The sequence below is a fragment of the Modestobacter sp. I12A-02662 genome (genome assembly GCF_041028325.1).
GTDB lineage: Bacteria > Actinomycetota > Actinomycetes > Mycobacteriales > Geodermatophilaceae > Modestobacter.
This window is the reverse complement of record NZ_JABGDE010000003.1, coordinates 398,143-454,199: the sequence shown is the minus strand read 5'-3', so window position 1 is coordinate 454,199 and position 56,057 is coordinate 398,143. Positions and strand designations below refer to the sequence as shown.

57 protein-coding genes and 2 tRNA genes (2 of these 59 only partly in view) are annotated in these 56,057 nt (G+C 75.1%); 16 read left to right on the top strand and 43 right to left on the bottom strand.

What is annotated here, in order from left to right:
* The 3 genes from HL189_RS05015 to rarD form a co-directional block, all read right to left on the bottom strand.
* On the bottom strand, positions 1-950 hold the 5' portion of the coding sequence (locus HL189_RS05015) for a LytR C-terminal domain-containing protein (protein ID WP_369132599.1). 346 nt of this gene lie to the left of the window's left edge; only the first 950 of its 1,296 coding nucleotides appear in the window; its start codon is at positions 948-950; its stop codon lies beyond the left edge, outside the window.
* 314 nt (positions 951-1,264) lie between these two features.
* Positions 1,265-1,630 carry a DUF3263 domain-containing protein gene (locus HL189_RS05010; RefSeq protein WP_369132598.1) on the bottom strand — a complete coding sequence of 122 codons (366 nt, stop codon included), beginning with the start codon at positions 1,628-1,630 and terminating at the stop codon, positions 1,265-1,267.
* 111 nt (positions 1,631-1,741) lie between these two features.
* Positions 1,742-2,656, bottom strand: coding sequence for an EamA family transporter RarD (rarD, locus tag HL189_RS05005; RefSeq protein ID WP_369132597.1), 915 nt, complete (start codon positions 2,654-2,656; stop codon positions 1,742-1,744).
* Between the two features lie 149 nt (positions 2,657-2,805).
* Between rarD and HL189_RS05000 the strand changes: the two genes are divergently transcribed.
* Complete coding sequence (locus HL189_RS05000; protein WP_369132596.1) at positions 2,806-4,458, top strand: Na+/H+ antiporter; 1,653 nt, start codon at positions 2,806-2,808, stop codon at positions 4,456-4,458.
* A gap of 19 nt (positions 4,459-4,477) precedes the next feature.
* On the top strand, positions 4,478-4,876 hold the full coding sequence (locus HL189_RS04995) for a DUF5313 family protein (RefSeq protein WP_369132595.1): 399 nt from the start codon (positions 4,478-4,480) through the stop codon (positions 4,874-4,876).
* A 74-nt stretch (positions 4,877-4,950) separates the two neighbouring features.
* On the opposite strand, the gene HL189_RS04990 is transcribed toward HL189_RS04995, so the two are convergent.
* The 3 genes from HL189_RS04990 to HL189_RS04980 form a co-directional block, all read right to left on the bottom strand.
* Positions 4,951-5,157 (bottom strand): dodecin, encoded by a 207-nt coding sequence (locus tag HL189_RS04990; RefSeq protein ID WP_222262557.1) that lies wholly within the window; start codon positions 5,155-5,157, stop codon positions 4,951-4,953.
* An 88-nt stretch (positions 5,158-5,245) separates the two neighbouring features.
* Positions 5,246-5,317, bottom strand: a tRNA-Thr gene (locus HL189_RS04985).
* 56 nt (positions 5,318-5,373) lie between these two features.
* Positions 5,374-6,030, bottom strand: a complete 657-nt coding sequence (locus HL189_RS04980; RefSeq protein ID WP_369132594.1) for a hypothetical protein — start codon at positions 6,028-6,030, stop codon at positions 5,374-5,376.
* Between the two features lie 188 nt (positions 6,031-6,218).
* On the opposite strand from HL189_RS04980, the gene HL189_RS04975 reads away from it, so the two are divergent.
* The 4 genes from HL189_RS04975 (at position 6,219) to HL189_RS04960 (ending at position 9,885) form a co-directional block, all read left to right on the top strand.
* Positions 6,219-6,704, top strand: a complete 486-nt coding sequence (locus HL189_RS04975) for an ABC transporter permease (protein WP_369132593.1) — start codon at positions 6,219-6,221, stop codon at positions 6,702-6,704.
* Complete coding sequence (locus HL189_RS04970; protein ID WP_369132592.1) at positions 6,643-6,984, top strand: ABC transporter permease; 342 nt, start codon at positions 6,643-6,645, stop codon at positions 6,982-6,984. Before HL189_RS04975 ends, HL189_RS04970 begins: the two co-directional genes overlap by 62 nt.
* A 121-nt stretch (positions 6,985-7,105) precedes the next feature.
* A complete protein-coding gene (locus tag HL189_RS04965; protein WP_369132591.1) occupies positions 7,106-8,518 on the top strand; it encodes a S1C family serine protease in 1,413 nt (470 codons plus the stop codon).
* Between the two features lie 86 nt (positions 8,519-8,604).
* A complete protein-coding gene (locus HL189_RS04960) occupies positions 8,605-9,885 on the top strand; it encodes a DUF445 domain-containing protein (RefSeq protein ID WP_369132590.1) in 1,281 nt (426 codons plus the stop codon).
* Between the two features lie 121 nt (positions 9,886-10,006).
* Here the strand turns inward: HL189_RS04960 and rlmB are convergent, their stop codons facing one another.
* Genes rlmB through HL189_RS04935 form a run of 5 tightly spaced genes read right to left on the bottom strand, consistent with a single transcriptional unit; the run spans position 10,007 to position 14,041 of the window.
* Entirely contained in the window at positions 10,007-10,969 is a 963-nt protein-coding gene (gene rlmB / locus HL189_RS04955; RefSeq protein WP_369132632.1) for a 23S rRNA (guanosine(2251)-2'-O)-methyltransferase RlmB, read from the bottom strand.
* Positions 10,969-12,372, bottom strand: a complete 1,404-nt coding sequence (gene cysS, locus HL189_RS04950) for a cysteine--tRNA ligase (RefSeq protein ID WP_369132589.1) — start codon at positions 12,370-12,372, stop codon at positions 10,969-10,971. Before cysS ends, rlmB begins: the two co-directional genes overlap by 1 nt.
* Positions 12,369-12,866, bottom strand: coding sequence for a 2-C-methyl-D-erythritol 2,4-cyclodiphosphate synthase (gene ispF, locus HL189_RS04945; RefSeq protein WP_369132588.1), 498 nt, complete (start codon positions 12,864-12,866; stop codon positions 12,369-12,371). Before ispF ends, cysS begins: the two co-directional genes overlap by 4 nt.
* Positions 12,863-13,522 carry a 2-C-methyl-D-erythritol 4-phosphate cytidylyltransferase gene (gene ispD / locus HL189_RS04940; RefSeq protein WP_369132587.1) on the bottom strand — a complete coding sequence of 220 codons (660 nt, stop codon included), beginning with the start codon at positions 13,520-13,522 and terminating at the stop codon, positions 12,863-12,865. Before ispD ends, ispF begins: the two co-directional genes overlap by 4 nt.
* Positions 13,523-13,558: 36 nt before the next feature.
* A complete protein-coding gene (locus HL189_RS04935; RefSeq protein WP_091929357.1) occupies positions 13,559-14,041 on the bottom strand; it encodes a CarD family transcriptional regulator in 483 nt (160 codons plus the stop codon).
* Positions 14,042-14,171: 130 nt separating this feature from the next.
* Between HL189_RS04935 and HL189_RS04930 the strand changes: the two genes are divergently transcribed.
* Together HL189_RS04930 and HL189_RS04925 are read left to right on the top strand one after the other, a co-directional pair.
* Positions 14,172-15,032 (top strand): UbiA family prenyltransferase, encoded by an 861-nt coding sequence (locus HL189_RS04930; RefSeq protein ID WP_369132586.1) that lies wholly within the window; start codon positions 14,172-14,174, stop codon positions 15,030-15,032.
* A 102-nt stretch (positions 15,033-15,134) separates the two neighbouring features.
* Positions 15,135-15,575, top strand: coding sequence for a VOC family protein (locus HL189_RS04925; protein WP_369132585.1), 441 nt, complete (start codon positions 15,135-15,137; stop codon positions 15,573-15,575).
* Here the strand turns inward: HL189_RS04925 and HL189_RS04920 are convergent, their stop codons facing one another.
* Positions 15,576-17,153 carry a cryptochrome/photolyase family protein gene (locus HL189_RS04920; RefSeq protein ID WP_369132584.1) on the bottom strand — a complete coding sequence of 526 codons (1,578 nt, stop codon included), beginning with the start codon at positions 17,151-17,153 and terminating at the stop codon, positions 15,576-15,578.
* Between the two features lie 101 nt (positions 17,154-17,254).
* On the opposite strand from HL189_RS04920, the gene HL189_RS04915 reads away from it, so the two are divergent.
* The 3 genes from HL189_RS04915 to disA all read left to right on the top strand — a co-directional run bounded on the left by HL189_RS04915 (position 17,255) and on the right by disA (position 20,503).
* Positions 17,255-17,881 carry a copper chaperone PCu(A)C gene (locus HL189_RS04915; protein ID WP_369132583.1) on the top strand — a complete coding sequence of 209 codons (627 nt, stop codon included), beginning with the start codon at positions 17,255-17,257 and terminating at the stop codon, positions 17,879-17,881.
* 58 nt (positions 17,882-17,939) lie between these two features.
* Positions 17,940-19,307 (top strand): DNA repair protein RadA, encoded by a 1,368-nt coding sequence (gene radA, locus HL189_RS04910; protein WP_369132582.1) that lies wholly within the window; start codon positions 17,940-17,942, stop codon positions 19,305-19,307.
* 113 nt (positions 19,308-19,420) lie between these two features.
* Positions 19,421-20,503 (top strand): DNA integrity scanning diadenylate cyclase DisA, encoded by a 1,083-nt coding sequence (gene disA / locus HL189_RS04905; protein ID WP_369132581.1) that lies wholly within the window; start codon positions 19,421-19,423, stop codon positions 20,501-20,503.
* A gap of 19 nt (positions 20,504-20,522) precedes the next feature.
* On the opposite strand, the gene HL189_RS04900 is transcribed toward disA, so the two are convergent.
* On the bottom strand, positions 20,523-21,197 hold the full coding sequence (locus HL189_RS04900; RefSeq protein ID WP_369132580.1) for a MucR family transcriptional regulator: 675 nt from the start codon (positions 21,195-21,197) through the stop codon (positions 20,523-20,525).
* 174 nt (positions 21,198-21,371) lie between these two features.
* Here HL189_RS04900 and HL189_RS04895 point away from each other — a divergent pair, with 174 nt between their 5' ends.
* Entirely contained in the window at positions 21,372-22,274 is a 903-nt protein-coding gene (locus HL189_RS04895; protein ID WP_369132579.1) for an A/G-specific adenine glycosylase, read from the top strand.
* A gap of 63 nt (positions 22,275-22,337) precedes the next feature.
* Here HL189_RS04895 and HL189_RS04890 read toward each other — a convergent pair whose 3' ends face one another.
* The 7 genes from HL189_RS04890 to HL189_RS04860 form a co-directional block, all read right to left on the bottom strand.
* The gene (locus HL189_RS04890) at positions 22,338-24,875 is read right to left on the bottom strand and encodes an ATP-dependent Clp protease ATP-binding subunit (RefSeq protein WP_369132578.1); all 2,538 of its coding nucleotides are present in this window, start codon (positions 24,873-24,875) and stop codon (positions 22,338-22,340) included.
* A 341-nt stretch (positions 24,876-25,216) separates the two neighbouring features.
* Positions 25,217-25,573: an Lsr2 family protein gene (locus tag HL189_RS04885; protein ID WP_369132577.1), complete on the bottom strand. Its 357-nt coding sequence runs from the start codon at positions 25,571-25,573 to the stop codon at positions 25,217-25,219.
* A gap of 147 nt (positions 25,574-25,720) precedes the next feature.
* Positions 25,721-27,178, bottom strand: coding sequence for a lysine--tRNA ligase (gene lysS / locus HL189_RS04880; protein WP_369132631.1), 1,458 nt, complete (start codon positions 27,176-27,178; stop codon positions 25,721-25,723).
* Between the two features lie 85 nt (positions 27,179-27,263).
* On the bottom strand, positions 27,264-28,064 hold the full coding sequence (locus HL189_RS04875) for a type III pantothenate kinase (protein ID WP_369132576.1): 801 nt from the start codon (positions 28,062-28,064) through the stop codon (positions 27,264-27,266).
* Between the two features lie 5 nt (positions 28,065-28,069).
* Positions 28,070-28,495 carry an aspartate 1-decarboxylase gene (panD, locus tag HL189_RS04870; RefSeq protein WP_369132575.1) on the bottom strand — a complete coding sequence of 142 codons (426 nt, stop codon included), beginning with the start codon at positions 28,493-28,495 and terminating at the stop codon, positions 28,070-28,072.
* Positions 28,492-29,346, bottom strand: a complete 855-nt coding sequence (gene panC, locus HL189_RS04865; protein ID WP_369132574.1) for a pantoate--beta-alanine ligase — start codon at positions 29,344-29,346, stop codon at positions 28,492-28,494. The genes panD and panC overlap by 4 nt, the downstream gene beginning before the upstream one ends.
* The gene (locus HL189_RS04860) at positions 29,343-30,311 is read right to left on the bottom strand and encodes a Rossmann-like and DUF2520 domain-containing protein (RefSeq protein WP_369132573.1); all 969 of its coding nucleotides are present in this window, start codon (positions 30,309-30,311) and stop codon (positions 29,343-29,345) included. Before HL189_RS04860 ends, panC begins: the two co-directional genes overlap by 4 nt.
* Before the next feature lie 294 nt (positions 30,312-30,605).
* On the opposite strand from HL189_RS04860, the gene HL189_RS04855 reads away from it, so the two are divergent.
* Positions 30,606-31,361: an SDR family oxidoreductase gene (locus tag HL189_RS04855; protein WP_369132572.1), complete on the top strand. Its 756-nt coding sequence runs from the start codon at positions 30,606-30,608 to the stop codon at positions 31,359-31,361.
* A gap of 59 nt (positions 31,362-31,420) precedes the next feature.
* Here HL189_RS04855 and HL189_RS04850 read toward each other — a convergent pair whose 3' ends face one another.
* The gene (locus tag HL189_RS04850; RefSeq protein ID WP_369132571.1) at positions 31,421-32,983 is read right to left on the bottom strand and encodes a hypothetical protein; all 1,563 of its coding nucleotides are present in this window, start codon (positions 32,981-32,983) and stop codon (positions 31,421-31,423) included.
* Positions 32,984-33,064: 81 nt separating this feature from the next.
* Here HL189_RS04850 and HL189_RS04845 point away from each other — a divergent pair, with 81 nt between their 5' ends.
* A complete protein-coding gene (locus HL189_RS04845; protein WP_369132570.1) occupies positions 33,065-33,685 on the top strand; it encodes a DUF1684 domain-containing protein in 621 nt (206 codons plus the stop codon).
* Between the two features lie 8 nt (positions 33,686-33,693).
* On the opposite strand, the gene HL189_RS04840 is transcribed toward HL189_RS04845, so the two are convergent.
* The 3 genes from HL189_RS04840 to HL189_RS04830 all read right to left on the bottom strand — a co-directional run bounded on the left by HL189_RS04840 (position 33,694) and on the right by HL189_RS04830 (position 36,198).
* A complete protein-coding gene (locus HL189_RS04840) occupies positions 33,694-34,692 on the bottom strand; it encodes a glycine betaine ABC transporter substrate-binding protein (RefSeq protein WP_369132569.1) in 999 nt (332 codons plus the stop codon).
* Positions 34,693-34,813: 121 nt separating this feature from the next.
* Positions 34,814-35,527: an ABC transporter permease gene (locus HL189_RS04835; protein ID WP_369132568.1), complete on the bottom strand. Its 714-nt coding sequence runs from the start codon at positions 35,525-35,527 to the stop codon at positions 34,814-34,816.
* Positions 35,524-36,198: an ABC transporter permease gene (locus tag HL189_RS04830; protein ID WP_369132567.1), complete on the bottom strand. Its 675-nt coding sequence runs from the start codon at positions 36,196-36,198 to the stop codon at positions 35,524-35,526. Before HL189_RS04830 ends, HL189_RS04835 begins: the two co-directional genes overlap by 4 nt.
* Positions 36,199-36,248: 50 nt before the next feature.
* Here HL189_RS04830 and HL189_RS04825 point away from each other — a divergent pair, with 50 nt between their 5' ends.
* Positions 36,249-37,436 (top strand): ABC transporter ATP-binding protein, encoded by a 1,188-nt coding sequence (locus tag HL189_RS04825; protein WP_369132566.1) that lies wholly within the window; start codon positions 36,249-36,251, stop codon positions 37,434-37,436.
* 77 nt (positions 37,437-37,513) lie between these two features.
* On the opposite strand, the gene HL189_RS04820 is transcribed toward HL189_RS04825, so the two are convergent.
* From HL189_RS04820 to dacB, 10 genes are all read right to left on the bottom strand, one after another.
* Positions 37,514-38,020: a DUF3180 domain-containing protein gene (locus HL189_RS04820; RefSeq protein ID WP_369132565.1), complete on the bottom strand. Its 507-nt coding sequence runs from the start codon at positions 38,018-38,020 to the stop codon at positions 37,514-37,516.
* Complete coding sequence (gene folK, locus HL189_RS04815; protein ID WP_369132564.1) at positions 38,017-38,520, bottom strand: 2-amino-4-hydroxy-6-hydroxymethyldihydropteridine diphosphokinase; 504 nt, start codon at positions 38,518-38,520, stop codon at positions 38,017-38,019. The genes HL189_RS04820 and folK overlap by 4 nt, the downstream gene beginning before the upstream one ends.
* Positions 38,517-38,894, bottom strand: a complete 378-nt coding sequence (gene folB, locus HL189_RS04810; protein WP_369132563.1) for a dihydroneopterin aldolase — start codon at positions 38,892-38,894, stop codon at positions 38,517-38,519. The genes folK and folB overlap by 4 nt, the downstream gene beginning before the upstream one ends.
* Positions 38,887-39,747 (bottom strand): dihydropteroate synthase, encoded by an 861-nt coding sequence (gene folP / locus HL189_RS04805; RefSeq protein WP_369132562.1) that lies wholly within the window; start codon positions 39,745-39,747, stop codon positions 38,887-38,889. The genes folB and folP overlap by 8 nt, the downstream gene beginning before the upstream one ends.
* The gene (gene folE, locus HL189_RS04800) at positions 39,744-40,322 is read right to left on the bottom strand and encodes a GTP cyclohydrolase I FolE (RefSeq protein WP_369132630.1); all 579 of its coding nucleotides are present in this window, start codon (positions 40,320-40,322) and stop codon (positions 39,744-39,746) included. Before folE ends, folP begins: the two co-directional genes overlap by 4 nt.
* Before the next feature lie 68 nt (positions 40,323-40,390).
* Entirely contained in the window at positions 40,391-42,376 is a 1,986-nt protein-coding gene (gene ftsH, locus HL189_RS04795; RefSeq protein WP_369132561.1) for an ATP-dependent zinc metalloprotease FtsH, read from the bottom strand.
* Positions 42,377-42,554: 178 nt separating this feature from the next.
* Positions 42,555-43,112, bottom strand: coding sequence for a hypoxanthine phosphoribosyltransferase (gene hpt / locus HL189_RS04790; protein ID WP_369132629.1), 558 nt, complete (start codon positions 43,110-43,112; stop codon positions 42,555-42,557).
* Positions 43,113-43,150: 38 nt separating this feature from the next.
* Positions 43,151-44,164 (bottom strand): tRNA lysidine(34) synthetase TilS, encoded by a 1,014-nt coding sequence (gene tilS / locus HL189_RS04785; RefSeq protein WP_369132560.1) that lies wholly within the window; start codon positions 44,162-44,164, stop codon positions 43,151-43,153.
* Between the two features lie 23 nt (positions 44,165-44,187).
* The gene (locus HL189_RS04780; RefSeq protein WP_369132559.1) at positions 44,188-45,282 is read right to left on the bottom strand and encodes a zinc-dependent metalloprotease; all 1,095 of its coding nucleotides are present in this window, start codon (positions 45,280-45,282) and stop codon (positions 44,188-44,190) included.
* Positions 45,283-45,369: 87 nt separating this feature from the next.
* Positions 45,370-47,901, bottom strand: a complete 2,532-nt coding sequence (gene dacB, locus HL189_RS04775; protein WP_369132558.1) for a D-alanyl-D-alanine carboxypeptidase/D-alanyl-D-alanine-endopeptidase — start codon at positions 47,899-47,901, stop codon at positions 45,370-45,372.
* 141 nt (positions 47,902-48,042) lie between these two features.
* Between dacB and HL189_RS04770 the strand changes: the two genes are divergently transcribed.
* Positions 48,043-48,537: an inorganic diphosphatase gene (locus HL189_RS04770; protein ID WP_369132557.1), complete on the top strand. Its 495-nt coding sequence runs from the start codon at positions 48,043-48,045 to the stop codon at positions 48,535-48,537.
* A gap of 503 nt (positions 48,538-49,040) precedes the next feature.
* Here HL189_RS04770 and HL189_RS04765 read toward each other — a convergent pair.
* From HL189_RS04765 to tmk, 9 genes are all read right to left on the bottom strand, one after another.
* Positions 49,041-49,418 (bottom strand): DoxX family protein, encoded by a 378-nt coding sequence (locus HL189_RS04765; RefSeq protein ID WP_369132556.1) that lies wholly within the window; start codon positions 49,416-49,418, stop codon positions 49,041-49,043.
* Positions 49,419-49,503: 85 nt separating this feature from the next.
* Positions 49,504-49,947 carry a nuclear transport factor 2 family protein gene (locus HL189_RS04760; RefSeq protein ID WP_369132555.1) on the bottom strand — a complete coding sequence of 148 codons (444 nt, stop codon included), beginning with the start codon at positions 49,945-49,947 and terminating at the stop codon, positions 49,504-49,506.
* 72 nt (positions 49,948-50,019) lie between these two features.
* The gene (locus HL189_RS04755; protein ID WP_369132554.1) at positions 50,020-50,484 is read right to left on the bottom strand and encodes a DUF6463 family protein; all 465 of its coding nucleotides are present in this window, start codon (positions 50,482-50,484) and stop codon (positions 50,020-50,022) included.
* Positions 50,485-50,570: 86 nt separating this feature from the next.
* Positions 50,571-51,224, bottom strand: coding sequence for a response regulator (locus tag HL189_RS04750; protein ID WP_369132553.1), 654 nt, complete (start codon positions 51,222-51,224; stop codon positions 50,571-50,573).
* On the bottom strand, positions 51,221-52,474 hold the full coding sequence (locus HL189_RS04745; protein WP_369132552.1) for a sensor histidine kinase: 1,254 nt from the start codon (positions 52,472-52,474) through the stop codon (positions 51,221-51,223). The genes HL189_RS04750 and HL189_RS04745 overlap by 4 nt, the downstream gene beginning before the upstream one ends.
* Entirely contained in the window at positions 52,471-52,716 is a 246-nt protein-coding gene (locus tag HL189_RS04740) for a hypothetical protein (protein WP_369132551.1), read from the bottom strand. Before HL189_RS04740 ends, HL189_RS04745 begins: the two co-directional genes overlap by 4 nt.
* An 84-nt stretch (positions 52,717-52,800) precedes the next feature.
* Positions 52,801-52,873: transfer RNA gene (locus tag HL189_RS04735), tRNA-Thr, on the bottom strand.
* Between the two features lie 69 nt (positions 52,874-52,942).
* Positions 52,943-54,121, bottom strand: a complete 1,179-nt coding sequence (locus HL189_RS04730) for a DNA polymerase III subunit delta' (protein WP_369132550.1) — start codon at positions 54,119-54,121, stop codon at positions 52,943-52,945.
* Between the two features lie 14 nt (positions 54,122-54,135).
* Positions 54,136-56,057, bottom strand: the 3' portion of a protein-coding gene (tmk, locus tag HL189_RS04725; protein ID WP_369132549.1) for a dTMP kinase. It continues 385 nt past the right edge of the window; 1,922 of the gene's 2,307 nt are visible here — the last part of the coding sequence; its start codon lies beyond the right edge, outside the window; its stop codon occupies positions 54,136-54,138.

Below are 56,057 nucleotides of genomic sequence, written 5' to 3'. Positions count from 1 at the left end.
GGAGCCGCCGCCTCGGGGGCGGCCGAGGTCGCCGGTGCGCTGCTCGTGGCCTGGGACTGCGCCGGGGTCCGTACCGACGTCTCCTCGGTCACCGGCGCGGAGAAGGACCACACGCCGAGGACGACCAGCGCGACGACGACGACGCCGAGCAGCCCCTGGACCGCCCGGCGGGGCGCACCCGGGCGCTGGTCCCCGGCCGGCTCGGGACCGCGGCCGGCGGCCGTCGACCCCTGCGCACCGGACGGCGTCCGCTTGCCCGACTTCCTGCGCGCGGCCTCCGCCGCCTGACGCTCGGCCCGGACGGCGGCGCGCCCACCCACGGGGCCGCCGACCGGTCCGCTGGCCGGTCCACCGACCGCCTCGGGCCCACGGCCGACCGGCGGACCTGCCGGCCGTTCCGGCGCCGCTGCCGCCCGGGCCTCGGGCGGCTCGGGGCGGGCGGGCGTGCGCGGACCGCGCACGGGCTGGGGGCCGGACGCCGGCGGGCGCACGGCCGATCCTGTGCGGCCGGAGTCGGCAGGCGCGGCAGACACCCGCTGGGTGGCGTCCGTCGGCGGCGGCGCAGCCGGCCGGAGGGGGGCGACCACCCGGGGCGACGCGGCGGTGGGGGCGGGTGCGGGGGCCACCACCCGGGGCGACGCGGCGGTGAGGGCGGGGGCGACCACCCGGGGCGACGCGGCGGTGGGGGCGGGGGTGTTCGGCCGCGCTGGCACCTGCTGCTCGACGTGGACCTGCGGGGCCACGCTGCGCTGCGGTGGGGCCGGCGGCACGATCGGCCGGCCGGCCGGCCGGTCGACGGAGGTCCCGGGGCCCACCGACGGACCCATCGGTCCGGTGCTGTCCAGGACGTCCGTCCGGCGCAGCGGCGGGGTCGCCGGCCGGTCGGTGCGGCGACGGCCACCCTCCGGGGGCACGCCCGTGCGGCGCGCCTCGGGTGAGTGGCGGGACATCGGGTCCTCAGCGTCAGGCAGCAACCCGCCACGGCGGCGGTCGGCCCGGCCGGCGCGCGGCGCGGCCGTCCCGGTCGGGCTCGCGGACCCGGGCAGGCCGGCACCCCGGGAGGCGGGCCGGTCGTCGGCGCAGAACGCCGGGGGGTCGGTCACCACGGTGGCCGGCCGCCGGATGTCGGTGGCGGTTTCACCTGCCGGTGGGGCGGCGATCCGGGGAGCGCGCTCGTCGGCCCGACGGCGCCCCGTCCCCGGCGCGACCTCCGGCTGGATGCCCTCACTCGCTGATGCCGCATGCCTCCCCACGGTGACAGAGGTTAGCCGGGTCTGCGGTCGCTGCGCAGGACCTGGCCGGAACGGTGTCGCTGCCGCGTCGCGCGCATGCGCCGGAGCCGGCGGACCAGCAGGGGGTCGGCGGCCAGCGCCTCCGGCCGGTCGACCAGGGCGTTCAGCACCTGGTAGTAGCGGGTGGCGGACAGTCCGAAGCGCTCGCGGATCGCCGCCTCCTTGGCCCCCGCGTACCGCCACCACTGGCGCTCGAAGGCCAGCATCTCGCGCTCGCGGGCGGGCAGGTCCACGGTCCCGGCGACCTCGACCGCCTCATCCGCACCACCGGCACCGCCCTCGGGCAGCTGCCCGACCGGCTCGGTCCCGGGGTCGGCGAACGCGGTGTCGGTGCTCATCAGAAGTGCCTCTCGCCTCGTCGGGCCCGCCGCGGCGGCGCTCCCAGGTGGGTCGTCGTCGACGGTAGACGGGGCCTCTGACAGTCCGCGGCCGCCGCGCGCGCCGGCTGCTCAGACGACGGCCGGCACCTGGTCCGCCGGAGCCCGCCGGGCGGTGCGGGCCGCCCGGAGGCTGTCGACGGTGAACACCGCCAGGGCCAGCCAGACGATCGCGAAGCCGACCAGGCGGGCCGGGGGCATCGGCTCGGAGTAGACGAAGACACCGATGCCCAGCTGCATCAGCGGGGTCAGGTACTGCATCAGCCCGATCGTCGACAGCGGCACCCGGCTCGCGGCGGCCGCGAACAGCAGCAGCGGGATGGCGGTGGCGATCCCGGAGCCCACCAGCAGCAGCGCGTGACCGACTCCCGCGTGCCCGAAGGCGGCGTCCCCCTTCCCCGCCAGGACGCCGATGACGACCAGCGCCGGGACGACGACGACCGCCGTCTCCAGGAACAGCCCGGGTGCCGCCGACACGCGCACCAGCTTCTTCAGCAGGCCGTAGAGGCCGAAGGTGACGGCCAGGGTCAGCGCGATCCACGGCGGCTGGCCGTAGTCGACGGTCAGCACGACGACCGCCACGACGGCGATCCCCACGGCCACCCACTGCAGCCGCCGCAGCCGCTCGCGGAAGACGAACACCCCGAGGACGACGCTGACCAGCGGGTTGATGAAGTAGCCCAGGGACGCCTCGACCACGTGCCCCGAGTTGACCGCGTAGACGTAGACCAGCCAGTTCACCGAGATGAGCGCGGCCGCGGCGGCCAGCACCAGCATCGACCGGGGGTGCCGGACGGCGGCGCGGACCTGGTCCCAGTTGCGGCGGACGGTGAGCAGCAGCCCCACGAACACCAGCGACCACGCCACCCGGTGCGCCACGATCTCCAGCCCGCCGGCCGGCTCCAGCAGCGGGAAGTAGAGCGGGAAGAGCCCCCACAGGGCGTAGGCGCCGAGTCCGGCCCCCACCCCTGCGCGCCGTTCGTCCACCGCCGCACCGTACCCGCCGGATTGTGAGCGCGGCTCACGACCTGGTCAGCGGCGGGACGGGACGTGCGCCGCCTCGTCCTGCCCGCCGGACGCGGACCGCCGACGATGGACCGGCGCCGCCGCGTTCCGGCGGCCCGGGAGGGGGGACGGTGGACGGCGCGGAACTCCTGCTGTTGGCGTTGGGGGCGGTGGCGGTGACGGCGGTCGCCCGCCGCCTGGGCTGGCAGGCCCCGCTGGTGCTGGTGGTCGTCGGCTTCGCCGTCAGCTTCCTGCCGGGCGTGCCCGAGGTCGAGATCGACGGCGAGCTGCTGCTGGCCGTCGTCCTCCCGCCACTCCTCTACTCCTCGGCGCTGGGGGTCTCCTACGTCGGCTTCCGCGCGCTGCTGCACCCGATCGTGCAGCTGGGCGTCGTGCTGGTCCTGGTCACCGCCGTCACCGTCGCGCTCGTCGCCCGGGTGGTCGTGCCCGGGCTGCCCACGCCGGTGGCGCTCGTGCTCGGCGCGATCGTGGCCCCGCCGGACGCGGTCTCCGCCGCCTCGATCGGCCGCCAGCTCGGGCTCCCCCGGCGGCTGATGACCGTGCTGTCCGGCGAGAGCCTGATCAACGACGCCGCGGCGCTGACCTTCTACAAGGTCGCGCTGGCCGCGGTGCTCGGCGCCGGCGGCGGGGTGCTCGGCCTGGACTGGGGCTCGGCGGCGGGCACGTTCGGCCTCGCCGTCGTGGCCGGGGTCGGGGTGGGCCTGCTGCTGGGGGTCGTGGTGCACGCCGTCCGGATGCGGCTGGACGACCCGGTGGTCGAGTCGGTGCTGAGCCTGATCGTGCCGTTCGCCGCGTACCTGCTGGCCGAGGAGCTGCACGGCTCGGGCGTCCTCGGGGTCGTGGCGGCGGGCATCTACCTGGGGCACCGCTCGCCGGAGGCCGGGTTCGCCACCCGGCTGCAGGAGCAGCCGCTGTGGTCGGCGATGGACTGCCTCCTCGAGGCGGTCGTGTTCGCGTTGATCGGGCTCGACCTGCGGTACGTGCTGCGGGCGATCGAGGAGTCCGACCGGTCCGGGACCTCGCTGCTCGGCGCCGCCGTGGCCGTGCTGGTCACGGTCATCGTCGTCCGGGTGGTCTTCGTCTTCGGCCTCGAGGCGCTGCGCCGGACTCCCCGGCCGGGTCCGGAGGGTTGGCGGCCGCCGGAACGGCCGCCATGGACGCACCAGGTGGTCATCTCCTGGACGGGGATGCGCGGGGTGGTGACCCTCGCGGTCGCCGCCGCCCTGCCGAGGACGGTCGACGGCGGCCCGTTCCCCGACCGCGAGGCGCTGCAGTTCCTCGCCTTCGCCGTCACGATCGGCACCCTGCTGCTGCAGGGCCTGACCCTCCCCGGGCTGATCCGACGCCTCGGCGTGCGCGACCTCGACCAGCCGCAACGGGACGCCGAGGAGGAGCTGCACCTGCAGGAGCGGGCCACCGCGGCGGCGCTGCAGCGGGTCGACCAGCTCGTGGCCGAGCTCTCCCCGAAGGTCGACGAGGAGCGGCTGCGGACCTGGGCCGACCGGATCCGCGGCCCCCTGCTGGCCCGCACCCGCACGATGACCCAGGCGGTCCGGGCCGAGGAGGAGGACGAGGCCGAGAAGGGCCGCCGCCGGGCCCGCCGGTTCCACCGGATGCGCCAGGAGGTGCTCACCACCCAGCGCCGGGTGCTCATGGAGGAACGCGACAAGGGCCACGTCGACGAGGAGGTCGTGCGCGCGGTCCTGCGCGAGCTTGACTACGAGGAGGCGGCGACCCGCAACACCTGGGTGTCCCGGCTCTGAGCGGGCCTACCGTGGCGGTGTGCCCGCTCGACGCCCGAACCCGTTGCAGTGGGTCTGGTACGCCTTCGGCGGCGGGCTCCCCCGGTCGCTGTCGGACTGGGTGCTCGAGGACACGACCCGGCGCACCTGGGTGTGGCGGCACCTGGCCCGGGCGCTCGTGCAGCTGTCCCCGGTCGTCGCGCTGTGCCTGCTGGTCCCGCCGCTGACCCTCGAGGTCCGGCTGTCCGCGGCCGCCGGCGGCGTGCTGATCGGGCTGCTGTTCTCCGTCGCGTACATGACCGAGACGACCGAGCACCGGGCGGTCAAGGCGGGATGGCCGCCCGGCTCCACCGCCCGGGTGCGCGCCGAGCGCGCGGAACGCGAGCGGGCCGAGCGGCGGTCCCGGTACCGGCAGGGCGGCGCCGGCAGCTTCGACTAACGGCGACCCCGTTCGGCCCTGTTGCAGGGGCCCGCGCCGAGCCTGCGAGGCGTGGGGGGCAACGGGGTCCTTCTTCAGTCGACGCGGAAGCCGATCTTCATCGTCACCTGGATGTAGGCGACGTCGCCGTCGACGACCTGACCGCGGATCTCGCTGGTCTCGAACCACTCGATGTTGCGGACCGTCTGCGAGGCCTTCCGCACGGCGGTGCGGATGGCGTCGTCGACGCTGGTGGTGGAGCTGCCGACGATCTCGCTCAGCCGGTACACGTGGTCGCTCATGCGGTGGCTCCTCGCCGCGGGGCTGCCCGGTCGGCAGCGGACGCTCCCGACCCTGGCACGGCACCGGCCGGCACGCGACGGCAACAGGAGCCCCATGTCCGGATCGAACGGACGACCGCTCGCTTACAAGGCGAGTGCTCTACCACTGAGCTAATGGGGCAGGACGCTCGCGACGAGGCTACCGGTCGGCCCCGGCCGGGCGGCCGGGTCCGGAGGTCAGGCCGCCTGCGAGTCCGCCGGTCCCTCGTCGCGGGGACGCTCGGCGACGTAGACCGTCGGGTCGTCGTCGACGGTGGCACCGGAGGCCAGCCAGAGCGCGAACCCCGCCGGGTCCCGCCGCTCCAGCTCGTCGAGGGCCTCCTGCCGGCGGCGCACCAGCCCCTGCCGGACGGCGGTGTCCTGGACCTCGCGGAGCACGGCCGACGTGCGCACCCACTCCCGGCCGAGCTCCGGGACGGACAGGCTGCGGACGTCGCCCGGGGCGTCCAGCGGGACGACGGCCACCACCGTTCCCGACCGGCGCTCCTCCCGCGCCACCCGGACGGCCCAGCGCGCCACGACGGCGAGCACGGCGGCGCCGACCAGTCCCGAGGTGATCGCGCTGCCGGCGACCACCACCAGGCCGTTGAGGACCAGCAGCACGGCGACCGTGGTGACCGCCGCCCGCCAGGCGACCTCGGCCGGCCGGCGCCCCCGGGACGGCGTGTCCCGGGCGATCCCCGCCGCCAGGCAGCCGCTCACGACGGCGGCGAGGACGACGGCGAGGATCCCGGACCCGGCGAGCGAGATCCCCCCGACCGCGGCCACCGCACCGGCGCAGATGAGCAGCAGGACGATGCCGCTGCGGGCGAGCAGTCCAGGGCGGCGCGACACCGACGACCTCCGGGGGTTGCCGAACGGGAAGGAACGGGGGGTGGTTGGCCCGGTACCGAGGGTCCCCGATCCGGGCCCATCGCGCCCGTCGATCGTCGACTCCCTGGAGCGCCGGGCGCCCGCCCCCGGGGCCGCCGGAGCGGGTCGGGCGGGAACCGGCACCATGTCGACCGGCACCATGTCGCCCCGTGGGCAGCTCGGTGGTGGACCTGGGACCTGGGCTGGTCGTCGCCCTCCTGGCGCTCACGGCCATCGCCGCCGCGGCCGGCCGGCTGTGCGGGCTCGGCCAGGACCGACCGGTCGTCGTCGCCGTCGTCCGGGCCACGGTCCAGCTGGCCGCCGTCTCCGCCGTCCTCTCCGCCGTCCTGCGCTCGGTGTGGCTGTCGGCCGCCTTCGTGCTGCTCATGCTCGGTGTCGCGGCGGGGACCGCGGCCGGCCGGACCACCCGCCGTCCGCTGCGCAGCCCCGGCGCGGCCCGCCGGGTGGGGGCCTGCGGGCTGGCCATCGCCGCCGGGGCGGCGCCGGTCGTCGGTGTCGTGCTGGGCCAGCGGGACGGTGCCACTCGTGGGCATCGCGGTGGTCCCGGTCGCCGGCATCGTCATCGGCGGCGCCATGACCGCCACCTCGCTGGCCGGCCGCCGGCTCCGCGACGAGCTCGAGCAGCGCCGGGGTGAGGTCGAGGCCGCGCTGAGCCTGGGGTTCCTCCCCCGTGACGCCGTGCTGCTGGTCGCCCGCCCGGTCGCGGCCACCGCCCTGGTGCCGGCCCTGGACCAGACCAGGACGGTCGGGCTGGTGACGCTGCCCGGCGCGTTCGTCGGCGTGCTGCTCGGCGGGGGCAGCGCCGTCCAGGCCGGAGCCGCCCAGCTCCTGGTGCTCGCCGGGCTGCTGGCCGCCGAGGCGATCGCCGTCTGGGTGACCGTGGAGGCGGTCGCCCGGGGCGCGCTGCCGGGGTGACCGGCCGCACGGGCGCGTCCAGGGACCTCACAGGACACCTCCAGGGTCGGCCCAGTGCCGGGGCGCACAGTGGTGTCAGCGCGGCGGGGAGGTCCTGCCGTCGCCGTGGGAGGGACCAGCAGTGACTGAGCAGAACCGCCCGGCCGACGAGACCGGACACGGCACCGACCGGACGCCGGACGCCGGGACCGCCTGGGCGCCCCCGCAGTCGAGCGGTCAGGTGCCCCCGCAGCAGCAGGACCCGGCTCCCGGGGACACGCAGCAGTTCCCCGCGGGCACCGGCCACCGGCCGTGGCCGCCCGCCGGCTGGGGTGTGCACGCGCCGTACGCCGGCCCGCCGTCGGGCAGCGGGCCGGTCGGTCGGACCGGCGCCGTCCCGCCGGCCTTCCAGGCGCCGCCGGCCGACCCGCCCCGTCCGCCCGCCCACCGGGGCGGGCGCTGGCGGCTGGGCATCGCCGCCGGCCTGGTCGGCGCGGCGCTGGTCGGTGGCGGCGCCGGTGCCGGCGTGATGGCGCTGACCGACGACGACCCGGTCGCCACGGTGAACGGGACGTCCGCGCAGAGCGTCGTCATCAAGGACCCGGAGACCGCGACCAGCGCGACCGCCGCCGCGGCCAAGGCGTCCCCCAGCGTCGTGACGGTCTACGTCAGCGCGAGCTCGGGCTCGGGGTCCGGCTCCGGCGTGGTGCTGACCGACGACGGCTACGTGCTCACCAACAACCACGTCGTCTCGGTCGGCAGCGGCACGTCGGGCGGAACGGTCCAGGTGCGCACCGCCGACGGCACCCTCTACGACGCCACGGTCGTGGGCACCGACCCGTCGTCGGACCTGGCCGTGCTGCGCCTGAGCGACGCCAGCGGGCTGACCCCGGCGACGTTCGCCGACTCCGACGACGTGCAGGTCGGCGACGTCGCCGTCGCCATCGGCGCCCCCCTGGGCCTGTCCAACACGGTGACGACCGGCATCATCAGCGCCACCGACCGCGCGGTGGCCACCGGGTCGGACCAGGAGCAGACCGTCATCGACGCGCTGCAGACCGATGCGGCGATCAACCCGGGCAACTCCGGTGGCCCGCTGGTGGACGCCGCGGGCGAGGTCATCGGCATCAACACCGCCATCGCCACGGTCGCCAGCTCCGGCCTGCCCGGCCAGGAGAACCAGAGCGGCAACATCGGCGTGGGCTTCGCGATCCCCTCGAACACCGCCCAGCGCATCGCGCAGCAGATCATCGACACCGGCTCGGCCACCCACGCCCTGCTCGGGGTCAGCGCCAGCACCGCGGCGGACAGCAGCGCCTCCGCGGTGGCCACCGGCGCCCAGCTGGTGTCGGTGCAGGAGGGCAGCCCCGCCGCGGACGCCGGCCTCCGGGCGGGTGACGTGATCACCGCCGTCGGCGACCGGCCGGTCACCACGTCCACGGAGCTGACCGCGGCGGTCCGCAGCGCGCAGCCCGGCGACACGGTCACCCTCACGGTGCGGCGCGGCGACCAGACCCTGACCCTGGACGCCACACTGGACGAGACGTCCGACTGACCAGGGCAGGATGGACCGACGACCCCGGAGCCGACCCCCCGCGGCCCCGGGGTCGTCCCCTGTCCGCACCACCTAGGCTCGGGCGGGTGCCCGGCTCCCCACTGACCGTCCCCCTGGCCGGCTCGCTCGACGACCCGGCGCGGGCACGCGACCTGCAGAAGATGAAGCGGCTGGCCACCGGCCTGTTCGGGGTCGCCGCCGTGGTCTTCCTGGTCTGCGTGCTGCTCGGCGAGGAGACCGGCGCCTGGGTCGGGTACGTGCGGGCCACCGCGGAGGCGTCCATGGTGGGCGCGCTCGCCGACTGGTTCGCCGTCACCGCGCTCTTCCGGCACCCGATGCGGCTGCCGATCCCGCACACCGCGATCATCCCGCGCAAGAAGGACCAGATCGGCGCCAGCCTGGGCACCTTCGTGCAGGAGAACTTCCTGACCCCCGCGGTGGTCGAGCAGCGGATCGCGCACGTCGACGTCCCTGGCCGGATCGGGGCCTTCCTGGCCGCGCCCGGCCGCGCCGAGCGGCTCGCCGGCGACGCCGGTGCCGCGCTGGGCGCGGTCGCCGACCTGATCGCCGACGACGACGTCCAGCCCGCCGTGGCCGCGTTCGTGGACCGGAAGCTGCGGGAGACCCCGGCCGCCCCGGCGCTGGCCCGGGTGATCGAGCTGGCGATCGACGGCGACCGCCACCAGGAGGTCCTGTCCGCGGGCCTGATGGGCCTGTCCCGCTTCCTGTCCGAGAACCGTGTCGTCTTCCGCGCGCGCCTCGGGGACGCCTCGCCGGCCTGGGTGCCCGACTGGGTCGACGACCGGGTGTTCGACCGGGTCTTCGACCTGCTGCAGCGGTTCCTGGCCGAGGTCGGCGAGGACCCCCGCCACGAGCTGCGCCGCAGCTACGACCAGCGGCTGCGGGCGTACGTGCACGCGCTGCGCACCGACCCGGCGACCGCCGCCCGCGTGGAGCACTTCAAGGAGGAGGTGCTCGACCACCCGGCGGTCCGGCACTGGTCGGGTTCGCTGTGGGGCACGGTGAAGGCCTCCGTCGTCACCGCCGCCGCTGATCCGGACTCCGAGCTGCGGGCCCGGCTGGTCGCGCTGATCCGCCGCGGCGCCAAGCTGCTGGAGGAGGACCCGACGGTGCGGGAGCTGGTGCAGCGGCAGAGCCAGCGGATCGCCGGCTACGTCGTCGAGCGCTTCGCCGGCGACGTCGCGGAGCTGGTGGGCAGCACGGTCGCCCGCTGGGACACCGAGGAGACCAGCCGCCGGATCGAGCTTCAGGTGGGGCGCGACCTGCAGTGGATCCGGGTCAACGGCACCGTGGTCGGCGGCCTGGCCGGCCTGGTGATCTACACGGTGGCCCAGCTGCTCGGCTGAACCCCGGGCGGCCCCCTCCAGGGGCCCGCCCCGAGCTCGGATGGCCCCGTCCGGAGGCTCACCCCGAGCGTGCGAGGGGTGAGGAGGACGGGGTCCTTCTCGGGGAGGAGGGGGTCCTTCCTCACCTGCGGGCGGTCGCCGCCGCGAACAGCGCGATACCGGCCGCGACGCTGACGTTGAGCGACTCGGTGTCCCGGGCGATCGGGATGGAGACGACGACGTCGCAGTGCTCGCGGACCAGCCGGGACAGCCCCGCGCCCTCGGCACCGACCACGAGCGCGACCGGGTCGGCGAAACCGCTGTAGTCGTGGATGCCCATGTCGCCGTCCGCGGCCAGGCCCACGGTCAGCAGGCCCTGGTCCTGGTAGGACGCCAGCGTGCGGGCCAGGTTGGTGGCCCGGGCCACCTTGAGGCGGGCCGCGGCGCCGGCGCTGGTGCGCCAGGCCGAGCCCGTCATGCCGACCGCGCGGCGCTGCGGCACCACCACGCCGTGCGCGTCGAAGGCCGCGGCCGACCGGATGATCGCCCCGAGGTTGCGCGGATCCGTCACGCCGTCCAGCGCCACGAGCAGCGGCGCGCGGCCGGAGTTGCGGGCGATGTCGAGCAGGTCGTCCGGGTGCGCGTAGTCGTACGGCGGCACCATCAGCCCGATGCCCTGGTGCAGCGCACCGTCGGACATCCGGTCGAACTCGGCCTTGCCGACCTCGAGCAGCGGCAACCCACGGTCGGCGGCCAGCTGCACCGACTCGGCGATCCGCTCGTCGGTGCCACCGCGGGAGGTGTCACCGGTGACCACGTACAGGGCGGTCGCCGGGATCTGCGCGCGGAGTGCCTCGAGGACCGGGTTGCGGCCCAGCAGCAGCTCCGGGGACTCCTCGCTGCGGCGCTGGGCCCGGGCCCGGTTGTCCTGGCGGGCGGCCGACGCCTGCGCCTTCCGGTAGGCCGGGTGGTGCGGTCGCGCCGCAGCCGGCGGGGTCGCCCCCCGGCCGGCCAGCGACCTGCGGTTCTTGCCGCCGGTGCCGGTGGTGGCGGTCTTCTTGCCGGCGCCGGCCGAGCGGCCGCGTCGTTGGCTGTTGCCGGCCATCAGGTGGTCAGCTCCCATCGTGTGCCCTGGGGGGTGTCCTCGACCTGCACGCCCAGGGCGCCGAGCTGGTCACGGATGGCGTCGGCCGCCGCGTAGTCCTTGCGCGCGCGGGCGGCCGTGCGCTGCTCGAGGGCCAGCGACACCAGGCCGTCGGTGACGTCGGCCAGCCGGCCGCCGCCTGCGGCCTCGGTCCACTGCGGGTCGAGCGGGTCGAGCCCGAGCACGCCGAGCATGGCGCGCACCGAGCCCAGGGCGCCGGCCACCGCCTCGTCGTCGCCCGTGGCCAGTGCGGTGTTGCCCTCGCGGACCACCTCGTGCACCGTGGCGATCGCGGCCGGCGTGCCCAGGTCGTCGTCCAGCGCCGCGGTGAACTCGGCCGGGAGCACCGGCTTGCCCGCCTCGTCGCCCACCCGCTCGGCGGCGCGGCGGACGAACGACTCGATCCGCCGGAACGCGGCGGCGGACTCCCCCAGCGCTCCCTCGGTGAACTCGACGGTCGACCGGTAGTGAGGGGCGACCAGGTAGTACCGCAGCTCCACCGGGCGCACGCGCCGGACGACCTCGTCGACCAGCGCGGTGTTGCCCAGCGACTTGCTCATCTTCTCGCCGCCCAGGGTCACCCAGGCGTTGTGCAACCAGTACCGGGCGAACGGGTCACCGGCCGCCTGCGACTGGGCCCGCTCGTTCTCGTGGTGCGGGAAGCGCAGGTCGAGCCCGCCGCCGTGGATGTCGAACTCCGCGCCGAGGTACTTCTGCACCATCGCCGAGCACTCCAGGTGCCAGCCGGGCCGGCCGCGGCCCCACGGGGTGGGCCAGGACGCCGTCTCCGGCTCGCCCGGCTTGTGCGCCTTCCACAGCGCGAAGTCGCGGGGGTCGCGCTTGCGCTCGTCGGTCTCGGTGTCGGCGGCCGGCTGCAGGTCGGCGAGCTTCTGCCCGGTCAGCTCCCCGTACCCGGGGAACGAGCGGACGTCGAAGTACACGTCGCCGTCGACGGCGTAGGCGTGGCCCCTGCCGATGAGCCGCTCGATGAGCTCGACCATCTCCGGCACGTGCCCGGTCGCCCGCGGCTCGTACGTGGGCGGCAGCGTGCCGAGCACCTCGTACGCCCGGGTGGCGGCCCGCTCGTTCTCGTAGGCCCACGACCACCAGGGCACACCCGCGGCGGTCGCCTTGGCGAGGATCTTGTCGTCGATGTCGGTGACGTTGCGGACGTAGGTGACCTCGAAGCCGCTCTGCAGCAGCCAGCGGCGCAGCACGTCGAAGGCGAGCGCGAACCGGATGTGCCCGATGTGCGGCGGGCCCTGGACGGTGAGGCCGCAGACGTAGATGGAGACCCGTCCCGCACGCAGGGGCGTGAAGTCGCGCACGGCACGCGCGGCCGTGTCGTACAGGCGGAGGCTCACCGTGCGGAGTCTACGGACCCCGCCCGGACCACCAGCGCGGTCGCCACCGCCGCCCGGCCCTCCCCCCGGCCGGTGAGCCCCAGTCCGTCGGTGGTGGTGGCGGTGACGCTGACCGGGGCGCCGAGCGCCGCGGACAGCACCGCCTCGGCCTCCGCCCGGCGCGGCGACGCCTTCGGGGTGTTCCCGATCAGCTGCACCGAGGCGTTGCCGATCGTCCACCCGGCGTCGGCGAGGACGTCCCGGACGTGCGCCAGGACGTCGACCCCGCGGGCACCGGCCCAGCGCGGGTCGTCGGTGCCGAGCAGTCCGCCGATGTCCCCGAGGCCCGCGGCGGAGAGGACGGCGTCGGTGAGGGCGTGCGCGACGACGTCACCGTCGGAGTGCCCGGCGCACCCGTCGGCGCCCGGCCACTCCAGCCCGGCCAGCCAGCACGCCCGGCCGGGCTGGATCGGGTGCACGTCGGTGCCGACCCCGACCCGCGGCAGGAGGCTCACAGCTGGTGCTCCGCGAGGGCGAGGTCGTGCGCGACCGTGATCTTCGCGGCGCGCTCGTCGCCGTCGACGGTGTGCACGGGGATGCCGGCGGCCCGGACGACGGACGCGTCGTCGGTGAACCCGGTGGCGTCGCCGTGCAGCCGGGCGTAGGCGTCCACGAGGGTCACGCGGTCGAAGCCCTGCGGGGTCTGCACGCGGCGCAGCGGCGGGCGCGGCAGGTCACCGATGACGACGCCGCCCTCGTCGACCACGACCGTGGTGTCGACGACCGGCAGGACCGGCACGACCGCCCGCGCACCGCCGGCCAGCGCGCGCAGCACCCGGCCGATGACGTCGGGTGGGGTCAGCGGCCGGGCGGCGTCGTGCACGAGGACCACGTCCGCCAGCTCACGGGCGGCCGCGAGCGCGGCCCGGACCGAGGCGGTGCGGGTGTCCCCACCGACCACGACCGCGACGTCGGCGGGCAGGACGGCGGTGAAGGCGGCCCGCTGCGGCTCCGGCACGGCGACCACGACCTCGTCGACCCCGCCGGCCCGCAGCGACTCGACCGCCCAGCAGACCAGCGGCCGGCCACCGAGCCGGACCAGCGCCTTCGGCAGCTCCGCCCCCAGACGCAGACCACTCCCGGCCGCTGCGACGATGCCGACAGCGTGCACGGGAGTGGTCTGGGTGGCTACGTGGAGCGGGGTCGCTCAGGAGGCCAGGACCTCGTCGAGGAGCACCTCGGCCTTGTCCTCGTTGGTCCCCTCGGCGAGCGCGAGCTCGCTGACCAGGATCTGACGGGCCTTCGACAGCATCCGCTTCTCGCCCGCGGACAGGCCGCGGTCCTTGTCGCGCCGCCAGAGGTCACGCACGACCTCGGCGACCTTGTTCACGTCACCGGACGCGAGCTTCTCGAGGTTGGCCTTGTACCGGCGCGACCAGTTGGTCGGCTCCTCGGTGTGGGGGGCACGCAGGACCTCGAAGACCCGGTTCAAGCCCTCTTGACCGACGACGTCGCGGACGCCCACGATCTCCGCGTTGTCAGCCGGAACGCGTACGGTCAGGTCGCCCTGGGCGACCTTGAGCACGAGGTAGGCCTTCTCTTCGCCCTTGATGGTCCGCTTCTCGATCGCCTCGATGAGCGCAGCGCCGTGGTGCGGGTAGACGACGGTCTCGCCGACAGTGAAGCCCATGTGTGTGTGACCCCTTTCGCTCAGACCAGGATACCACGGCAGAATGCCGCCCGGCTCGTCGACGGCCGGCAAACGCGCAGGTCAGCGGCTCGGCCGAGGTCAACGCGGGGTTGACAGGGAGGGGGTCGGTGTGCCTGGACGGGACGTCGCCGATCCGCGGAGCGCCCTGCGGACGGCGGCGGCGCTCGCCCGGGCGACCCACCTGGAGCCCGCGCTGGCGGTCACGGCGGTCGCCGTGCTGCTCGCCGTCGCGGCCGGCGCCGGCCCGGCGCGCACCGCGCTGGTGGGCGCGGCCGTGCTCACCGGCCAGGCCTCGATCGGCTGGTGCAACGACTGGCTCGACGCCGACCGGGACCGGGCCGTGGCACGGTCGGACAAGCCCGTCGTCCAGGGCGTGGTGACCCCGGCCGAGCTGCGCACCGGGGCGTTCACCGCGCTGGCGGTGTCCGTCGTCCTCTCGCTGCTGCTCGGGGTCGTGCCCGGCCTGCTCCTCCTGGTGCTCGTGGCCAGCGGCTGGGCCTACGACCTGGGCCTCAAGCGGACGGCCCTCTCCCCCGTGCCCTACCTGACCGGCTTCGGCGCGCTCCCCGCTGGCGTGGTCGCCGCCGCACCCGGCGGCGCGGCGGCGCCCTGGTGGCTGGTCGCGGCGGGCGCCGCGCTCGGCGGGGCGGCGCACGTGGCCAACGTGGCCCCCGACGTCGACGACGACCTGGCCACCGGCGTCCGCGGGCTCCCCCACCGGGTCGGGCCGGTCGCCTCCGCGGTGGCCGGGGCGCTGTTCCTCGGAGCGGCGTCCCTGCTGCTGGTGCTCGGTCCGGCCGGGCCGCCGACGCCCCTGGGCTGGCTGGTGTGCGCGCTGGCCGCGCCGGCCGTCGTCCTCGCCGCGCTCGCCGGCAGGCCCCGGGCGCGGCGGCTGGCGTTCCCCGCCGTGCTGCTGCTGACCGTGCTCGACGTCGTCCTGCTCCTGGTCGGCGGGGCGTCGCTGACGTAGTCGGCACCCAGCCCGCTCCCGGATGTCGAGCCGGCGGCGCCGGCTCCGTCCCAGGTGCACCAGCGGCCGCGACGGGCGGCGCGACCCAGGAGGAGGACTCCCATGACGATCCAGCGGATGGACCACGTGAGCGTCGTCGTCGACGACCTCGAGGCCGCGATCGCGTTCTTCGTCGAGCTCGGCATGGAGCTGGAGGGCCGGGCGCCGATCGAGGGCCCCTGGGTGGACCGGGTCAACGGGCTCGACGGCGTCCGGGTCGACATCGCGATGCTGCGGGCCCCGGACGGCGACGGCCGGCTCGAGCTGACGGAGTTCCACACCCCGGCCGCGGTCGGCGCTGAGCCGCGGAACGCCCTGGGGAACACGCTGGGCCTGCGCAGCGTCATGTTCACCGTCGACGACATCGACGCCACGGTCGCCGGCCTGCGAGCCCGCGGCGCGGAACTGGTCGGAGAGGTGGTGCAGTACCAGGACAGCCACCGGCTCTGCTACGTCCGCGGCCCCGCGGGGATCATCGTCGCGTTGGCCGAGCAGCTCGGCTGACTACGGGGGGTCGGTGCCGCGCAGGGCCTCCTGCTCGACCACCGCGTCGAGGTCGCGCAGCCGGCCCAGCCCGGCCAGCGGCTGGCGCATCCGCCGGTTGCCGGCCAGCCGCTCCCGGTTGCGGTCGAGGAAGGCCCAGTAGCCCGCCGTGTACGGGCAGGCGTCCTCCCCCAGGCGCTTCCTCGGGTCGTACCGGCAGCCGCCGCAGTAGTCGCTCATCCGGTCGATGTAGGCGCCACCGGCCGCGTACGGCTTGGTCGCCAGCACCCCGCCGTCGGCGTGCTGGCTCATACCGACGACGTTGGCCACCATCACCCAGTCGTAGCCGTCGACGAAGACCCGGTGGAACCAGTCGGTCATCGCCAGCGGCTCGATGCCGCGCTGCAGGGCGTAGTTGCCCAGCACCATCAGCCGCGGGATGTGGTGCACCCAGCCACGCTCCCGGACGTCGGCGAGCACGTGCGACAGGCAGTTGGCGTCCACGGCCTCCGCGTCGAGCTCGGCGAGCCAGACCGGCACCTCCTCGGTCGCCTGCAGCGCGTTGCCGTGCCGGTACTCGCGGCCCAGGTGCCAGTAGAGGTGCCACATCCAGTCCCGCCAGCCCATCACCTGGCGGACGAACCCCTCCACGGAGTTCAGCGGCAGCGGGTCGCCGGCGGCGACCGAGTCCCGGTACGCCTGCTCGGCGCGGTGGACGACGTCGAGCGGGTCGACCAGCCCGAGGTTCAACGTGGCCGACAGCATCGAGTGCGCCAGCCACGGGTCGCCGGCGAGCATGGCGTCCTCGTGCGGGCCGAACGCCGGCAGCCGGTGGGTGACGAAGTCCGCCAGCCGCAGCTCCGCCTCCGCTGCGGTCACCGGGAACAGCCGGGGCCCGTCGTCACCGACGAACGCCACGTCGCCGTCGGCCGCCCACCGGTCCAGGTCCGCCCGGACCTCCTCGTCGATCTCGTCCTCGACCGGCAGCCAGGGCGGCGGCGCGGGTGACCGGCCGTCGGCCGGCGGGGGCTCGCGGTTCTCGGCGTCGAGGTTCCAGGTGCCGCCGACCGGGTCGGCGCCGTCCATCAGGACGTCGTGGAAACGCCGCGCCGCGCGGTAGAAGTCGTCCATCAGCAGGCGCTGCCGCGGCCGCAGCGCGGCCCAGCGGCGGAAGTCGGCCTGCCGGGTGACGAAGCCGCGCGCCTCGAGCACCTGCACCCCCGGCCGCGCCAGGACGAGGTCCCGAGCCGGCCAGGTGGTCGGGGCGCACACCGACAGCGGGTCCCGCACCCGGTCGAGGGCCTCCCCGTAGGTGCCGGTCTGCAGGAACAGCGCCTGGTCGCCCAGCTCGGCCGCGCGGTGCCGCAGCGCCGACAGCAGCAGGTGCGCCTTCTGCCGGTGGAAGCGGCGCCGGCGGAAGACGGCACGGGACTCGACGAGGAGCACCGGCTGGTCCGGCGCGTCGAGGAAGTGCGGGCCGAGCTGGTCGGCGAAGCACCAGCGCCGGGTCCCGGGGGCCTGAGCTGGGAAGTCGCCCAGCGCCGGGTCGTCGGGCACCGCGGGCTCGCCGGCCGGGCCCGCCGTCCGCCGTGTCGCCATCGCCGTCACCTCCGAGCGGACATCCTGAGGTGACCGTTAGGCTCACCGCGACTCGTACCACCCGTCCGCGGTGGACGTCATGTCTCTCGGAGGTCGACGCTGTGAACCGCGCACTGCGCGCTGCCGCGATGGGCGCCCTGCTGCTCTCCCCGGCCGTGCTGACTGCCTGCAGTGCTGGTCAGGTCGCGCAGACCGCCACGCAGGAGCAGAACCTGGGGAACACCGCCGACGTGGGCCCGCTGGCCCTCCGCGGCCTCCAGCTGGCCTACCCGACCGGCGGGGTCTACGCCGCCGGCTCCGACGCCCGGCTGATCGGGACGGTGGCCAGCTCGGCCACGGTCGATGACACCCTCGTCGGCATCGAGGGCGACGGCTTCACCGACGTCGACGTCGTCGACCCCTCGGCCCCCGCGGCGGGCGCCGGCGCCGCCGGGCAGCTCTCCATCGACGTGCCGGCCCGCGGCACGGTGACCATGGGCACCGGCCAGGGCCCCTCGGTGACGCTGGTGGGCCTCACCGAGGAGCTCACCGTCGGCCAGTACCTGGACGTGACGTTCACCTTCGAGGAGGCCGGCGCGGTCACCGTGGCCGTCCCGGTCGGGGTGGCCAGCCGGGACCTGCCGCGCGGCGAGGCGTTCGACTGGCACGAGGAGGAGGGCGGCGAGGAGCCGCCCACGGAGGCCGGCACCGCGGGAGGCGGCGCCGAGGAGGACCACTCCGGCGGGTGACCCGCCGCCGCACCACCGGATCCGCGGTCCTGTCGTACCCCGCCGTCACCATGGTGGGGTGCCTCCCTCCGGCGTGAAGTCCGCCCGCCCCGCCCACCGCTGCACCGACTGCGGCTACGCCTCCGCCAAGTGGGTCGGCCGCTGCCCCGAGTGCCAGGCCTGGGGCACCGTGCAGGAGCTCGGCGCGGTCGCCGCGCCGCTGCGGGCCGTCAGCGCCGGCCCGGTCACCGCCAAGGCCCGCCCGATCGCCCAGGTCGAGCTGGCCGGGGCCCGGGCCGTCCCCACGGGGATCCCCGAGTTCGACCGGGTGCTCGGCGGCGGCCTGGTGCCCGGCGCCGTGCTGCTGGTCGCCGGCGAGCCGGGTGTCGGCAAGTCCACCCTGCTGCTCGAGGTCGCGCACAAGGTCGCCGCGGCCAACGGCCCCACGCTGGTCGTCTCGGGCGAGGAGTCCGCCGCCCAGGTCCGGCTGCGGGCCGAGCGCATCGGCGCCCTGCACGACGAGCTCTACCTCGCGGCGGAGACGGAGCTGTCCGCCGTCCTCTCCCACGTCGAGGAGCTCGACCCCTCCCTGCTCGTCCTGGACAGCGTCCAGACGGTGCGCTCCCCCGCGGTCGACGGCACCGACGGCGGCGCCACCCAGGTGCGGGCGGTGGCCAGCGCGCTCATCGCGGTGGCCAAGTCCCGCGGCATGACCACGATCCTCGTCGGGCACGTGACCAAGGACGGCGCGATCGCCGGCCCGCGCGCCCTGGAGCACCTCGTCGACGTCGTCATCTCCTTCGACGGCGAGCGGCACTCGACCCTGCGGCTGATCCGCGCGACGAAGAACCGGTTCGGCCCGGCCGACGAGATCGGCTGCTTCGAGATCGCCGACAACGGGGTGGTCGGCGTCCCCGACCCCTCGCACCTGTTCGTCTCCCGCCGGTCCGCGCCGGTCCCGGGCAGCTGCGTGACCGTGACCATGGAGGGCAGCCGGCCGCTGCTGGCCGAGGTCCAGGCGCTCGTGGCCACCTCCGGCGGTGGCGGGTCCCCCCGCCGGGCGGTCAGCGGCCTGGACTCGCAGCGGGTGGCGATGGTGAACGCCGTCGTCGAGCGCCGGGGCGGTGTCCGGCTCGGAGACGCCGACGTGTTCGCCGCCTCGGTGGGCGGGGTGCGGATCGTCGAGCCCGCGGCCGACCTGGCCCTGGCCCTGGCCATCGCCTCGGCGTCCAAGGACCGCCCGCTGCCCGGTGGGCTGGTGGCGATCGGCGAGGTCGGGCTGTCCGGCGAGATCCGCCGGGTCGGCGGCACCGGACGGCGGCTGGCCGAGGCCGCCCGCCAGGGCTACACGGCGGCCCTCGTCCCCGAGGACAGCGGGCCGGCACCCAAGGGCATGCGGCTGATCGAGGTCCCCGACCTCGGGACGGCGTTCGCCCGGCTGTGGTGAACGCCACGTCCGCCGCACGGCTGCGCGAGCCGGCGGGGGGAGCCACCGTGTCCGGGGCCGTCGAGGGTCCACGTAGACTCGGCGCCGGTACAACCCGACCGTCAGGAGCGCTCGTGCCCCCCGCTGTGGACCCCGAGGTTGCACTGCGGGAACTGCTCGGCCGGATCGCCCCCGGCACCGCGCTGCGGGACGGCCTCGAGCGGATCCTGGCCGGTCGCACCGGCGCGCTGATCGTCCTGGGCTACGACCGGGTCGTCGAATCGCTGTGCACCGGCGGGTTCGCGCTGGACGTCGCGCTGTCGGCCACCCGGCTGCGTGAGCTGGCCAAGATGGACGGTGCGGTCATCCTCTCCACGGACGGCACCCGGATCGTGCGGGCCGGCGTCCACCTGATGCCCGACCCGACCATCCCCACCGAGGAGTCGGGCACCCGGCACCGCACCGCGGAGCGGGTCGCGCTGCAGACCGACTTCCCGGTCATCTCGGTCAGCCAGTCGATGCACATCATCTCCGTGTACGTCGCCGGCCGGCGGTACACGCTCGAGCACCCCACCACCATCCTGGCGCGCGCCAACCAGGCGCTGGCGGCGCTGGAGCGGTACAAGCTCCGGCTCGACGAGGTGGCCAGCACGCTCTCCGCCCTGGAGATCGAGGACCTGGTGACGGTGCGCGACGCGATGAGCGTCAGCCAGCGCCTGGAGATGGTCCGCCGCATCGCCGACGAGATCGAGGGCTTCGTCGTCGAGCTGGGCACCGACGGCCGGCTGCTGGCCCTGCAGCTGGACGAGATGCTGGCCGGGGTCGAGGAGGACCGCGGGCTGCTGGTCCGCGACTACCTGCCCAGCGGGCGGCGCAACCTCACCGGCGAGGAGGTCCTCTCCGCGCTGCGGGGGCTGTCGGCCACCGAACTGCTCGACCTGTCGGCGGTCGCCCGCTGCTACGGCCTGCCGACCGCCCCGGACGCCCTGGACTCCCCCGTCAGCCCCCGGGGTTACCGGCTGCTGGCCCGGGTGCCGCGGCTGCCCGCCGGGATCATCGACCGGCTGGTCACCCACTTCGGGGGGCTGCAGAAGCTGCTCGCCGCCACCATCGAGGACCTGCTGGCCGTCGAAGGTGTCGGGGAGGCCCGGGCCCGCGGCATCCGTGAGGGCCTGTCCCGGCTGGCCGAGACCTCCATCCTCGACCGCTACAGCTGAGCAAGGACGGGGTCCTTCTTCAGGTGAGGGTGAGGACCGCGTCGGGGCTGGTCTTGGTGTCCAGCCGCGCCCGCAGCACGTACTGACCCGGCGGCAGGGCCGCCCGGTTCCCGGCGCAACCCGGCTCGCTCCCCAGCCCGCTCCAGAGCACAGGGAAGTCCACGGCCTCCCCCGGGGCCAGCGTCCGGACGTCCGAGCCGGCTTCCGGGAAGCAGTCGTTGCTCCCCCACAGCCGAGTGCCGGCGCCGTCGAGCAGGACGACCTCCTGGAGCCCCTTGTCCAGGGTCCGCACGCAGGAGACCGGCGAGACGTTGGTGACCACCAGGTGGAAGGTCGGCTTGCTCCCCACCGGCGTCGATGCGGGGTCGGGTCGCACCTCGACGCTGATCATGTCGTCGGTGCACGGGCCGCCGTCGACCAGCGCCGGGGCGGCCGGCTGCGGCACCCCGGTGGGGGCCGGTGCGGTCGTGGGCAGCTCGACGGCGGCCAGGGAGGGCACCAGCTGGTCGAGGACGGGCGGGGCCGGAGCCGGACCCGTCGCGGCGGCGGCCGCCGCGCCGCCCTCCGGGTCGCTCCCCATCGCGGCGGCGGTCACCCAGCCACCTCCGCCCACGAGGCCCACCGCGCACCCCAGCACGAGCAGGCGGCGCCGCCAGTAGACGACGGCGGGCAGCGGGCCGACCGGGTGAAGCACACGCTGACGCTAGCCAACCCCGTCCGCGGCGCCGCACGCGCCACGCCAGCAACGACGGCACCGCGTCCGCCCAGGTCACGCCGTCCTCACCGCTGCCTCACGTTCAGTGACCGACCCGTGACGAACGGGTCCCTCCACCGCCCGCCCGGACCCGTCGAGGCAGACTGGACCCCCGTGAGCGCGCTCTCCGACGACACCCCGCCGGCCTCCTCCGACCCGGTCGGCGAGGTCATCGTCGACTGGTACTCGAGGGCAGCGCGCGACCTGCCGTGGCGGGCCCCCAGGACCGGCCCGTGGGCCGTCCTGGTCAGCGAGGTCATGCTCCAGCAGACCCCGGTGGCCCGGGTGGAACCCGTCTGGCGCGCCTGGCTGGAGCGCTGGCCCACGCCGGCCGCGCTGGCCGCCGCCAGCCCCGCCGAGGTCATCCGGGCCTGGGGCAAGCTCGGGTACCCACGCCGCGCCCTGCGGCTGCGGGAGGCCGCCGTCGCCCTGGTGGAGCGGCACGGCGGGGTCGTGCCGGCGGGCGTGGCGCAGCTCGAGGCGCTCCCGGGGGTGGGCACCTACACGGCCCGCGCGGTCAGCTGCTTCGGCCACGGCCGGCGGCAGCCCGTCGTCGACACCAACGTGCGCCGGGTGGTGGCCCGGCTCGTGCACGGCCGGGCGGAGGCCGCTCCCGCCCGCGCCGCGGACCTCCCCGACGTGGCCGCGCTCGCCCCCGAGGACGACGCCCGCGCGGTCCGCTTCTCCGTCGCCGTCATGGAGCTCGGCGCCCTGGTCTGCGTGGCCGGCACGCCGCGCTGCGGGGTGTGCCCGGTCCGGGACCGCTGCGCCTGGCGGTTGTCGGGGAGTCCCGCCTCCGAGGGGCCGCCTCGGCGGGTGCAGAAGTTCGCCGGCACCGACCGGCAGGTGCGCGGGCGGCTGCTCGACGTGCTGCGGGCCGCGCACGAACCGGTGGAGGCCGACGCCCTGGTGCCGGCCTGGGACGACGCCGTCCAGCGGTCCCGCTGCCTGGACTCCCTGCTCGTGGACGGCCTGGTGGTGCAGACCGGGGACGGCCGCTTCTCCCTCCCCTCCTGAACGACGACAGGGGCCGCCCCCCGCTCGATCGAGCGGGGGACGGCCCCTGCAGAGTGTCCTCGTTCAGTCGGCCTGAGCGGCCGGGCCGTCCTCGTCGTCGGCGCCCGAGAGCGCCACCGGCGGGGTGTCCGGCAGGTCGACCGGCTTGGCCTCGCCCCGGAACGTGAAGGTCGCGGCGGCCGGGTCGGCGGACTCGTCGACGTCCACCACGATGATCTGACCGGAGGTCAGCTCGCCGTAGAGGATCTTCTCCGAGAGCGCGTCCTCGATCTCCCGCTGGATGGTCCGCCGCAGCGGGCGGGCACCCAGGACCGGGTCGAAGCCGCGGGACGCCAGCAGCTTCTTGGCCGCCGGGGTCACCTCGATCGCCATGTCCTTGTTCTTCAGCTGGCCCTCGACCCGGTTGAGCATGAGGTCCACGATGTGGATGATCTCGTCCTCGGTCAGCTGGTGGAACACGACGATGTCGTCGATGCGGTTGAGGAACTCCGGCCGGAAGTGCTGCTTGAGCTCCTCGTTGACCTTGAGCTTCATCCGCTCGTAGTTGCTGGCCGTGTCGTTCCCGGCCTGGAAGCCGAGGCCGACCGCCTTGGAGATGTCCCGCGTCCCGAGGTTCGTGGTCAGGATCAGGATCGTGTTCTTGAAGTCGACGATCCGGCCCTGGCCGTCGGTCAGCCTGCCGTCCTCCAGCACCTGCAGCAGCGTGTTGAAGACATCGGCGTGCGCCTTCTCGATCTCGTCGAAGAGGACCACCGAGAACGGCTTGCGCCGCACCTTCTCGGTCAGCTGGCCACCCTCGTCGTAGCCGACGTAGCCGGGAGGGGCACCGACGAGCCGTGACACGGTGAACCGGTCGTGGAACTCGCCCATGTCGATCTGGATGAGCGCGTCGTCCTCACCGAACAGGAACTGCGCCAGCGCCTTCGCCAGCTCCGTCTTACCGACACCCGAGGGGCCGGCGAAGATGAAGGAGCCACCGGGACGGCGGGGGTCCTTGAGGCCCGCCCGCGTACGCCGGATCGCCTGGCTGACGCTCTTGATGGCCTCTTCCTGGCCGATGATCCGCTTGTGCAGCTCCTGCTCCATGCGGAGCAGGCGAGTGGTCTCCTCCTCGGTCAGCTTGAAGACCGGGATGCCCGTCCAGTTCGCGAGGACCTCGGCGATCTGCTCGTCGTCGACCTCGGCGACGACGTCCATGTCGCCGGCCTTCCACTGCTTCTCGCGCTCGGACTTCTCGCCGAGCAGCTGCTTCTCCTTATCGCGGAGGGAGGCGGCCTTCTCGAAGTCCTGCGCGTCGATCGCCGACTCCTTCTCCCGGCGGATGCCGGCGATCCGGTCGTCGAACTCGCGCAGGTCCGGCGGGGCGGTCATCCGCTTGATCCGCATCCGGGCACCGGCCTCGTCGATCAGGTCGATAGCCTTGTCGGGCAGGAAGCGGTCGGAGATGTACCGGTCGGCCAGCGTCGCGGCGGCGACGAGCGCGCCGTCGGTGATGCTGATCCGGTGGTGCGCCTCGTAGCGGTCGCGCAGGCCCTTGAGGATCTCGATGGTGTGCTGCAGCGTCGGCTCGCCGACCTGGATCGGCTGGAAGCGCCGCTCGAGCGCGGCGTCCTTCTCCAGGTGCTTGCGGTACTCGTCGAGCGTGGTGGCGCCGATGGTCTGCAGCTCACCGCGGGCCAGCATCGGCTTGAGGATGCTGGCGGCGTCGATCGCGCCCTCGGCGGCACCCGCCCCGACGAGGGTGTGGATCTCGTCGATGAACAGGATGATGTCGCCGCGGGTGCGGATCTCCTTGAGGACCTTCTTCAGCCGCTCCTCGAAGTCACCGCGGTAGCGGGAACCGGCGACGAGGGCACCGAGGTCGAGGGTGTAGAGCTGCTTGTCCTTCAGCGTCTCGGGGACCTCACCCTTGACGATCGCCTGCGCGAGGCCCTCCACGACGGCGGTCTTGCCGACGCCGGGCTCGCCGATGAGGACGGGGTTGTTCTTGGTGCGGCGCGAGAGGACCTGCATGACCCGCTCGATCTCCTTGGCCCGCCCGATGACCGGGTCGAGCTTGGAGTCGCGCGCGGCCTGGGTCAGGTTGCGGCCGAACTGGTCGAGGACCAGCGAGGTCGACGGCGTGCCCTCGGCGGGGCCACCGGCGGCGGCCGGCTCCTTGCCCTGGTAGCCGCTCAGCAGCTGGATGACCTGCTGGCGGACGCGGTTGAGGTCGGCGCCGAGCTTCACGAGCACCTGGGCGGCGACGCCCTCGCCCTCGCGGATCAGGCCGAGCAGGATGTGCTCGGTGCCGATGTAGTTGTGTCCGAGCTGCAGCGCCTCGCGCAGCGACAGCTCGAGGACCTTCTTGGCGCGGGGGGTGAAGGGGATGTGACCGGACGGGGCCTGCTGACCCTGACCGATGATCTCCTCGACCTGCTGCCGGACGCCCTCCAGCGAGATGCCGAGGGACTCGAGCGCCTTGGCAGCGACACCCTCACCCTCGTGGATCAAGCCCAGGAGGATGTGCTCGGTGCCGATGTAGTTGTGGTTGAGCATCCGGGCCTCTTCTTGGGCCAGGACGACCACCCGACGGGCTCGGTCGGTGAACCGTTCGAACATCTGCTGCTTCTCCTCTGACCGGCTGGCTGTGTTCGGTCCCGGGAGGGACGGTGGACACCCGACGTTCGTCGGCGCGCTGGGCACCGGTCGCTCCACTGTAGTTCGCACCACCGGATCGGCGTCGAGACGAGGCCGTCCCACCCGGTCCGGGTGGCTCGATGGGTTCAACTGTCGCCCCACGCGCACTGTTCCGCCGCAGTTACGCCGACAGCGGACGGGACCGCAGGAGCACGTCGGCCCGGTACCTCGCCGAGGTACCGGGCCGACGTGACCTGGAGGACCTCCCTGCCCCCCACCACTCGCAAGCTCGCGGCGGGGCCCTGCAGGAAGGCCGTCAGTGCTTAGTGGGCGGCCTCGTAGGCCTCGACCACGCTGGCGGGGATGCGACCGCGGTCGCTGACCTCGTGCCCGTTCTTGCGCGCCCAGTCCCGGATCGCACCGGCCTGCTCGCGGTCCATCCGGCCGCCGCCGGTGGCGCGGGAACGCCCGCCGCCGGACGCCCGGCCGCTGCCGCGACCGCCGGTGACCTTGCGGGCCGCCTGCACGTAGCGACCGAGTGCCTCACGCATCTCGCGCGCATTGGTCTCGGACAGGTCGATCTCGTACGTGGTGCCGTCGAGGGCGAAGGTCACCGTCTCGTCGGCGGGAATGCTGTCGTCGAGATCGTCGCTCAGGATGACCTGGACCTTGCGAGCCATTCGTTTCCCCACTCCTGTTCCAGCGGCACGGTGCCGTCTCCAAATCGCCCGCGTCTGGGGCACTGCACCCATTTCACCACAATGCCGACGGAATGACGCGGAGCCGCCTCGAATCCCCACCTGTGAATTACTCGGGCGGGTGACACCTCATTGGCTGAGCGGGCGCACGAGCGGGAAGAGGATGGTCTCGCGAATACCGAGACCGGTCAGTGTCATGAGCAGCCTGTCAAGGCCCATCCCGACGCCGCCCGTGGGCGGCATCCCGTACTCGAGGGCCTCCAGGAAGTCCTCGTCCAGGACCATGGCCTCGGGGTCGCCGGCGGCGGCGAGCAGCGCCTGCTGGGTGAAGCGCTCCCGCTGGACCACCGGGTCGGTCAGTTCCGAGTAGCCGGTGCCGCGCTCGACGCCGGCGATGTAGAGGTCCCACTTCTCGGCCACACCCGGGTCGGTGCGGTGCGCGCGGGTCAGCGGGGAGGTGTCCACCGGGAAGTCGATGACGAAGGTCGGGGCCCGCAGCGTGTGCTGGACCAGGGCCTCGAACAACTCCTCGACGACCTTGCCCGGCAGCCATGCCGGGTCCACCCCGACGTCGTGGTGCGCGGCCAGTTCGCGGAGCCGCTCCACCGGCGTCTTCGGGCTGACCTCCTCGCCCACGGCCGCGGAGACCGCGTCGTACAACCTCACCTGCGGCCATTCCCCGGACAGGTCGAGCTCCGTGCCGTCGTGGTGCCGGGCGATGTGGTCGCCGAACAACGCGGCGCAGGTCTCCTGGATGAGTTCACGTGTGATCCCCGCCACGTCCTGGTAATCCGTGTAGGCCGCGTAGAACTCCAGCATCGCGAACTCCGGGGAGTGCGAGGAGTCCGCTCCCTCGTTCCGGAAGTTGCGGTTGATCTCGAACACCCGGTCCAGGCCACCGACGATGCAGCGCTTGAGGAACAGCTCCGGCGCGATGCGCAGGTAGAGGTCGAGGTCGAACGCGTTCATGTGCGTGCGGAAGGGACGTGCCGCGGCGCCGCCGTGCACCGTCTGGAGCATCGGGGTCTCGACCTCGAGGAAACCGCGGGAGGTCAGCCCCGCGCGCAGGCTGCTCATGACCGCGGCCCGTTGCTGCACGGTGCGGCGGGCCTCGTCCCGGACGATCAGGTCGACGTACCGCCGGCGGACGCGCAGCTCCTCGCTCATCGGCTTGTGGGCCACCGGCAGCGGACGCAGCGCCTTGGCGGTCAGCTGCCAGGAGTCGGCGAACACCGAGAGCTCGCCGCGCCGCGACGTCCCCACCTCGCCGACGACCAGGACGTGGTCACCGAGGTCGACGTCGGCCTTCCAGGCGGCGAGGGCCTCCTCGCCCACCCGGTCGATCGCGAGCATGACCTGCAGCTCGGTGTCGGCCTCGCGGAGGGTGGCGAAGCAGAGCTTGCCCGTGTTGCGGGAGAAGATCACCCGGCCGGTGACGCCGACCCGGTCCCCGGTCATCGTGTCCGGCTCCAGGTCGGGATGGGCCGCCCGCACCTGGGCGAGGGACGTCGTGCGGGGCACCGAGACCGGATAGGGGTCCGCCCCGGCCTCCCGCAGCCGGTCCAGCTTCCCGCGGCGGACCCGCATCTGCTCGGGCAGTTCCTCGTCGGGCAGGCCGGGGGCTTCCTCACTCACGGCCGCAGAGCCTACGGGCGTGAGTGCGGACACCCGATCACCGATGGGTGGCGCCGGCCGCCTGGTGCCGTTCGAAGGCTAGCCGCAGCCCGTGCACGGTGAGGTCGGGCTCGCGCTCGTCGATCGAGCGGCAGCTGTCGGCCATGAGCCGGTGCAGGCCGCCGGTGGCGACCACCACGGGCGGCCGGCCGAACTGGGCCTCCAGCTCCGCGCCGATCCGGGCGACCAGCCCGTCGACCAGGCCGGCGAAGCCGAGCACCAGCCCCGACTGCAGCGCCGCGACGGTGTTCTTGCCGATGGCCTGCTGCGGCACGGTGAGCTCGACCGACCGGAGCTGCGCGGCACGGGTGGCGAGCGCGTCGAGGCTCACCTCGACGCCCGGGGCGAGCGCGCCGCCGAGGAACTGGCCATCCGGGCCGACCGCGTCGACGTTCGTGGACGTGCCGAAGTCCACCACGACGACCGGCCTGGTCCCGCCGTCGGGCCGCCGCCCGAACAGCTCGTGGGCGGCCAGCGCGGTCACCACCCGGTCGGCGCCGACCTCCCGCGGGTTGTCGACGTGCAGCGGCACCCCGGTGCGCACGCCCGGACCGATGAGCGTCACCGGGACGGCGAGCCGGTCGAGCAGCTGGCGCAGCGCGGGCAGCAGCGCGGGGACCGTGGAGCAGGCGGCCACGCCGGTCACCTCGGTGTCCCGGAGCAGACCCCGCCAGAGCAGGTGCAGCTCGTCGGCGGTGGCCCGCGACTGCGTGGTGACCCGCCAGCCCCCCACCCGCCGCGCACCGTCGAAGGTGGCCAGCACGGTGTGGCTGTTGCCGACGTCGACGGTGAGCAGCACCGGCGTCAGCGGACCGGGACGCCGAGCGTGCTGCGCCGCTGGTCGGTGGCGCCGGGCACCGGCGCCGAGGGGTCGCCCCCGAGCTCGACGACCCGGTTGGCGCCGTCGACGTGCACGACCTTGGGGATGTGGGACTTGACCTCGGTCTCGTCCATCAGGCCGTAGCTGATCATGATCACCAGGTCGCCGGGGTGCACCAGGTGAGCGGCGGCGCCGTTGATGCCGATCACGCCGGTGCCGCGCTCGCCGGGGATGACGTAGGTCTCCAGCCGGGCCCCGTTGGTGATGTCGACGATCGCGACCTGCTCGCCGGGCAGCAGGTCGGCGGCATCGAGGAGGTCCTCGTCGATGGTCACCGAGCCCACGTAGTGCAGGTCGGCCTGGGTGACGGTGGCCCGGTGGATCTTGCTCTTCAGCATGGTGCGCATCATCGGGGCTCTCCCAGCCGGATCTCGGTGTTGTCGATGAGTCGGGTGGTGCCGGCGCGGGCGGCGACCAGCAGGCGGGCCGGTCCGGCGGCGGGAGCCGGGCCGAGGGCGGGGTCGGTGAGCTCCAGGTAGTCGGGCACGAGCTGCGGGGTGGCGGCGAGCACGGCGCGGGCGGCGGCCAGGACGGCGTCGGTCCCCTGCGGGCCCGCGGCGGCCCCGGCGCGCAGCGCGGCGGACAACGCCGCGGCGGCGGTCCGCTGTTCCGCCGACAGGAAGCGGTTGCGGCTGGACAGCGCCATGCCGTCGTCCTCCCGGACGGTCGGCGCACCGACGACCTCGACGCCCAGCGCCAGCTCGCGGGCCATCGCCCGGATGAGCGTCAGCTGCTGGTAGTCCTTCTCGCCGAAGACGGCGACGTCCGGACGCACCAGGCCGAACAGCTTCGCGACCACGGTGAGCACGCCGGCGAAGTGCCCGGGCCGGACGGCGCCCTCCAGCACGTCGCCCAGCGGACCCGGCTGCACGGTCACCCCGACCGAGCCGGGCGGGTAGACCTCCGCCACCGGCGGGTGGAACACGACGTCGGCACCCTCCTCGGCGAGCGCGGCGAGGTCGGCGTCCCAGGTGCGCGGGTAGCGGTCGAAGTCCTCGCCGGGGCCGAACTGGGTGGGGTTGACGAACACCGAGACGACGACGCTGCCCCCGTGCTGCCGGGCGGCGCGCACCAGGGACCGGTGCCCCTCGTGCAGCGCGCCCATCGTGGGCACCAGCACCGCCGGGCCGGGGAGCGCGGCCCGCAGCCGCGCCAGGTCGGCGGTGGTCTCCGCGACGGCCGGTCGGACGACGGCGGTCATCGGGCGGCCTGCTCGGGCGAGCCGCTGAGCAGGCCGAGCAGCGGGTCGCCCTCGTGCCGCTTCAGCCGGCCGGCGGCCAGCGCCCGCTCGGTGGTCCGCCGGGCCATCGCGACGTACGCGTCGACCGAGGAGGGCGCCCGCTCGGTCAGGGTGTGCAGGTGGGCCCGCACCGTGCCGACGTCGCCGCGGCTGACCGGCCCGGTGAGGCCGCGGTCGCCCTGGCGCAGCCCGTTGTCCAGGGCCGCGGTGAGCAGCGGGCCCAGCACGCGGGCCGGCGCCTCGACCCCGGCAGTGCGCAGCAGGTCGGCTGCCTCGGCGACCAGCGTGACCAGGTGGTTGGCGCCGGTGACCAGCGCGGCGTGGTACAGCCCGCGGTCGGCCTCGGCGACCCAGAACGGATCACCACCCATCTCCAGCACGAGGGTCTCGGCGACGGCCCGGTGCTCGGGCCGGCTGGTGACCCCGAACGGGGCGGCGACCACGCGTTGCAGGTCCTCCGGCCCCCCGGAGAACGTCATCGCCGGGTGCAGGGCCAGGGCGAGCACCCCGGCCCGCTCGGCCGGCTCGAGCACGGCCAGGCCGTGCGCGCCGGAGGTGTGGAAGGCCAGCTGGCCGCGTCGCCAGGCGCCGGTCTCGGCGAGGCCGGCCACCAGGCCGGGCAGGGTGTCGTCGGGGACGGCGAGGACGACCAGGTCGCTGCCGGCGACGACCTCGTCGGCGGGCAGGAGCGGGACCCCGGGCAGCAGCCGGGTCGCGCGTTCGGCGGAGGCGGCGGACAGGCCGGCTGCGGCGACCACGTCGTGGCCCGCGGCGGCGAGCGCGGCGCCCAGGACGGCGCCCACGCGGCCGGCGCCGATGACACCGACCCGGAGCCGGGCGGGGGCCTCGGCGGCGGGGGGCAGCCCCGCGGCGGGCAGGGCGGTGGGGAGCGCGGCGGTGGCCGCGCGCGAGGGACGGACGGGCATCCCGGTGCACCTCTCGTTCCAGTCCCTGGCGGGTACCGGACTCAGGTCGCTCGGCCCACCTCGTCGTGGACCGTGGAGAGCAGTGGTCGTGCGGGCGACGTCCCACCTGCTGCAACCACCGGGGCGCGGTGTGTCACGCAGGCGTCGTGTCGTGGCCCGAGTGTGTGACCGTTCGGGGCCGCCTGCAACGGGCGGGAGCTGTGTCGTGACTCACCCGGGTGCTGCGGGGGCCTCCGGCCCTGGTTGGGTTGGACCGCCGTCGGCGGTCGAGCCGGCCGGGTCGGGAGGAGCACGGTGGGCACGTTCGAGGGGCGCACCGCACTGGTCACCGGCGCCAGCCGGGGCATCGGGCTGGCGATCGCCACCAGCCTGGTCGACCGGGGGGCGCGGGTCGTGCTCACCGCCCGCAGGCCCGAGGCACTCGCCGAGGCGGTCGAGGCGCTGGGCGGGCCGGACCGGGCCGTCGCCGTCGCCGGCAACGCCGGCGACCCCGAGCACCGCGCCGCGGCCGTGCGGACCGCGATCGAGACCTTCGGCAGCCTCGACGCCCTGGTCGGCAACGTCGGCATCAACCCGGTGTTCGGACCGCTCGTGGACGTCCCGCTCGACGCCTTCCGCAAGATCCTCGACACCAACGTGGTCGCCTGCCTCGGCCTGGTCCAGGAGGCCTGGCGCGCGTGGATGTCCGAGCACGGCGGCTCGGTGCTGATCGTCTCCTCGGTGGCTGGGCTGAAGTCCAGCAAGGGCATCGGCGCGTACGGCGTCAGCAAGGCCGCGCTGGTCAACCTCACCACCCAGCTGGCCGTCGAGCTCGGCCCCCGGGTGCGGGTCAACGCGGTGGCGCCGGCGGTGGTGCGGACGCGGTTCGCCGAGGCGCTGTTCAGCGGCCGCGAGGAGGATGTCGTCGCGCAGTACCCGGTCGGCCGGTTGGGGGTGCCCGAGGACGTCGGCGAGGCGGCGGCCTACCTGCTCGGGGACGGCGCCGGCTGGGTCACCGGGCAGACCCTCGTGCTCGACGGCGGAGCGCTCTCCCGCGGCCCCATCGCCTAGGCCCCTCTGCAGGGGCCCGCTCCGAGCTCGCGAGGACTGGGGGGCAGAGGGGTCCGTTCTCAGCTGCGGCCGAGGACCCGGGCGAGGACGTCGTCCCCGCCGGTGTCGTCGTCGTCGCGGTACCGCCGGCGGCGGCGGCCGCTCGGCGCCTCCACGCCGCTCTCCGCGAGGATCTGCTCCAGCCGGGCGTGGCCCTGCGGCTCCGGGGCCGGGCGCCGGGCGGGCGCGTCCGCGACCACGTGGCTGCCCGTGGACGCCTGGACGGCATGGCTGCCCGTGGACGCCGGGACGGCACGGCTGCCCGTGGACGCCGGGACGGCGTCCACCACGACCTCGGGCACCCGCGGCTGCTCGCCCGTCCCGGCGGCCCGCCGATGGTGGCGGGGAGCCGTTCCGGCAGCGGCGTCCGGGGCCCAGTCGCGACGGGAGAACGGCACCGGCCGGGCACCGGTGGCCGGCGAGGACGCCCGGACGTCCACCGCGGGACGCTCGGCGGTCCCGAGCAGCGACCGGTCACCGAGCCATTCGATCGGCGACATCGGCCGGACCTCGACGGGGGGTTCGAGCACCGACCCGGCCGTCGGCCGGTCCGTGGGCGCGAGCGGGCGCGCCTGCTCCTCCGCCGGAGTCGGGACCGGCGGGCGGGACACCTCGACGGGCCGGGGTGCCTCGACCACCGGCTGGAGGACCTCCATGACCGGCGGAGCCGCCTCTACGACCGGCTGGGGCGCCGGGGCCACCGTCCCCCAGGTCGACGCGCCCTCGATCGTCGGTGAATCTATCCCGCCACCGGTCAGCGGACCGCGGACGGTCTGGGCGCGCATGACCATCCGCTCGTAGAAGAGCTCGCCCGACAGCTGCTCCGTGAGCTCGGCGCGCAACCGGCCGAGGTCGGCGCGCAACTCGCCGACGCCTGCGAGGTCGGCCCGCAGCTGGGCCAGCGCGGCAACCTCCTCGCGCACCTGCGCGAGAGCGGTCAGCTCGGCGCGGAGCTGCCCCACGCCGGCCAGCTCAGCGCGCAGCCCGCCGACCGCGGCGAGCTCGGTGCGCAGCTGCGCGATGTCCTCGCGCATGCCCTGCTCGGCCGCCCGGCGCAGCCGGCTGTCCTGCAGCGTCTCCTCCCGGTCGCGGGCGTCCCGCGACTCGTCGGCCTGGGCCGTTCCGCGGTCGCCGCGCCGGTCCCCGGCCAGGAACGCGGCCCCGACGACGGCCCAGCAGACGGCCAGCAGCGCGATCCGCAGCACGAGGGCGTCGTCGGTGACGAAGACGGCGACGGTGGCGGCCGCGGCGACCACCAGGCCGACCACCGCGGGCACGGGGAAGCGGCCGCGCGGCTCGGCACCGTCCACCGACTCTGCGCCGACCACCGACTCGGCGCCGTCCGGCGACTCGGGGGCCGGGGCCGGGGGGCCCGCGGCTGCGGCCGCGGGAACCGGGGCTGGGGCCGGGCTCACCTGGGTGACCGGAGGCGCCTGGGCGGCCGGGACCGCCGGCGCCGGTCGCGCGGCGGGGCGGGGGGACGCGGTGGGCCGGGCGGTCGCGGAGCGGACGGGCGGCGGCACCGGCGGCCGCGGCGGCCCGGCGGAGGGGACAGCGAGCTCGTCGTCCCGGCTGCCACCCATGCGATGACCCTAAGGGCGGTTCCGGCGGCGGAGCGTGACCGACCCGGTTCGAGGACAGTCGTGTGACGGGTGGGTGGCAGGGTGACGGGAGTGACGGTCTCCCTGCTCGACTGGCGGCGGCGGATGGCCGCCCTCTACGCCGAGGTCCGCGCCGACCGCGACCCCGAGTCGGGCTGGCTGCGGTGGCGCGCCGGGCGCGACGCCCTGCTGGCCGGGCACGCCGAGTCGCCCCTGACCGCGGCGGCGAGGGCCGGGTTCCCAGGGCTGCCGTTCGCGCCGTACGACCCGTCGCTGCGCTTCGTCGTCCCGGTCGACACCGACGTGGAGCCGGTGCGGCTGGGCGTGGCGACCACCGACGAGGGCGGCGTCGTCCTGCACCGGATCGGCCGGGTCACCCTCGGGGAGGTCGCCCGGCTCGACGTGTGGTGGATCGCCGGCTACGCCGGCGGGCTGTTCCTCCCGCTGCGGGACGGCAGCGCCGGGGACACCACCTACGGCGGCGGGCGCTACCTGCTCGACACCCTCAAGGGCGCCGATCTCGGTGGGGACGGCGGCCGGCTGGTGGTCGACCTCAACCTCGCCTACCACCCGTCGTGCACCTACGACCCGCGCTGGACCTGCCCGCTCGCCCCCGAGGGCAACCGGGTGGACGCGGTGATCGCCGCGGGCGAGCAGCTGCCCCCGGGCGGCAGTTGGTACTGAGCGGGCGCTCAGCCCTGAGCCAGGGCGCCGTCGGAGCTGAAGACCAGGCCGATCGACACCTCGCCCTGCTGGATGGCGGCCTTGGTCAGCGGGCCGCCGGCGTCCAGCTCGCTGAAGCTCGCGAACTGCAGGCCGTAGGTCTCCTCCAGGCCCGGCTGGCACTGCGGCCGCTCCGGGCACTCGCCGGGACCGCCGAGCACCAGCGAGCCGTCGCTGCAGGCGTCGGCCAGCTCGGAGAGCGTGGTGACGCCGAGCTGGTCGGCGAACTCCTGGGTGACGGCGAAGGCGTTCTGGTCGGCGGCCTCGGCCGGCTCGCCGAACACCAGCCCGGCCTGCTCGGCGAGCGGGGTCAGCGCCGCGACCGTCTCCGCGACGTCCCCGCTGGCGACCTGCCGCGCGTCGTCGGCGTCCAGCGCCTCGGTGACCGTGGCCAGGTACTCCGGGAACGCCTGGATCTCCCCGCGCTGCAGCGCGGGCAGGTACAGCTCGCGGTTCCCGACGGTCTGCACGGTGGCCTGGAACCCGGCCGCGGTGAGCACGTCGGCGTAGATGGTGGCCAGCACCTGGGACTCGGTGAAGTCCGCGGCACCGACGACGATCGGGCCGCTGCCGCCGGACAACCCGGTGTCCAGGCCGTTCTCGGTGACCCATGCGGCGGCGACGTCCTCGGCGCTCTCCCGCTGCACGTCGACGGCGGCGTTCATGTCGATGAGCTCGTCGGTGGTCAGCTCCGCCGAGACGCGGTTCAGCGTCTCCAGCAGCGCCGGGTTCGCCTGCGCGGCGGCCGCGTTGACCGCGGGCACGACGTTGTCGGCGTTCTGCAGCTGCTGGTCGTCCTCCAGGACCACGAGCTGGTCGCCGGCGACCGGGGCGCAGGCGTCCCCGGACGCGGTGCCGCCGGCCTCCGCGCCCCCTCCGGTGCCCGAGGAGCCGGACTCCCCGCAGGCGGCCGTGGCCAGCACCGCGGCGAGGGCGAGCAGGGGCAGGGACCGGGATCGCGCGCGCATGAGCTCCGCCTTCTGTGTCCCGTGGCCATCGGCCACGCGTGTCTGGCGGGAGGGGTCCCGCGGGGAGCACTCAACCCCTCCCCGCTCCCCCGGGCAAGCGGGTGGTGCACGACCGGTCGGGTCAGTCCGGGGCCGGGACCGGGACGGCGGCCGCCATCGCCGACCGCCGGGGCAGCCGCTTGGCGCCCGGGGCCAGCGCCCAGGACGCCGCGGCCAGCACCCCCTCGGTGAGCAGGGCCAGCGCCGCGACCAGGAGGGCGCCGGCCAGCACCGCGCCGTAGTCCTGCTGACGGAAGCCGAGGGTGATGATCCGGCCCAGCCCACCCCCGGCCACCAGGGCGGCCAGTGTCGCGGTGGCGACGACCTGGACGGCGGCGGTCCGGATCCCGGTCATGACCAGCGGCGTGGCCAGCGGCAGCTCCGCCCGGAGCAGCACCTGCCGGCCGGTCATGCCCATCGCACGGGCGGCCTCGACGACGTCCCGGTCGACCCCCCGGAACCCGACGTAGGCGTTGGTGAGCACCGGCGGCACCGCGAAGACGGCCAGCGCGATCGTGGTCGCGGTGGGCCCGAAGCCGATCGGGGTGACCGCGAAGACGGTGAGCAGCGCGAGCGTCGGCACCGCCCGGGCGACGTTGGACAGCGCCACGGTGAACCCGCCGCCCCGGCCCAGGTGCCCGAGCAGCGCGCCGATCGGCAGCCCGACGACCATCGCGGCGAGCACGGCGAGGGCCGAGATCCCCAGGTGCTGCCGGAGCAGGTCCAGTACCCCGTCGGGGCGGGTCCAGTTGAAGGGGTCGTTGAGCCACAGCACCGCGTCCGAGAACAGGTTCACGACGACACCCGCCGGGACCAGGGGGTCAGCGCCCGCTCCACCCCGGCGAGCAGCAGGTCCGCCAGCAGCGCGAGCAGCACGCAGCCGACGGCGCCGGTGACGATCTCCGCCCGGTAGAAGTTGGCGTTGAAGCCCCCGGTGATCAGCTGGCCCAACCCGCCGTGGCCGACGATCACCCCCACGGTCACCAGCGCCACCGTGGACACCGTCGCGATCCGGAGTCCGGCCATGAACGCCGGCAGGGCGAGCGGCACCTCGACCTGCCAGAACAGCCGGACGCCGCCGTAGCCCATGCCCCGGGCGGCCTCCGTGACGTCGGCGGGCACCGCCTGGAGCCCGGCCAGGAAGTTCCGCACCAGGATCACCAAGGAGTACAGGACCAGGCCGACGAGCACGGTGGTCGCGGTCAGCCCGGTGTAGGGCGCGACGAAGGCGAACATGGCCAGCGACGGGATCGTGTACACGACGGTGGACAGGCCCAGCACCGGCCCGGCGAGCCACCGGCTGCGCCGGGCCAGCACGGCCAGCGGCAGCGCGATCACCACGCCCAGCGCGACGGCGGCGACGGTGAGCCGCACGTGCTCGGCGAGGTGGGCCAGGATGGTGCCGCTGTTGTCCGTCACGTACGACCAGTCGAACCAGGGGTTCGGCGCGGCATCGGCCGCGACCACCGCACCGCTCGACGCGCTCAGCACCGGGCGCCCGCCAGGAAGGCCACGTCGTGGACGCTACTGCCCCCCGGGACCGCGCGGCTGCCCCCACCGGCGCCGAGGAGATCCGGCTGGACGGCGTGGCGAAGGTGTACCCGGACGGCACGGTCGCCGTGCGCGAGCTGGACCTGACCTTCGCCGCCGGGGAGATCACCGTGCTCGTCGGGCCGTCCGGCTGCGGCAAGACGACGACGATGAAGATGATCAACCGGATCATCGAGCCCAGCAGCGGCCGGATCCTGCTCGGCGGCGAGGACGTCACCCGAGCCGACCCGGTGCGGCTGCGCCGGCGCATCGGCTACGTGATCCAGAACGTGGGGCTGTTCCCGCACCAGTCGGTGCGCCGGAACGTGGCGACCGTCCCCCGGCTCCTCGACTGGGACCGGGACCGCACCCGCGCCCGGGTGGACGAGCTGCTGGACCTGGTCGGCCTGGACCCGGCGACCTACGGCGACCGGTACCCGCACCAGCTCTCCGGCGGCCAGCGGCAACGGGCCGGCGTGGCCCGGGCGCTGGCCGCCGACCCCGGCGTGCTGCTGATGGACGAGCCGTTCTCCGCGGTCGACCCGATCGTGCGGGAGCGCCTGCAGTCGGAGTTCCTGCGGCTGCAGGAGACCGTGCGCAAGACCATCGTCTTCGTCACCCACGACATCGAGGAGGCGGTCCGCCTCGGCGACCGGATCGCGGTGATGAGCGCCGGCGGCACGATCGAGCAGTTCGCGTCGCCCGCCGAACTGCTGGGCGCCCCCGCCACCCCGTTCGTCGCCGACTTCGTGGGCGCCGACCGCGGGCTCAAGCGGCTCGCGGTCACCGCCATCGAGGTCGGCGACCTGGAGCAGCCGCCCGTGGTCGACGTCGACGACGGGCTGGCCGACGCCCGCGCCGCCCTGCAGCACACCGGCGCGCGGTGGGCCGTCGTCCTGGACGACCAGAAGCGGCTGCACGGGTGGATCTCGGCCGAACGGGCCGGGGGCGCCGGCACCGTGCGCTCGGCCTGCCGGCGGATGGAGGCGTGGGTCCCGGTCGCCGCGACGCTCAAGACCGCGTTCGCCACGATGCTGCAGTACGACGCCGGCTGGGTGGCGGTGCTGGACGGCGACCGGTTCCTCGGCGTCCTCACGCCCGAGTCGCTGCACGCGGCGCTGCGCCGCTCGGTCGACGGCAGCGTCCCGGAGACCGCCGGCGCCGCGAAGGTGTGAGGGAAGGACCCCCTTCCCCCGACCGCTCGCGAGCTCGCGGCGGGGCCCTGCAAGGGGGCCGCCTCGTGACGGAACGGCTACGCGTGCGGTGCCGGCGCCGGGGCGTCGTCGTCCTCGCCCGGCGGGACCCTGCACACCTGCTCCAGCCACAGCGCGGCAACGCCGAGGCCGGCCGCGAGCACGACCCCGATCACCGCGGTCACCGTGTCCCCGCGGGCCGCGGTGAGCCGGGACAGCGCAGGCGCGGTGTGCAGCAGGAGACCGGCCCAGCACCCGGCGACGACCGCCCCGACGTAGGCGCTGGCCTGGGCGAGCACCGCCACCCGGGCCACCAGCATCGGCTCGACCGGCCGGGCGGACGTCGCGGCCCGGCCGGGCCCGGGACCGGGGTCCCGCTGGGCCCGCAGCCGGGCTCGGAGCGTGCGGGCGCCCAGCGCCTCGGCAACGGCGAGCACACCGATCGGCACCGGCAGCCACCAGGAGAAGGGCGGCAGCGAGCCGTAGGCCGCCCGGACGACCAGCCAGGCGGCGACCGCCAGCCCGACGGCGAGCGCCACCAGGTCGCGGCGGCGGACCGGGCTCACGCCAGCTGCTCCCACCGCACGACCGCGGCGACGTCGTCGGCCGGGAGGGCCGCCACCAGGTCGGCAACCCGCCCGTGCCCGGGCAGGGTGGCGGTCGGCTCCAGGGACACCCAGGGCACGAGCACAAAGGCGCGCTCCGCGGCGCGCGGGTGCGGGAGGGTCAGCTCCGGGTCGTCGGAGAGCACCGGCGTCCCGTCGTCCTCGGTCACGGTGACGACGTCGACGTCCAGCGTGCGGGCCCCCCAGCGCACCTCCCGGGTGCGCCCCGCGGCCTGCTCGAGCTCGTGTGCCAGCGCGAGCCAGCCGGCGGCGTCCCGGTCGCCGCGCACGACCGCGATCGCATTCAGGTACGGCGGCTGCTCGACCGGGCCCCACGGCGGGGTCTCGTAGAGCATGGAGCGGGCGACCAGCCCCTCCGCGGTGAGGTGCTCGATGGCGCGCCGCAGCGTGCCGGCGCGGTCGCCGAGGTTGCCGCCGAGGGAGAGGACGGCGCGGCTCATGACCTTTCCCGGCGGATGGCGACCGTGACGTCATCGGCCGGCACGCCCAGGTCGACCTCCGGCTTGTGCACCGTGATCTCGACCGCGTCGACCACCGGGTAGCCCAGGCACAGGTCGGCCAGCCGCTGGGCGAGGGTCTCCAGCAGGTCGACCGGCTCCCCCACCAGCACGGCGTGCAGCCGCTGGGCGAGCTCGGCGTAGTTGACCGTCTGCTCCAGGTCGTCGCCGGCCGCCGCGGGGGCGGTGTCCAGCTCCAGGACGGCGTCGACGCGGAAGGTCTGCCCGCGCTCGCGCTCCTCCGGGTACACGCCGTGGAAGCCGTACCCGGTCAGTCCGTGCACGGTGATCCGGTCGGGGGCCGGTGTCCTAGCCACGTCGTCCTCCTCGCCCGCGGGCGCCGGAGACCGCACCCACCACCTTGATCGCGTCCAGGGACTGCACCGGGTCGTGCACCCGCACGCCCCAGGCGCCGGCCTCGGCGGCGAGCACCGACACCGCGGTGGTCGCCGCCTCCCTGCCCTCGGCGGGGCGGACCTCGCCGTCGGGTCCGGCCAGCAGCCGGCCGAGGAACGTCTTGCGAGAGGCGCCGACCAGCACCGGCAGCCCGACGGCGACCAGCCGGTCCAGCCCCGCGAGCAGCGCCCAGTTGTGCTCGGCGCGCTTGGCGAAGCCCAGCCCGGGGTCGATGACCAGCTGCTCCGGGGCGACGCCGGCCGCGACGACGTCCTCCACGCGTGCCGTGAGCTCCGCGACGACCTCGGTGACGACGTCGCCGTACCGGGCCGCCGCGTACATCTCCCGGCTGTGCCCGCGCCAGTGCATCAGCACCCACGGCACGCCGGCCTCGGCCACCAGCCGGGCCATCCCGGCGTCGGCCAGGCCGCCGCTGACGTCGTTGACCAGCACCGCCCCCGCGTGCAGCGCGGCCTCGGCGACCTCGGCGCGGGTGGTGTCCACGCTGACCCGCGCGCCGGCCGCGCTCAGCTCGCGGACCACCGGCACCACGCGGCCGCACTCCTCGTCGGTCGCCACCCGGTCGGCTCCGGGGCGGGTCGACTCCCCGCCGACGTCTACGTAGTCCGCGCCCGCGGCGTGCATCTCCAGGCCGTGGGCGATCGCCGCGGCGGGGTCGGCGTAGCAGCCGCCGTCGGAGAACGAGTCGGGCGTGACGTTCAGGACGCCCATCACCAGGCAGCGCCCCGGCCGCGGGAGCTCGGTCCCGGTCACCGGCCCAGGATGAGGCTCATCGCCTCGCTCCGGGTCACCGCGCTGTCCCGGAAGATCCCCCGCACCGCCGAGGTGACCGTGGTCGACCCGGGCTTGCGGATGCCGCGCATCGCCATGCACAGGTGCTCGGCCTCTATGACGACGATGACGCCCTGCGGCTTGAGCGCGTCGAAGAGGGCGTCGGCGACCTGCCGGGTCATCCGCTCCTGCACCTGGGGGCGCCGGGCGTAGACCTCGACGAGCCGGGCGAGCTTGGACAGGCCGGTCACCCGGCCGTCGGCGCCGGGGATGTACCCGACGTGCGCCAGACCGTGGAAGGGCACGAGGTGGTGCTCGCAGGTGGAGAACAGCGGGATGTCCTTGACCAGCACCAGTTCGTCGTGGTCCTCGTCGAACGTCGTCGCCAGGACCTCGTGGGGGTCCTGGGCGAGCCCGGCGAAGGTCTCGGCGTAGGCCCGGGCGACCCGGGCGGGGGTGTCGACGAGCCCCGGGCGGTCGGGGTCCTCCCCCACGGCGATCAGGATCTCCCGGACCGCCGCGGCCACCCGCTCCTGGTCGATGCCGGCGTCGGGCAGGTCGGCGACCGGGTCACCGGTTGCCGGGTCCTGCCCGACCCCGTCGACCCGGCGCTCGAACTGCGCGCTCACCGGCCCTGGACCGGGGCGCCGACGTCACCGACCGGCTGCTGCGGGTGGCCGTGCCCGTTGGCCGCGGCCCGCTCGGTGGGCGTGAGCACCGGGGGTCGCTGCGAGGGCGTGCGCTTGCCGAAGCCGTTGTACGGCGCCATCGACGGCCGCTTGGTGACGCCGGCGCAGATCCGGGCCATGTCCTCGCGGGACAGGGTCTCCTTCTCGATCAGCTCGAGCACCAGCTCGTCGAGGGTGTCCCGGTACTCGACCAGGATCTCCCACGCCTCGTCGTGCGCGGCCTCGATGAGGGCGCGCACCTCCCCGTCGATGTCGGCGGCGACGGCGTCGGAGTAGTCCGGCCGCGAGCCCATGTCCCGGCCGAGGAACGGCTCGGACTCGGTGTTGCCGTACTTCACCGCGCCGAGCTTGGCGCTCATGCCGTACTGGGTCACCATCGCGCGCGCCATCGAGGTGGCCTTCTCGATGTCGTTGCCGGCACCGGTGGTGGGCTCGTGGAAGACCAGCTCCTCCGCGGCGCGGCCACCCAGCGCGTAGGCCAGGGTGTCGATCATCTCCGACCGCGTCTGGGTGTACTTGTCCTCGGTGGGCAGCACCAGGGTGTGCCCGAGCGAGCGGCCGCGCGGCAAGATCGTCACCTTGTGCACCGGGTCCAGGTTGGGCAGCGCGTGCGCCACCAGGGCGTGCCCGCCCTCGTGGTAGGCGGTGACCTTCTTCTCCTTCTCGCTCATCGCCCGCGTCTTGCGCTCGGGTCCGGCGAGGACCCGGTCGATCGCCTCCTCGAGGGTCTCGTCGGTGATCACCGTCCCGTCGTGCCGGGCGGTGAGCAGCGCGGCCTCGTTGAGCACGTTGGCCAGGTCGGCGCCGGTGAAGCCCGGCGTCCGGCGGGCGACGGTCTCCAGGTCGACGTCGTCGGCCAGCGGCTTGCCGGTGGCGTGCACCTTCAGGACGGCGACGCGGCCGAGCAGGTCCGGCCGGTCGACGGCGATCTGCCGGTCGAAGCGGCCCGGGCGCAGCAGCGCGGGGTCGAGGATGTCGGGCCGGTTGGTGGCGGCGATCATGATGACGCCGCCCTTGACGTCGAACCCGTCCATCTCGACGAGCATCTGGTTCAGGGTCTGCTCGCGCTCGTCGTGCCCGCCGCCCATGCCGGCGCCGCGGTGCCGGCCGACGGCGTCGATCTCGTCGACGAAGATGATCGCCGGCGCGTTGGTCTTGGCCTGCTCGAACAGGTCGCGGACCCGGCTGGCCCCGACGCCGACGAACATCTCGACGAAGTCCGAGCCGGAGATCGAGTAGAACGGCACGCCCGCCTCACCGGCGACCGCGCGGGCGAGCAGCGTCTTGCCGGTGCCGGGCGGGCCGAACAGCAGCACGCCCTTGGGGATCTTCGCGCCGATCGCCTGGAACTTGACCGGGTTTTGGAGGAAGTCCTTGATCTCGTGCAGTTCCTCGATCGCCTCGTCGGCGCCGGCGACGTCGGCGAACGTCGTCTTCGGGGTGTCCTTGCTGACCACCTTGGCCTTGGACTTCCCGAAGGCCATCACGCCGCGGCCGCCGCCCTGCATGGAGTTGAACAGCCAGAACAGCAGCGCCAGCAGCAGGAGGAAGGGCAGGAAGCTCACCAGCAGGCTGGTCAGCAGGCTGGTCTGGGTCACCTGGGTGTCGAAGTCGACCGCCGCGGAGCCGTCCTGCGCCCCGCGGACGAGGTCGAAGACGTCGTCCGAGGCCCCCGCCGGGAAGGAGGCGGTGACCTTCGTGCTGCCCTCGACCGCGCTCTTCAGGTCGAGGTCGAGCGTCTGTTCCTTGTCGTTGATCGTGACGCTGTTGACGTTCCCGTCGGAGAGCTGCTCCAGCGCGGTGGACGTGGAGACCTCGTCGTAGCCCCCGTTGCCGCGGAACAGGCTCGAGCCCAGGAAGGCGAGCATGACGACGATGGCGACCCAGAACCAGACCGACCGGACGATCTTCTTACGCTCCATACACCGATGCCGGGGGCCGGGGGAGCCCGGCCGGCCCGTCGACCCTCCTGATCGTCACGGGACGCCGCCCGTGACCTCCGGGGGGCACCCCGCCACGGTGCGACGTTCTTGGGACGAAGGTACACCGCAGCACCTGTGCGCCCGCCCCAGAAGGACCCCTCCGGGCGGGGCCGGCGGGCTAGGAGGAGTACACCTCGGACTTCAGCGTCCCGATGTAGGGCAGGTCGCGGTAGCGCTCGGCGTAGTCCAGCCCGTAGCCGACGACGAACTCGTTGGGGATGTCGAACCCGATGTACCTCACCGGGACGTCGACCTTCACCGCGTCCGGCTTGCGCAGCAGCGCGCAGACCTCCAGGGACGCCGGCCGGCGGCTCCCCAGGTTCTTCAGCAGCCAGGACAGCGTCAGGCCGGAGTCGATGATGTCCTCGAGCACCAGCACGTGCTTGTCGGCGATGTCGCGGTCGAGGTCCTTGAGGATGCGCACCACGCCGGAGGAGCTGGTGGAGCTGCCGTAGGAGGAGACGGCCATGAACTCCATCTGCGTGGGCACCTGCAGCGCCCGGGCGAAGTCGGACATGAACAGCACCGCGCCCTTGAGGACGCCGACCAGCAGGACCTCCCGGCCGGAGTAGTCCGCGGCGACCGCGTCGGCGAGCTCGAGGATCTTGGACTGGATTTGCTCCTCGGTGAGGAGCACGTGGTCGATGTCGGGGCCGTAGCCGTGGTCGGGGCCCAACTGTCCGGTCGGCGGCGCCTCGGGGGTGGCTGGCTCGCTCACGGTCGGGGCTCCTCGGGGGGTTGGTCGGTGCGGATCGCCGCGTTGCCCGCGTCCGGGGCCGGCAGCACCCTCAGCCTGCCAGACGCCCGGAGGACCCCCTGACCGCCGGGTAGGTCCACCCGGCCCTGCCCGCGCCAGGCGGTGAGCAGGGCGTCGACGGCCCGCAGGTGGACGGCCTGCAGGTCGGGGACGCCGGCGTCCCGCAGCCAGCTGCGCACGACCCGACGGCGCAGCGCGGCGGGCAGGTCCGCGACCGCGGCGGCCGGGAGCTCGGCGGCGCCGTCCAGCCGGGCGGACTCGGCGGCGGCGAGTTCGTCGAGGGCGTCCAGGTCCTCGCGCAGCAGCGCCGCGGTGCGGGCCAGCGCCGGTGCCACCCCACCCCCGAGGACGTCCTCCAGCAGGGGCAGCACCTCCCGCCGCAGCCGGACCCGGGTGTAGGCGGGGTCGGTGTTCCACGGGTCGTCCCAGACGGGGAGGCCCTGGGCCGCGCAGGCCGCCCGGGTGGTCTCCCGGCGGACGCCGAGCAGCGGGCGCCAGAACGGTGGGCGGTGCTCGACCATGCCGGCGACCGATCGGGGTCCCGACCCGCGGGCCAGGCCGAGCAGCACCGTCTCCGCCTGGTCGTCGAGCGTGTGCCCCAGCGCCACGGTGGCCCCGTGCTCGGCCGCGGCGGTCCGCAGCGCGGCGTACCGGGCGTCCCGGGCCGCGCCCTCCGGACCGCCGTCCGGCCCGACCTGCACGGTGCGGACCAGCACCGGCGCGAGCCCGAGCTCACGCAGCAGCGCGGCGGTGCGCTCGGCGCGCTCCGCGGATCCCGGCTGCAGGCCGTGGTCGACGACCACCGCGCCGACCGGCCGTCCGGCCCGGGGTCCCTCGAAGGCCAGCGCAGCGGCCAGGGCCAGGGAGTCCGCTCCCCCGCTGCAGGCCGCGAGCACCGGGGTGTCCACGGCCGCCAGCCGGGGGCGGACCGCGGAGCGCAGCGCGGCGACGGCTGGGAGGGGTCCGGCCATGCAGGTCGGGGACGGCGCCGGTGTCAGGCGGGGATCGCCGGGCGGGTGCCCAGCACGCGCTCGACCCAGCGGGCCGGCTCGGTGAGCTCCTCGACGAAAGGCAGGTTCTGGGGCCCGGCCCACACCTGGTTGAAGCCCTCCATGCCGACGAGCTCCACCACCCCGCCGACGAAGACCCGCCCGTCGGCGTACTGCTTCATCTTCTGCTCCAGGCCGAGCATCCGGCGCAGCACGCGGTCGATCGGGCCGCGGCCCTTCCGCCGCTGGGCGAAGCGCTTGCGCAGGGTGCGCACGGTGGGGACGACGTCCGGCCCGACGCCGTCCATCACGTACTCGGCGTGCCCCTCGACCAGGCTCATCACCGCGGTGACCTTGTCCAGGACCGCGCGCTGCTCCGGGTCACGGACCAGCGCCATGATCCCCTGCGGCTCGTCGTCGTCGGGCTCTCCGCCGCGCACCGCGTCGCCCAGGCTGCGCAGCACGTCGCTGAGCCGCTCCCGGAGCACGTCGGGCGTCAGGTCGGTGGCCTGCGCGAACGCCGACACCTGCTCCTCGAGGTAGGCGCGCAGCCAGGGGACGGCGGTGAACTGCAACTGGTGGGTGACCTCGTGCAGGCAGACCCACAGCCGGAAGTCGGTCGGGTCGACGCCCAGGCGCCGCTCGGTCTCCACGATGTTGGGCGCCACGAGCAGCAGCCGGCCGCCGGTGCCGAACACCTCGTACTGACCGAGCACGCGGGTGCACAGGAAGGCCAGCACGCCGCCGGCCTGCACGCCCGTCGCCCGGGAGCCGATCGCGGTGGCCAGCGGACCGGGGGCCCGGCCGGCGGCCTGCTGCAGCCCCTCGGCGAGCGGGTCGAGCAGCGCGGCCATGCCGGAGGTGTTCGCGTCCAACCAGCCGGGCCGGTCGACGACGGCGACGACGGGCTCCGGCCCATCCGCCACCGGGTGCAGGCCGGTGAGCTCCTCGACGTGGGCAACGGCGGTGGCGGCGGCGCGGTGCAGCTCGTCGACGACGGCCGCGGCCTCCTCGCGGGAGGTCTCCGGTCCGGGCTTGACCAAGCGGCGCGCGGTACGGCCGGCGAGGTCCCAGTCGACCAGGGACGAGGCTCGGGTCATCGGCTCACCGTACGCGCCGCCGATGTGCCTCGGCCTCGCTGCAGGGACCCGCCCCGAGCCTGCGAGGGGTGGGGGCAGCAGGGTCCTTCACCGGCACCCGCAGCCGGCGAGGGCGTCCGCGACCTCGTCGAGCGCGCCCTCCCCGACGGTGAGCCCACCGACCGTGCCGTCGGCCATGACGGCGAACGCCAGCAGCCGCCCGTCCGCGGTCAGCACCGTGCCGGCCAGGTCGTTCACACCCTGCAGGGTGCCGGTCTTGGCGCGCACCGAGCCGGGCGCGCCGGAGCCGTCGATGACCGCCCGGTCGGCCAGCGTGCCGTCGTACCCGGCGACCGGCAGCCCGGTGAGCAGATCGGCGGCCCCGGCGATGCTGCCGTCGGCTGCGCCGCGCAACGCGTCGACGAGCAAGCTGGCGGGCACCTCGTCCGCGGAGGAGAGCCCGCTGCCATCAGCCAGGGTGAGCCCGGTGGTGTCCAGGCCCGCCTCGGTCAGCGCCTCGGTCACGGCCCGGGCGGCTCCCTCGAAGCTGGCCGGCAGGTCACGGGCGAGGGCCACCTGGCGGGCCAGCGACTCGGCCAGCAGGTTGTCCGAGGCGCTGATCGACTGCTCGACCAGGCGGACGACCGGGGCGGACTCGACCGTGCCCAGCGTGCGCGCACCGGCCGGGGCCTCACCGAGGGTCACGGGAGCACCGGACGCCCCCAGGGCGTCGGCCAGCGCCTGGCCGGCGTCGGTCCCGGGCGCGCCGCTGCGCTGGACGCTGTCGGGGCTGACCCGCGCGCCGTCGACCGCGGTGGCGGTGACCGGCGCCGCGTAGGTCGACGGGGCGTCGTCCGGGCCCCATCCCGGCCCGGTGAGCGAGCCGCTGAACAGCGAGTTGTCGACCACCACGCCGGTCACCGGGGTGGTCCCGAGGGCGGTGCGCACCTGCCCGGCCAGGTCGGCGACGGTCGCCGCCCCCGGGTAGTTCACCGAGGGGTCGGTGGTCGAGAGCGTGGGATCGCCACCGCCGACGAGCACCACCTCACCGGGGGTGCTGCCGGCGACCACGGTGGTGGGCAGCGTCTGCGCCGGGTCCAGCGTGGTGAGCGCGGCCAGGCCGGTGAGCAGCTTGGCGGTGGAGGCCGGCGTGCTCGGGTCGGCGGAGTCCCGGTCGAACAGCACCTCCCCGGTGGCGACGTCGACCACCTGCGCGGAGAGCCCGGAGCCAAGCGCCGGGTCGGCCAGCAGCGGGGTGAGCACCCCGCTGAGCACGGCGGGGTCGGGCGCCGGCGCCTCGGTGGAGAGCGAGGCGAGCACGGGGTCGGGGTCGGTCAGCTCCGGGAGGACGGCGTCGGGCACCTGCTCGGCGTCCGCGGGCACACCGCGGTCGGTGCGCCAGCCGAGCGGGTCGACCGCGAGGAGGACCCCGCCCGCCACGACGACGAGGGCGACGATCGCGGCGAGGACGGCGGTCAGCCGCCGGCGGCCGCGGGCGGGCCGGGCACTGGCCCGGGTCGGTCGGGCGCCCGCCGCGGACGGTGTGGCTGCTGCGGACGGCGCGGCCGCTGCCGGGGGCCGCATGGGTGCCGCCGGCGCGGGCTCGGGTGTGGGCTCAGGCGTGGGCTCAGGCGTGGGCGACGGCCGTGCCGCCGCTGCCTGCGAGGCCGGAGGCGGCGCGGGCGACGGCCGTGGCCGGGGGCTGGGCCGCGGCGACGCCGGGCGGGCGGGCTGCCCGGGCAGCGGGGCGAACGGCCGGACCGGTTCGGCCTCCGTCTGCTCGGCCGCCGCCTGCTCGGCTGCCTGTTGGGCTGCGGCCTGCTCCGACGTGGCCTGCTCGGCAGCCCGCTTGTCATCGGCAGCCCGGTCGGCGGCGGCCCGGTCGGCGGCCGCCTGGTCCGCGGCGGCCCGCTCCGCGGCGGCCTGGTCAGCGGCAGCCCGCTCGGCTGCCTCTCGCTCCGCCGTCTCACGCTCGGCCGTCTCGCGCTGCGCCGCCCCACGCTCGGCCGTCTCGCGCTGCGCCGCCTCACGCTCGGCCGCCTCACGCTCGGCCTCCCGGGCTGCCGCCCACGCCTTGACCGCTGCCAGGTCGACGATGGCCTGCTCGCGAGCTGCCCGCTCTGCCTCGGTCGGCTCCGCCTCGGTCCGTTCCGCCTCGATCGGCTCTGCCTCGGTCGGCTCCCGCTCCCCGGCCGTCTCGGTCCCGGCCGCGGCGGGCTCGGCCTCCCGGTCGATCGCCTCCGCGGCGCCCGGCGCCTCCGCCTCCGCATCTGCCTCCGCCGGAACGTCGGCCCCCGTGGCCTCGGGTGGCGGAGCGGCGGCTGGGGTCGCCGGGTCCGCGGGACCGGCGGTCGGGTCGCCGCCCCTGGGTGCTGCCGGCTCCGCACGCGGCTCGTCGTCCCCCGGCGCCGTCCCGGCCGCCCGTTCGGCGGCCCACGCGCGAACGGCCGCGAGGTCCTCGGCGGCCTGCCGGGCGGCAGCCTCCTGGGCGGCGGCATCGGCAGCGGCCTGCTGGGCGGCAGCGCGTGCCTCGGCGGCGGCCGCAGCCGCCGGGGAGGCTGTCCCGCCCGGCTCGGAGGCCTCGGCAGCCGGCTCGGTCAGGGGGGCGTCGGCCGGCTGCGGGGTCGGGTCGGCGGGCACCCGCTGGTCATCGGCAGGAGCCGGCGCGGACCGGTCGCCGTCCGTCCCGGACGACCCGTCCTGCGGACTCGACGAGATCTCCCCCACCCCCCGGAGTGACCTCCGCCCGCGAGGCGGCCGGTCGTACGCCACACTATCCGGGTGCAGTTCGACGTGACGGTAGAGATCCCCAAGGGCCAGCGGAACAAGTACGAGCTGGACCACGCCACCGGACGCATCCGCCTGGACCGGATGCTGTTCACCTCGACCCGGTACCCGGCCGACTACGGGTACATCGAGGAGACCCTCGGGATGGACGGTGACCCGCTGGACGCGCTGGTGCTCCTCGAGGAGCCCACGTTCCCGGGGTGTCTCATCACCTGCCGGGCGATCGGCATGTTCCGGATGACCGACGAGGCCGGCGGCGACGACAAGGTCCTCACCGTTCCGGCCACCGACCCGCGCATGGCCCACCTGCAGGACATCAGCGACGTGTCGGAGTTCGACCGGCTGGAGATCCAGCACTTCTTCGAGACCTACAAGGACCTCGAGCCCGGCAAGTCCGTCGAGGGCGCCGAGTGGGTCGGCCGCACCGAGGCCGAACGGGAGATCGAGGCCTCCCGGGCACGCGCGCTCGAGGCCCCTGCCCACCACTGACCCTCCGTCTCGGCCTCGTCGCCGAGCAGGGACCGCACGACGACGGCGGCGCACCCACCCGGGTGCGCCGCCGTCGTCGTGTGCGTGCCGGCCTCGATCACGACGAGCAGCGCCATCGACAGGGAGTCGGCCAGTTCGGCCGCCGCTGCCGGTCTCCGCCCGCGGCGACGGGCTCCGGGAGCCACGGACCGCTGTACCCCTCCCGTTGCGCCTCGGCCCGGCGGAGACGGTCCAGGGCCAGCCGCGTGACCACGGTGGTGAGGAGTGCCTCGTCGTTCTCCACGCTCTCGGTGGCCGAGCCGTCCCGTCGCAGCCGCGCGTCCTGCACGACGTCCTACGCGTCGGCGATGCTGCCGAGCAGTCGGTAGGCGAGCCCCATCGACCGGGGCCGCGCCCGCTCGAAGGCCGTCAGCCGCGGTGCCGGCGTCTCTGCTACGTCCACCCGATCCCCTCCACCCCGGCGCCGTCGCCCCGCCCGAGGCGCTGACAGCCGGTCCACGCGGCTACGGCAGGTGGACGTAGGCGAGGGCGAGGCTCGCGGCCGCGGACAACCAGCAGCCGCCGGGGAAGTACAGGTTGCACAGGACGCCGGCCCGCACGTGGGTGATGAGTGCACCGGTGAAGAACAGGACCAACCCGGCCGCGGCGGCGACGCCGAGGACCTGCAGGACGGCGACCTCGACGAGAGTGCCGAAGAGTCCGATCAGGAGGCCCACAGCGCCCGCTGCCTTGAGTGCGCCCAGCCACGGGAGCCATGAGGTCGGTACGCCGACCTGGGCGGAGTTGGCGAGCACGAACGACGCCCGCTTGAAGTCGGCGCCCGCGAACCCGGCGTTCGCAAGCGCGGTCACGACGGTGACGGCGACGTAAAGCGCCAACATCGGGGGCCTCTCTCGGTGGACACGGGCGCTCGACCGGCAGGGCTGCGCCGCCTGGTCTCCTCAGCGGAGCTCCATGGCCCGGGCATCACCGAGCACCGGCCCGGCGGAGCAGGTCGAGGACCGCGTGGGTGTCGAAGAGCAGCATGCGGGAGCGGCGGATGAGACCGTCGTCGAACTCGTAGTGACTCACGGCCGGGAACGACACGAGCCGGTCGGTCCGCGGGTCGACCGCGCTCAGCGACCAGGCGACGAACGCCGCGCCCGGCAGGGCGTGGACGACGTAGCGCAACCTCCGCGCCGCAGGCGTCGGTTGCAGCGCGTCCCACGTCCGGGTGAACGCCACGGCATGCCGTGCCGCGCCGTCCAGGCCCCGGTAGGTCCCGCCGTAGGGCAGTGACGGCGCCTCATCGATGGTGACGTCGGGGTGGTAGGTGCGGTCGAAGTAGGCCTGGGGGTCTCGTCGCTGCACACCGTCGTCGAGCAGACGTCGCACGGTCGAGCGCACGTGCTCGGTTTCGTCGGGATCCATGCCCATACGACGTGCCGCCACCGGGCGGCGTGACACGGTGCCGCCGGGCGCCGCGGCGGCACGGGACGAGCGTCACCGTGCGAGATGGACACCCGCGTGGGCGGCGACGGCGTCGGTGGGTGCGGACCGTCCTGGGCGGCGACCGCCGACGCCGATGAGCGCACCGGTGAGCAGCAGGAGGCCGGAGCCGGCGTCGAACCTGCCGAGGACGCCGATGATCGCCGCCCAGGCGGCCAGGCCCCACCCCACCGACCCGGGCACGCGGTGGCCCTGCCGCGTCGACCACACCACGAGCGACCCCAGCAGCGTCAGCGGCACGCCGAAGCTGCCGGGGCTGAACCAGAAGGCCTCGGCCGCCGCGAGCTGGTCCGGCGTCGGCTCCAGTGAGATGGCACCGACGACGCCGTCGGCGACGATCTGATCCCAGACGTTCCGCCGCATGGCCGCGGAGATCATGGTGTGGCCGGCCCCACCGCCCACCGCCAACAGCCCTCCGGCCATCGTGAGCCTGCCCGCGGTCGTCCGGCTGAGTTCCATGTGCGTCAGTCTCGGACCGTCGCGTCGGGCGTCGCCTCAGCCGCAGGTGCTGGACGGCTCACTCCTGAGGAGGAGACGGGGTGCCGTCAACCGGGCCGGACGAGCCCGTGCTCGTAGGCGAAGATGACGGCCTGCACCCGGTCGCGGACCCCGAGCTTGGCCAGGACGTGCCGGACGTGGGTCTTGACGGTCGACTCGGTGAGGAAGAGCCGCCGCGCGATCTCGAGGTTCGACCGGCCCTGCGCCAGCTCCAGCAGCACCTCGCGCTCCCGATCGGTGAGCTGGTCCAGCGCCGGGGACGCCGCCGGCGACCCGGACGCGGATGCCAGGTGGCCGACCATGCGGCGGATCGTGTGCGGCGCGAGCACCGCGTCGCCGGCGTGCACGGTCCGGATCGCCTGTACCACCGCCTCGGCCGAGGCGTCCTTGAGCAGGAAGCCGCTCGCCCCCGCCCGCAGCCCCGCGACGGCGTACTCGTCGAGGTCGAACGTCGTCAGCACGATGACCCGGGTCCCCGGGGCGCGGGCGGTGAGCCGTGCGGTCGCCTCGATGCCGTCCAGGTACGGCATCTGCACGTCCATCAGCACGACGTCGACCGGCGTCGTGGCCAGCACCGCCACCGCCTCGGCGCCGTCGGCGGCCTGGGCCACCACCTCGATGCCGTCGGCCGAGTCGACGACCATCGCCAGGCCGGTCCGCACCAGCTCCTGGTCATCGACCAGGGCCACCCGGATGGTCATCCCGGTCCGGCTCCGTCTGCGCGGGGAAACCGCGCGCTGACCAGGAAGCCCTGGGCCGTCGGGCCGGCCCGGAAAGACCCACCGGCGGCGCGGACGCGGTCCCGGACACCGCGCAGGCCGGCTCCCGTGCCCGGGACCAGTGGGACCGGCTGTGCCTGGCCGCCCTCGTCGGCGACGGTCACGGTGCACTCGTGCGCGGCGTGCTCGATCCGTACGCGGACGGCGCAGCCCGGGCCCGAGTGCTTGACACAGTTGGTCAGGGCCTCCTGCACCACCCGGTAGGCCGCCGTCGCCGCGCCGGGTGTCATGCCGTCGAACCCGTCGTCGTGCACGAGGGACACGTCGACGCCCGCGGCGCGCACGCGCGAGACGAGGGCGGGCACCTCGGCCAGGGTGGGCTGCGCGGCATGCCGGACCGTCCGGTCCGTCCCAACGTCGAGCACCGCCAGGGTGCTCCGCATGTCGGTCAGGGCCTGCCGCGCCGTCGCGGAGATCGCCGACAGGGCGGTGGCGGCGCGGTCCGGTTCGGCGGCCACGACCGACCGGCCGCCCTCGGCCTGGCGCACGATGACGGCCAGGGAGTGGGCGACGATGTCGTGCATGTCGCGCGCGATGCGCCGGCGTTCCTCGACCGTGGCCTGCTCGGCGGCCTCGGCCGTCTCCTCGGTACGCCGGAGGTGGCGGTCGCGCTGCACCGTCCCGACGGCCCAGGTGCCCGCGGCTGCGGCGACCAGGGCGAGCAACGTCAGCGCGACGGTGAGCCAGCCGGCGGGGAGGGCGCCGGACGCCGTCGCCGTCCTCGCCGCGCCCAGCCCGGCGCCGGTGACCGCGATGCCGAGCGCCAGCCCGCTCCTCGGCTGCCCGCGGTGGGCGGCGACGGCATGGAGGAGGAGCAGGTAGAGCACCGAGGAGGGCAGGAAGAGGAGCGGGACCTCGAGCGCCTCCGGGTCGTCGGAGAGGGCGAGGTCACGAGGCTTGATGCGCACGTTGGGCAGCGCGACCAGGGCGAGCATGGTCAGGCTGGCGATGAGGAACGCGGCCTCGGTGGCGACCCGGCGCAGCGCCACCGCGGCGTGCAGCACGACGGCGCAGCCTCCCGCCGCCCACCGGACCCACACCTCGCCGTCGGCGACCCGCAGCACGTCGAGGGAGCCCCAGCCCACCACCGCGGCCACGGCCAGGGCGAGGGCCACGTCCGGACCCCACGGGTGGCGGTGCACCCACCGGTCCGCCCGCGCCGTCCAGGTCACGGATGTGCGTCCATGGCCCACCCGCCGTCCGCGAGCACCGCCTGCGCGGCGCAGTGGTCCACGGTGGTCAGACCCATCGCCACGACCTGCTGGTGACCGGCGGGTGCGAGGTCCGCGGCGTCCAGCGCTGCCCTGCGTTCGCCGACAGCAGCGATCGTCACACCGCGGGGCCCCTCGGTCAGCGACAGCTCTCGGACGGCGCCCAGGGCCGCTTCGTCGGTGTGCCGACGGGGGCGCGCCATGGGGGGACGGTAGTGGTCGGGTGGCTGTCCCTCGACGTCATGGAGCGCCCGTTGCACGATCGTGCCGGTGTTGGCTGATAGCGGAGCCGCCTGTCGGAATCGAACCGACGACCTTCTCATTACGAGTGAGATGCTCTACCGACTGAGCTAAGGCGGCGGACTGCGCGGACGAGCTTACGGCACCGCCGGGGCCTGCCTGCGACGCCCCCGCCGATGCGTCCTGCCGTCAGGACGGCAGGCGCAGCGCCACGGTGAGCGCCTCGATGGCGATCTGCGGTTTGACCGCGCGCTCCAGCGCGGTGCGGGCGGCGAGGACGGCGTCGATGCGGCGCAGCGCCCCCTCGGCCCCGATCCGGCGGGCGAGCTCCGCGGCGTCGGCCCGCCGGTCCGGATGGGCCAGCGGCAGGTCGGTCGCACCGCCGGACGAGCTGATCACCAGCGCGTCCCGGTACAGCGCAGCCAGGTCGACCAGCGCTCGGTCCAGCGAGTCACGGCCCAGCCGGGTGGCCCGGGACTTCTGCCGCTTCTCCAGCTCCTTGAGCGCGCCGGCACCCCGGCCGGCCGCGGCCACGCCCGGTCCGCGGGCTCCCACGCCCAGACTCGTCTTGACCGCCTCGGTCTCCACCGCGTCGACCGCCGCGGCGGTCCGGTCGGACTCCTCCTTGGCCGCGGCGACCAGGTCGTCGGCGGCGTTCAGGCACGCGGCGAGCGACACCAGCGACAGCGGGATGTCCAGGACGGACTTGCGCGCGAGCCGGGCTGACTCGTCGCGGGCGAGGTGCCGCGCCCGGCCGACGTGCCCCCCGGCGGCCGCCGCCGACCAGGCCGCCAGCGCGGGGTCGATGCCGTCCCGGCGGACCAGGACCTCTGCGACGGCGTCGACCGACGGCGTGCGCAGCGCCACGACGCGGCAGCGGGACCGGATGGTCACGGGCATGTCGTCGGGGTGCAGCGAGGGCGCGCAGAGCAGGATCACCGTGCGCGGCGGCGGCTCCTCGAGCATCTTGAGCACGGCGTTGAACGCACGTTCGCCCATCCGGTCGGCGTCCTCGATCACGATGATCTGCCAGCGCCCCTGGGACGGCGCCCGGCCGGCCGTGCGCACGATCTGGCGCACCTCGTCGACGCCGATCGACAACCCCTCGGGCACCACCAGGTGCACGTCGGCATGGGTGCCCGCGAGCACCGTGCGGCACTCGTGGCAGGTGCCGTCCCCGCCGGCCGGGCACTGCAGCGCGGCGGCGAACGCGCGGGCGGCTACCGAGCGGCCGGAGCCGGGTGGGCCGGTGAACAGCCAGGCGTGGGTCATCGCGGCCGGCTGCGCGACGGCTGCCTGCAGCTCGGCGACGACGTCCGGCTGGCCGACGACGTCGGCCCACACCCCGGCGGGCGCGGCGGTGGTCACGGCTCCACTCCCCCTCATGGGTGCAACTGCGACGTCGCCCCGGTCTGCGCGGCGCCGTGCCGCCCGGCGGGGGCGTTCCCGCGACGGTGCCGGGGATCCGGCTCCCCCACCGGCAGCTGCTGCAGCGGCAGCCCCTGGAGCAGGTCGCTGACCCGCGTCCGGACCGCGGCGGCGAGCTCGTCGGGGGACGACCGGGCGTCGAGGACCAGGTACCGGTCGGGTTCGCTCTCGGCGAGGGCCAAGAAGGTGCGGCGGACCCGCTGGTGGAAGTCCAGCGACTCCGACTCCAGGCGGTCGGCGGCCGCGCGCCCCCGCGCCCGGGCCAGGCCCACCTCGGGCGGCAGGTCCAGCAGCACGGTCAGGTCCGGCTGGAGTCCCTGCGTGGCCCAGCGGGAGATCGACCGGACGTCGTCCATCGGGATGGTGCGCCCGGCGCCCTGGTAGGCCAGCGAGCTGTCGATGAACCGGTCGGTGATCACGACCTCCCCCGCGTCCAGCGCCGGGCGCAGCACGTCGTGGACGTGCTGCGCGCGGTCGGCGGCGTAGAGCAGGGCCTCCGACCGCGGCGACAGGCCGGCGCTGGCCGGGTCCAGCAGGATCGCCCGGATCCGGCCGCCGGACGGCGTGCCACCCGGCTCCAGGGTGGCGCGCGCGACCAGCCCCTCCCCGGTCAGCCACTCCTGCAGGCGGCGCACCTGGGTGGACTTCCCGGCGCCCTCGCCGCCCTCGAACGCGATGAGCACCCCGCCGCCGGCCAGCCGCCGCCGCGCGGTCGTGTCCCGGCGCAGGGCGGTGACGACGTCCGCGACCAGCGGCACCGGCCGGCCGTCGTCCATCTGCCGGTAGGCGACGACCCCCACCCCGACGGCCAGCAGGCCGGCGACGAACAGCATCACCCGGTCGCCGGTGACCGTGAGCTCCACGGCGCCGAGGTCGACGGTGTGCCGGCCGAGCAGGCCCACCGCGAACGGCACCAGGGCGAGGGAGACGATCAGCGCGGCCCGCACCAGCGACTGCACCAGGGCCATGGTGCGGCCACGGATGGAGTCCTCGATCTCGGTGCCGAGCAGGGTGAACCCGGCCAGGTACGCGATGCCGGCGAAGAAGCCCATCAGCACGACGAGGAGCAGGCCGATCCACAGCGCGAAGGTCCAGGCCAGGAGCACGAGGACGGCGCCGGCCCCCACGATCGAGACGCCGAACAGCCGCACCCGGGACAGGTCCCGGGCGACGCTCGGCCCCAGCGCGATGCCCAGGCCCAGCCCGATGAAGACCGCCCCGAACAGCAGGCCGTAGGCGGCGTCGCCACCGCCGAGCCCGCGGGAGAACGCCTGCGCCGTCGCGATGACGGCGCCCGCTGCCACGAACGCGCCGGTGATGCCCACGACCAGGCCGCGGACCAGCGGCGTGTGGCCGGCGAAGGAGAGGCCCTGCCGCAGCGAGCCGAGGAAGCTCACCCCGGTCACCTTCGCGCCCGCGGCCCGCCGTCCGCTGATCGAGGGCAGGTTCCAGATGACGACCGCGGCGACCAGGAAGGTGAGCGCGTTCAGGTACAGCGCGAGGGACGTCTCGTCGACCCCGGCGACGACACCCTGCAGCCCACCGCCGACCGTGCTGAGCACCGCGAAGGTCAGCGCCGCGAGGACCGGGGTGAGGCCGTAGGTCGTGACCAGGGACAGCTGGTTGGCCGGCTCCAGCTGGTCCTTGCGCAGCATGTTCGGGACCGCGGCGTCCTTGGCCGGGATCCAGAACAGGCTGATCGCCTCGATGAGGAACTGGGCGACGAACAGCCAGACCAGGTCGTCGACGATCGGGATCGAGGCGAACAGCCCGAAGCGCATGATGTCGGCGACGACCATCGTCTTGCGCCGGTCGAACCGGTCGGCGAAGGTGCCGGCCAGCGGACCGAGCACGATCGCCGGCAGCAACCGGAACA

What these genes read in the sequence shown, in the direction of transcription:
- HL189_RS05010 (WP_369132598.1), bottom strand. Translation starts at nt 1,630, where the DNA reads ATGAGCACCGACACCGCGTTCGCCGACCCCGGGACCGAGCCGGTCGGG.
- HL189_RS04990 (WP_222262557.1), bottom strand. Translation starts at nt 5,157, where the DNA reads ATGAGCGACCACGTGTACCGGCTGAGCGAGATCGTCGGCAGCTCCACC.
- HL189_RS04970 (WP_369132592.1), top strand. Translation starts at nt 6,643, where the DNA reads ATGACCGCCACCTCGCTGGCCGGCCGCCGGCTCCGCGACGAGCTCGAG.
- rlmB (WP_369132632.1), bottom strand. Translation starts at nt 10,969, where the DNA reads ATGGCCGGCAACAGCCAACGACGCGGCCGCTCGGCCGGCGCCGGCAAG.
- HL189_RS04935 (WP_091929357.1), bottom strand. Translation starts at nt 14,041, where the DNA reads ATGGGCTTCACTGTCGGCGAGACCGTCGTCTACCCGCACCACGGCGCT.
- HL189_RS04925 (WP_369132585.1), top strand. Translation starts at nt 15,135, where the DNA reads ATGACGATCCAGCGGATGGACCACGTGAGCGTCGTCGTCGACGACCTC.
- HL189_RS04920 (WP_369132584.1), bottom strand. Translation starts at nt 17,153, where the DNA reads ATGGCGACACGGCGGACGGCGGGCCCGGCCGGCGAGCCCGCGGTGCCC.
- HL189_RS04890 (WP_369132578.1), bottom strand. Translation starts at nt 24,875, where the DNA reads ATGTTCGAACGGTTCACCGACCGAGCCCGTCGGGTGGTCGTCCTGGCC.
- HL189_RS04885 (WP_369132577.1), bottom strand. Translation starts at nt 25,573, where the DNA reads ATGGCTCGCAAGGTCCAGGTCATCCTGAGCGACGATCTCGACGACAGC.
- lysS (WP_369132631.1), bottom strand. Translation starts at nt 27,178, where the DNA reads ATGCGGGTCCGCCGCGGGAAGCTGGACCGGCTGCGGGAGGCCGGGGCG.
- panD (WP_369132575.1), bottom strand. Translation starts at nt 28,495, where the DNA reads ATGATGCGCACCATGCTGAAGAGCAAGATCCACCGGGCCACCGTCACC.
- panC (WP_369132574.1), bottom strand. Translation starts at nt 29,346, where the DNA reads ATGACCGCCGTCGTCCGACCGGCCGTCGCGGAGACCACCGCCGACCTG.
- HL189_RS04860 (WP_369132573.1), bottom strand. Translation starts at nt 30,311, where the DNA reads ATGCCCGTCCGTCCCTCGCGCGCGGCCACCGCCGCGCTCCCCACCGCC.
- HL189_RS04850 (WP_369132571.1), bottom strand. Translation starts at nt 32,983, where the DNA reads ATGGGTGGCAGCCGGGACGACGAGCTCGCTGTCCCCTCCGCCGGGCCG.
- HL189_RS04840 (WP_369132569.1), bottom strand. Translation starts at nt 34,692, where the DNA reads ATGCGCGCGCGATCCCGGTCCCTGCCCCTGCTCGCCCTCGCCGCGGTG.
- folK (WP_369132564.1), bottom strand. Translation starts at nt 38,520, where the DNA reads ATGAGCCGCGCCGTCCTCTCCCTCGGCGGCAACCTCGGCGACCGCGCC.
- ftsH (WP_369132561.1), bottom strand. Translation starts at nt 42,376, where the DNA reads ATGGAGCGTAAGAAGATCGTCCGGTCGGTCTGGTTCTGGGTCGCCATC.
- tilS (WP_369132560.1), bottom strand. Translation starts at nt 44,164, where the DNA reads ATGGCCGGACCCCTCCCAGCCGTCGCCGCGCTGCGCTCCGCGGTCCGC.
- HL189_RS04780 (WP_369132559.1), bottom strand. Translation starts at nt 45,282, where the DNA reads ATGACCCGAGCCTCGTCCCTGGTCGACTGGGACCTCGCCGGCCGTACC.
- HL189_RS04765 (WP_369132556.1), bottom strand. Translation starts at nt 49,418, where the DNA reads ATGTTGGCGCTTTACGTCGCCGTCACCGTCGTGACCGCGCTTGCGAAC.
- HL189_RS04760 (WP_369132555.1), bottom strand. Translation starts at nt 49,947, where the DNA reads ATGGATCCCGACGAAACCGAGCACGTGCGCTCGACCGTGCGACGTCTG.
- HL189_RS04755 (WP_369132554.1), bottom strand. Translation starts at nt 50,484, where the DNA reads ATGGAACTCAGCCGGACGACCGCGGGCAGGCTCACGATGGCCGGAGGG.
- HL189_RS04750 (WP_369132553.1), bottom strand. Translation starts at nt 51,224, where the DNA reads ATGACCATCCGGGTGGCCCTGGTCGATGACCAGGAGCTGGTGCGGACC.
- HL189_RS04740 (WP_369132551.1), bottom strand. Translation starts at nt 52,716, where the DNA reads ATGGCGCGCCCCCGTCGGCACACCGACGAAGCGGCCCTGGGCGCCGTC.